Here is a 49065-nt window from a genome sequence, read left to right as displayed (position 1 = left end):
GGGGCGCTGTCGGGCGACGGTAACGAGAGCTTTTCCACGGAACCGGACGACAGCGGTGGCGAGAGTGGTGCCGCGGATTCCGGCGACGACAAAGGCGATGCAGCCGACGGATCCCACCGCACCCGCCGGGCGGTGCTCGCGGTGGGACTTCTGGGCGGCCTCGGTACCGGCGGGTGGTACCTCCGCGAGCAGTTAGCAGGCGACGACGGGTTCGAACCGCCCGACCACTCTGTCAACGACATCTCCGGGAACTCCGGGTCGGACACGGAGACGGACGAGCCGACGGCGTCGACGCCGGACGACGGCGGATCGGGGGATCCCGACGGCGGGTCCGCGGACGGGACGGACGTCGGCGGCGCGCCGATGTTTCAGTACGACCTCGCCAACACCGGGCACGCTCCCGATGAGGACCCGCTCAGAGGGACCGACGACCCCCACCCGGAGTCCGGAATCCGTATCGATTGGGGGCGGACACTGGGCGAGGAACTCCCCGCGGGACCGGCCGTCGTCGACGGGACCGTCTACGTCGGCGGGGGTCGCCTCCGGGCTATCGACGTCGCCACGGCGTCCTCGGACTGGGGGTTCGACACCGTCGGGCGCGTCGACACCACCCCGACCGTCGTGGACGGCACGGTGTACGCCTCCACACAGGGCGGGCGCGTCTACGCCGTCGACGCCGAGTCGGGCACCGAACGGTGGCAGTACGAGGTCGAGACCTACCCCGACCTGCGGTGTCCGCCGGTCGTCGCAGACGGCGTCACCTACGTCGGGACGCCGGACAACAAGCTGATCGCGCTGGACGCCGCCAGCGGCGAGAAGGTGTGGGAGGCCCCGGTCGACGGCGAACAGCACGAGAACGGGGTGCCGGCGGCCCCGGCGCTGGTCGACGGGACGCTGTACGTCCCGACGAAGGTGGGCACGCTCCACGCCCTGTCGACCGACGGCGGGGCCGAGCAGTGGACGTACGACACCGGCGACGACTGGGTCGCCGCGCCGTCTGTCCTCAACGGCACTGTCTACGTCGCGACCAGCGGCAACCAAGTGTACGCCGTCGACGCCGCAAGCGGCGAGGAGGAGTGGACCTACAGCACGGGTCAGGACCCGTTCATCAGCGAGGGTGTCTCCGACGACGTCTACTCCTCGACGGCGGTGGCGAACGGCACCGTCTACGTCGGGTCGTACAACAACGGGCTCCACGCCATCTCGGCCGCCGACGGGACCAGAGAGTGGCGCAGACACCTCAACGAGGACGGGATGCAAAACGACGTGACCGGCTCCCCCACCGTCGCCGGCGGGACGGTGTACGTCGGGAGCTACGACAACAACATCTACGCGCTGGACGCCGCGGACGGGACGGAGTACTTCCGGCTCGGGTCGGAGTTCGGCGACGACGTGGCCGCGTCACCAGTCGCCGTCGACGGCTACGTCTTCTACGGGTTTATGGACGGACGCTTCCGGGCGTTGACGGGCGGCTAGCGGCGGCTCTCGTCACTCGGAAACGAACAGATCCGGCGACGCTCCGGCAGGAGACGCCAGTGAGGCCGACCATATTGTATATTGATTACAATACAGCGAGAGACGGGGGGTCAGCTCTCGGCGGAGGGGGCGGCCTCGGTCTCCTCGTACTTGCGCTCGAACTCCTGGATGAGTTGCCCCATCTTGGCGTACCAGTCGTTGAGAAGCCGCTGCATATCGTCGGCTATCTTCGAAGGGTCGGTCGGTTTGTAGACGTGGTAGTAGCCGCCCTGATCGTAGTTGACCTGTTCTTTCTGGATGAACCCGGCCTGCAGGAGGCGCTGGACCGCCCGGTAGGCCGTCGAGCGTTCGCGGTCGACGGCCGCCGCTATCTCGTCGACGGTGAGCGGGTCCTCGGCGTCTACGAGTGTCTTGAATATCTCCTTGTCGAGCTGTTTGAGGCCGTGGAAACACTCCAGCAACCCCTCACAGACCATATCCTGCTGGAGTTGTTCGGTCATCGAGTCCGGCATTGGTATCGGGGACACGTACGCGCCCGACGGACAAAAAGATTCGTGTATGGATGACACAATCCCGCGCTATCTGTGCTCGACAGAGGGGGTCGACGCGGACGCCTCCGCTCGGAGAGCGGTGACACTGCTGTAGACGACGGCCCCGCTGACCAGCAGCGCCGACCCGAGGATCAACAGGAGGCTGACTGTGTCGAAGACCGGGATATCGTAGACGGAACCGATCTCACGGATGGCGACCGCCAGCGACCCGCCCAGCAACATCAGCCCGAAGTACACCTTGATCTCGTCCTCGTCGACGATGCTCGTCGCGGCAGAGCCCAAGCGTGCACCGAAGGCGCTCCCGGCGAGCAACGGGAGGACGATTCCGAGGTTGACGCCGCCGTCCATCGCGTAGAGGAAGCTCCCGATACCGCCGGAGAAGACGATCTCGAAGAGGTCCGTCCCGACCGCGACGGGGACGGGGACGCCGATGAGATAGAACAGTGCGGGCATCCTGATGAAGCCGCCGCCCACGCCGAGCAGCCCCGAGAGGAGGCCGGTCGCGAACGCGACGGAGAGGATCATCCACAGCGAAACCGTGATACCGCCCCGCAGGGACATCATCGGCGGGACGCGGTAAGACTGGATGGTCTTGGCGATGTCGGGGATGTCCTCGTCTCCGTCGGCGGCCGCGGCGTCGTGGTCGACGCCACCGCCGGAGCTACCGGTGACGGCATTGTAGGTGACGAACAGCCCGATACCGCCCAGCAGGAAGACGTAGGTGACGCTGATGACGCTCCCGGCGAGGCCGAGTTCCTCCAAATAGATGACCATCTCCTTGCCGACTTCGATGCCGAGTGTCGTCCCGACGATCATCAACAGCCCGAGTTTGTAGTCGACCTGTCCCAGGTCGCGGTGTTTCAGCGTGGCGATGACGGACGTGCCGAAGACGAACGCCAGACCGCTCCCGACGGCGACGCGGGTCGGGTAGCCCATCACGATGAGCGCGGGCGTGACGAGGAAGGACCCGCCCATCCCGAAGAAGCCGAACAGGACACCGATGAGCAACCCGAACCCGACGAACAGCACGAGCAGTCCGAGGCTGAGACCAAAGACGTCCATATCAGGCGTTCGTGATGCGGTCGACGATACGGTCGCCGAACAGGCGTTCTGCCAGCCCGTACCCGACGTAGAGGACGATTGCTTCGAGCAGTACGACGCCGATCAGAAGCGCCGCCTCGACCGTCGGCGGAACAGCCTCACCGCCGATCATCGCGATACACCTCGAGTCTTGGGCAGCAATGTCTCGATCATACTTTTTCGATCTCGGCTCACTGTAGTCGACAGAGGGTAATAACGGTTTTGAACGTAGCGAGCAATATTACAGAGCCGTATACACGAGCTATCCCACCCGGATACACTCGTAACGTATGCAAATATAGCGCCCTTATCGGCGATATTCTCCCGTTCAGAAGGGCGGTCGACGAGGGCGAGGACGCACTCAGTGTCGGGGGCCGTGGCGGCTCGAAGCCAATTATATTGTCCAATCAAAACAATATTATATACTGGGTGCGAACAGACTGGTATGCGAGCAGTGTACGCGACCGACCTCTCGGCGGCGAGCGAGGCGGCCATCGAGAACGAGACCTGTCTGGAGTGTCTCGACCGCATCGGTGTCGAGGAGATCCATCTGGTGACTGTCGTCCCGTCGAACGTCCACTCGGGGATGCCGGGGATGGACTTCGAGGGGCGTCGCAGACGGGCGTTGGACCGCTACCGCGGCGTGATGGAGTCGGCCGGGTTCGGCGTCGAGACACACGTCGTCCGGGGGACGCCCTACCGACGGATCAACGGCATCGCCGACGCGGTCACGGCCGATATGACTATCGTCGGGTCCCGCGGGCAGAGCCCGCTGGCAAACAGGGTCATCGGGTCGACGGCGCGGAACCTCGCCCGGACGACGGTCGTCCCGCTGTTGGTCAACCGCGTCGAGCGCGAGGCCGAACAGCCGGACGTACTGGCCGAGCACCTGTTTCAGCGTGTCCTGTTCGCCACGGACTTCTCGGAGAACGCCGAGCGTGCGTTCGACGCGTTCTCGTATCTCAGACACGCGACCCAGACGGCCAGGCTCGTCCACGTCCGCTCGCCCAAGGAGCCAGACGTCGACGGCGACCCCGAGTCGCGGCTCCGGGAGCTGGCCGACACGCTGGCACAGTGGGACGTCGACGCCTCGGTCGAGGTGCGCCGAGGCGACCCGGCCGCGAGTATCCTCGACGCCGAGGCGGAGTTCCAGCCGACGACGACGCTGGTCGGGTCCCGCGGACGGAGCCGTCTCAGGCGGCTGTTGCTCGGGAGCGTCTCCGAGGAAGTCGTCGCGGAGGCTCGCGGGAACGTCTTCCTCGTGCCGCCGCCCCGGAGCGCCTGAATCCCCGTCACATCGGGAGACAGCACGCGAGGACGTACCCGAGCGCGAGCGCGAGGACGAGCGACCCCGCCCACGCGCCGACGGTGAGGCCTATCTTCCGGGCGCTGACGGCGTCGCTCCCGCCGACGGCCACGCCGCTGCCGATGATGGCGCTGACGACGATCTCGTTGAACGAGACCGGCACGCCCCAAAAGACGGCGAGTTGCGCGATGAGAAACGAGGGGACTAGCGCCGCGATGGAGCGCCGTGGGCCAAGCGAGGAGTAGTCCTGTGACAGGGACTTGATCATCCGCGGGGCCCCGGTCCAAGAGCCGACGAGGATACCGACGCCACCGCCGGCGAGGACGGCGACGACAGGCAGGATTCCCTCGACCAACGGGAGCAGGGGGCCGACGGCGAGGCCGACCTGACTCCCGCCGGCGGAGAAGGCCACGAGCGATCCCATCGCCAGCAGGACACGCCGGAGCCACCGGCCTCGTCCCGCCGGATGTCCCACGAGACGAGCGCAGCGACGGCCGTGGCAACCAACAGCGTACTCGCGGCCGGGACGAGGAAGCCCGGAACGCCGACGAGACGGCCGGCAAACCCGGCGAGCGACCCCGGCGCACCGCCCGGGCCGAGGCCGACGAACGCCACGTTGGCGAGGACGGCCCCGACGAGAGCGGCGAGAACCGGGACGCTACGGTGTTCAGGGACCGTTGACCGCGGGAGGACGCTGGCGATACCGTAGGCGATACCACCGCCGACGAACGGCGTGAGGACCCAGACGGTGCCGACCTGCGCGTACTTCGACCAGACGGGCGTCCCGCCCAGCGCGAGGCCGACGCCGACGACGGCACCGGTGACGGTGAACGCCGTCGCGATGGGGTAGCCGGTCTTGATACCGACCGCCATCAGCCCCGCGCCGATGAGCAGGACGGTTATCACGCCGGTCGCGGGGAGGGAGACACCGCCGATCAGGCCGCTGCCGACGGCTTCGGAGACGTTCCCGCCCTGTGTCACCGCGCCCGCGAAGCCGAGGACGCCGACGACGAGCGCCGCCCGCATCGTCGAGACGGCGTTGGCACCGACGGCCGGCGCGAACGGCGTCGCACCGCTTGACCCGGCACCGATGACCCACGCCATAAATAGACTGGCGGCTCCGGCGACGACGAAGAGTCCGAGGAGTGTGAGTTCCATCTGTGGTCAGTCGGCACCGGCGGCGACGGGGTCGCGTCGGCACTCTGGCTCCGCCAGTAGCCCTGGAGGTACGCGCCGAGGAACATCCCGGCGATGGCCCAGAGGACGGCGACGTTGCCGACGCCGAAACTGGCGTAGGCGGCCCCGGGACAGATGCCCGAGAGACCCCAGCCGCCACCGAATATTGCCCCGCCGAGGAGGACGTTCCGGTCGAAGGACTTCAGGCGGCGCTGGAACCGGTCGCCGGTCAGCGGCGCGCGCCCGAACAGCCGCGGCGCGAGGAGGTACGTCAGTCCCGTGACGGCCGCGCCGCCGAACATCACGAACACCAGCCCGAAGTCCTCGAACTGGAGGAAATCGAGCACGACTTCCGGCCGGGCCATCCCGCTGTAAGCCAGTCCGAAACCGAACAGCAGACCGCCGAAGAGGACTAGCGGGACGAACAGCGGGTGGCGCTCCGTGGAGGCCATCAGGGGCTCACCCCCAGCGCCGCGACCAGTTGGGCCGTCCCGATGGCCACCGCGAGGAAGGTGGCGACACCGACCAGCGACGTCTTCGAGGCCGAGCCGACGCCACAGACCCCGTGGCCGGAGGTACAGCCCTTCCCGACGCGGGTCCCGACGCCGACGAGGACGCCGCCGACGAGGAGCCGCCACGGCTGTACGTCGGTCGTCCACGCGCCGCCCTGAAAGACCACGGCGTAGACGGCCGCCCCGAGGACGATACCGAGCGTGAACACGATACGCCAGTCCCGGGACGTGATGTACTGCTGGAAGTGGGACACCCCCGAGACGTACGTCAGCGTCGACTCTAAGAACGTGCTCGCGCCGGCGTTTATCGCCGTCCCGAGGAAGATGACCGCGGCCCCGAGGCCGACGAACAGGCCGCCGACGGCGTAGCGACTGATCCCGTTGGGGAAGAGATCGGCGGCCAGTGTCAGCGGGAGTGGATCAGCGACCATCGGTCCGATCAGTCACCCGCGAGCGAGTCCTGACTCGCGGCGCAGTTGTTCGGGCCGAGTTCGAGTGTGAAGGCTTCCTCGTCGTCGACGCTGTGTTGGCCGAGGTTCGTCTCGATTATCTCCTCGTAGTTGGCCGGCCGGGGCGGCATATCCGCGAGGATCTCCTCGACGAAGTCGTCCTCGTCCATTCCCAGCGCGTCCATCTCCTCGCGGAGGTCCCCCAGCGGCGCGGTGTAGGTGCCGTCGGCCGCCGGGACGGCCGCGTCGCTGTAGTGGGCTCCGCCGATCAGGACGTCGTCGTCGAAGGTGAGGATGCGCTCTTGGAGGGTCTCGTAGAGCATCCGGGCGGCGTCGGGCGCGCCCTCGTCGCCCTCCTCTAAATCCGGCCGCGCGACGCTCTCGACAAACAGTCCGTCGCCGGTCGCCAGCAGGCTCCCGTCCAGGAGGTACGACGTCATCCCGGTCGTGTGCCCGGGCGTGTGGACGGCTTCGATGGTGGCGTCGCCGACGTCGAACGTATCGCCGTCGGCGGCGGTCGTCAGTTCGTCGGCGTAGGTCAGCCCGCGGTCGACGGCGGCGGCGGGGACGACGCCCTCGACGCCGGCGTCGTGGAGCTCTCGGACCCCCGAGATGTGGTCGGCGTGGACGTGCGTGTCGATGGCGTACTGCAGGTCGACGCCGAGGTCGGCCGCGTCGTCGAGATAGCGGTCGGTGAACGCCCGGAGCGGGTCGATCACGGCGGCCTCGCCGTCGTCGTACAGGAGGTATCCGAGACACCCTGAAGAGGGGCGCTGGTACTGCAGCAGGGTGCCGGCACCGTCGTAGCCGGTGACCTCGACGGCCTCGTAGATGCTCGCCCAGCCGTTCATCCCGTCTTCGAGGTGGTCCACGTCGTAGCCCAACTCGGCGAGGGTGCCGCCAACGAAGTCGCTGGCGCCGCCTTTCGCACAGACGACGGTGATCTCGCGGTCCTCGGGAATCTGTTCCAGCACGTCCGACTCGACCTCCTCGTCGAGGAAGTGGAAGTACGGGACGTTGATCGATTCGACGCCGTCGCCGTCGATGTGCCACGTCTCGTACTCCGATTCCATCCGGACGTCGAGCAGCGTGACCGCCTCGCCCTCGTCGATGCTGTCTTTCAGCTGTGCCGGTTCGGTCGACTCCACTTCGACGTCGGGAGTCGGGAAGTCTTCGGGGTTCATCTGGTTCACTCACCCGTACCGGGTAGAGACACTAAAGGGTTTGCATAGAAATTCAATTTATCCACAATACAGACGGCAAGAGTAGAGAGGTAATAGCGGTGCAACGGCTCCAGAACTACTCTTAAACAGCCCGAGCTGTTGGGATGGAGTTGAGAGTAGTTTGTAGTGACCACACGAACCAACATTCTTTTACCGGTGGGCCCGGTATTGTGCATTAGCTCCAATACAGACGAGGGAGCGGACAACCCATGAGTGACGCATTCGACATCACGGAGACGCTTGACGTGAAAGGTGAATCGTGCCCGATGCCGGTCGTCAAGACCAAACAGGCGGTAGACGGCGTCGGCGTCGGCGACGTGCTGGAGGTCCTCGCGACCGACAGCGGCAGCATGAGCGACATCGAGGGCTGGGCCTCCGGCACGGACGGCGTGGAACTCCTCGAACAGGCCGAAGAAGGGGACGTGTACAGACACTACGTGCGCAGGACGGAGTGACGATGAGCACGGACACACCGGCGGAGTCGGCGGCCGGGGACGCCCCCTCGCGCGCCGAACTGGCCGCGCGAGTCGAGGAACTCGAGGAGTCCCTCGCGGCGGCCACCGAGGACGACGGCACGAAGAAGATGAGCATCATCGCGACGAAGGGGACGCTGGACATGGCCTACCCGCCGCTGATTCTCGCCAGCACGGCGGCCGCGTTCGGCTACGAGGTGACGGTGTTTCACACTTTCTGGGGACTGGATATCCTCCACGAGGAACACTCGAAAAATCTCAAACTCAGTGCGGTGGGCAACCCCAACATGCCCCTGCCGAACGTCGTCGGGGCCATCCCCGGAATGGACCGCGTGACGACGAAGATGATGGAACGGCGCATCGAGGACAACGACACCGCGACCATCGAGGAACTGATCGAGACGAGCCTCGATATGGGCGTGGAGTTTCAGGCCTGTCAGATGACCATCGACCTGATGGACTACGACGAAGAGAACTTCTACGACGGCGTCGAGACGGGCGTCGGGGCCGCGACGGCGCTGGAAGACATGGCCGAAGCCGACATCCAGTTGCTCGTCTGAGCCCGCCCGCCACCGGCCACGAGTACTACCCTCCGACGGCCGCGACTCACCCGGGGCCCCGAAACCGAGAGGCCAGAGAACGACCGAGTGTGGCGGTGGCCGTACGTATTGCACAGTAGTTACAATACAAAGAAATATATGGGAGTGGGCCGTACTGTCAAGTATGGAAACGAACGTCGGTACGACGGACAAGCAGGTCCGAACGGTCGTCGGTGCGCTCGCGGGAATCGTGTCGCTGGCCATCCTCGCCGAGGCGCTTCCGGCGCCGATGGTGCTCTCCCCGGTGGCTGGCGTCGTCGCGATAATTATGCTCGGGACGGCGGCGACGGGGACCTGTGGACTGTACTCGGTGCTGGGAGTCGACACCTGCTCGATGGACGAACGGCCGCGGTAGTCGACGGACAGCGATACGCACCGTACGGAGCGGTCACGCCGACCGTGTGACCGTCCCGCTCACCACTCTTTTGCGAGCAGTTCGGTCAGTTCGTCTATCTCCTCGGCCGTGTTGACCGCGTGGATAGACGCCCGGACGCCGTCGGGGTGGGGCAGTGACCTGACGATCACGTTCGAATCGGCCAGTCGCTCGACCGTCGCCTCGGGGTCGGGGACGTCGACGGTGACCAGTCCCGACTCGGGCGTCGCCGGGCCGTAGATGCGGTCGTCGGGGACGCCGTCGGCGAAGCGGCCGGCGAGCGTGTGGATGCGGTCCCGGATAGTGTCGACGCCGACCGACTCGATGACGTCGATGGCCTCGCGGAGGGCGACGTGTGGCGCGGGGGAGGCCGACCCGACTTCGAAGCGGCGCGCGCCGGGCGAGAAGGTGTAGGGGTCGGCGGTCGGCGTCTCGACGCTCCGGTAGCCGACCGTGCGAGGTTCCATCCGGGCGGCGGCGTCAGCGTCGACGTAGAGGAAGCCGCCGCCCCAGAGGCCGAGCAGCCACTTGTGGCCCGCGGCGGCGACGGCGTCGGCCCCCCAGTCGGTCACGTCGAGCGGGCGCTGACCGGGGACTTGGACGGCGTCGACGAGGGCGAACGCGCCGGCTTCGTGAGCGATATCGACGAGTTCGGCGACGGGAAGGACGGTTCCGTGGGTCCACGTGAGCGCGCTGAAACAGACGAGTCGGGCGTCCGCGACGGCCGATTTGAACGCCTCGCGGTCGACACGCCCGCCGTCGGTCTCGAGTACTCGGACCTCGACGCCTTCCTGGCGGAGGCGTTGCCACGGGAGGGTCCCCGCCGGGTGTTCGAGGTCCGTGCGGACGACCACGTCGCCGGATTCGAAGTCGAGAGCGCCGGCCACCGCGTTGATGCCCGCCGTCGTGCTCTCGGTGAGGGCTATCTCGTCGGTGTCGGCGCCGACGAACGACGCCACTCGCTCGCGCGTCGCCTCGAACGCGTCGAAGGCGGCGCCGTACGGGCCCCCGTCGACCGGCGTCTCGTACTCGTGCCGTCGGAGGAACTCGTAGGCGGCACCGACGACGGTACTCGGACTCGGGCCGTGCGCGCCGAAGTTCAGGTACGTGCCGTCGTGTAGCGCCGGGACGTCTGCCCGGAGGTCTCGGGAATCCATACCGTTGGCTACGGTGCGGAAGGACAATAATATTGGGTAGTTATTACAAGACTATCGGCGTTGTCTCGGCGCGGCCCCGGCGGGCCGGTCACTGGGCCGGCGGCGCGTTCGCCTCGCGTTCAGTCCGGCGGTACCGGTAGTAACCGCCGGTCAGGCTCTTGGCGTCGATGCCGTACTCCGCGAGGATCCGGGTGGCCATATACGAACTCTTGCCGATCTTACAGTAGGTCAGAACCTCCCCGTCGGGGTCGGTCTCGGCGGCCCACTCCCGGAGTTTCCCCAGAGGGACGTTCTCGTCGCCCGGAATCCAGCCCTGTGCGTCGCGCATCTCCGGCGGCCGCGTGTCGATGACGGTCGCCTCCGCGTACCGGTCGAGGAACTCCTCGAGGTGGACCACGTCGGCGACGCCCTCGACGACGTTCGCGCCGATCATCCCGAGGACGTTGACCGGATCCTTGGCTGCGGAGTACGGCGGCGCGTACGCCAGATCGAAGTCCCGGATGTCGAAGACGGTGTCGTCGTGGGCGATTGCCGTCGCGAGGACGTCGATACGCTTGTCGACCCCGTCGCTGCCGATGGCCTGAGCGCCGAGAACGGTGCCGTCTTCCGGGTCGAACAGGAGTTTGAAGTGGATGTCAGTCGCGCCGGGGTAGTAGCCGGCGTGGTCGGGTTCGCTCGTGAAGACCACTTCGTGGGGTCGGCCCTCCGTCCGCAGTTCGTGTTCGGTGTACCCGACGGTCCCGACGTCGAGGTCGAACACCTTCGCGATAGCGGTGTCCAACACCGGGTCGAGCGCGTCGTCGTGACCGGCCACGTCGTTAGCAGCGACACGTCCCATCCGATTGGCCGGACCGCCGAGGGGCACCCACGCCCGGCCGTCCGCGCAGGCGGCGGGCGGGGCAGCGACGTCCCCGACAGCGTGAATCGACGGCACGGACGTTCGCATCCGGCTGTCGACAGCGACGGCCCCGCTCTCGTGGCGCTCGATCCCGGCCGCTTCGGCCAGTTCGGTCCGGGGCGAGACGCCGGTCGCGACGACGACCGTATCGAACGGCTGCTCGCCGTCGTCCATCGCCGCGACGACGGTGCCGTCGCCGGGGTTCGGACAGGGAGTCGACTCCCGTGTCCAGCCGGAGCGTCACGCCCTGTTCCCGGAGGTGAGACTCGACGATAGCGGCCATCTCCGGCCCGAGCGTCTCGGGCATCACCTGGTCGCGGAGTTCGGCGACGACGACGTCCTGTCCGGCCTCGGAGAGGTTCTCCGCGGCCTCGAGACCGATGTATCCACCGCCGACCACGAGGGCCCGTCCGTCGTCGTCGACGCGGTCCCGTATCGTCGTCGCGTCGGAAACTGTCCGGAGAGTGTGACAGTGGTCGAGCCCGTCGACGTCGAACGCCGAGGGGACGAGCGGCGCAGCGCCGGTCGCGAGCACGAGGTCGTCGTAGGCGACTATGGCCGAGTCGCCGTCAGAAGAGACGGCCTCGACTGCCTGTGCCTCCGTGTCGATGTCCGTCACTGCCGTTCCGGTTCGGATGTCGAGATCGAACGCCGACGATAGCTGCTCGGCACCCATCACCGCGAGCTCCGACTCCGGGACCGTCCCGCTCAGGTGGTAGGGGAGCCCACAGCTCGCGTACGAGACGTGCTCGCCCTGTTCGAAGACGACGATAGTCGCCGTCTCGTCGAGTCGTCGGAGCCGCGTCGCCGCGCTCATCCCGGCGGCGTTGCCGCCCACGATCACGTACTGGCGTTGCATACGTGGTGGACCGGCTCGGCGACGAATATTAGTTGTGTAGTTTTCCCACAAGTATAGAAAACGAGGCAGTGAACCGCCTCGGGGTGGTCGCTGTCGCGACGACGCGAATCCCCGACCCGTGCGGCGCCACGCACGAGCGAGTCAGTTCTCGGCAGTGTGTTGTCCGATACCGGCCGCGACGGCCAGCAGGTAGCCGAGGCCGCGTTTGACCTCTGGGTCGCGGGACTGCCTGAGCAAGTCGAGGAGACCGGCGGATTCCACCTGTTCGCCCTCGGCGGCCCCGACGCCGGCCAGTACCGTCTCGATGCCGTCGCCGGTGTCCTCGTCGACAGCGCCGACGCCGGAAAGCAGCGTCTCCAGCCCGTTCCGGACATCGTCGTCGGCGGCGGTCTGTGCGAGTTCACCGAGTCCAGACCCGGTGCCGGCAAGCGACCGGACCATCTCGTCGTCGAGCGCAGCGGTGAGCAAGGACACAACCTCGGCTATCTCGACAAGGTCGGTCAGCGCTCCCGACCGCTGGAGCGCCAGCAGCGACTCAAGTGCGTTTTCCAGTTCCGCGCCGTTCTGGCCGACGGTTTCGGCGAGGGCCGCGGTCTCGTCGGTCGCGAGGCCGTCGGCCGACTCCGCCAGCGTGGCCGTGGTCCCCGCCACGTCCCGCGCCATCTCGTCGGTCATCGCGTCCTCTCCGAGTTCGAGGACGTCCAGCAACTCGTTGACCCCGTCGAGGCGGCGGACGAACGACGCGACGGCCTCGGGGTTCTCGCTATCGCCGCGGACAGTTCGCTCTCTGCGTCGGCGGCCATCGTCAGAGCAACCCCCGTGCGGTGAGCCAGTAGGACTCGTTGTACCCCAGTTTCGACCAGTGGAGCTTCTGGGAGGGGGCGGCCGGCGACGGCGGCCGTTCGTAGTCGAACTCGACGTAGGAGGCGGCGTCCATCCCAGTCTCGATGAAACACAGCGTCTTCCCGTCGTAGGTCGCCGTCGCGGGTCTGTCCCTGAGGTCGCTTGCTATCCGCTGGCCGACGACGCCGGCCTGATAGTGGGCGACGCTGCCGGCGTTGGGGACGCCCGTCGCGGCCGTGTCGCCGATGGCGTAGACGTCGTCGGCGGCCGTGGCTTCGAGCGTGTGTTTGTCCACGTCGACCCAGCCGTCACCGAGGCCGGCCTCCGCTATCAGGTCGACGCCGCTGTGGGGCGGGACGCCGACGAGGAGGTCGTACGCCTGTTCGTCCCCCGACGCCGAGGTGACCGTCTGTGCGTCCGGATCGACGGACGCCACCTCGAAGTCCGTCACTACCTCTATGTCGCGGTCGTCCATCCGCGGGCGCGCCCACTCGGCGATGTGGGGGTTCTTGTGGACCCGCGGGACCGGGTATGTGTAGGCGATGTCGACGTCAGAGCGCAACCCGCGCTCGCGGAACCAGTCGTCGACCATGAAGACGAACTCGAGCGGGGCCGCCGGGCACATATGCGGCATCCCGGCGACGCTCAGGACGATCCGTCCCTCGGTGAACGAGAGCAGTTCCTCCCGGAGCGCCGTCGCGCCCGACTCGCTGTAGTAGTCGTGGCCGCCCGCCGCCAGTCCGGGGATTCCCTCGGGGTCGAGCGTCGACCCCGTCGCCAGCACGAGGGTGTCGTAGCTCTCCGAGCGCACCTCGTCCCGATAAGTCAGTCGCTGGTCGTCCGTGTCGATACCGGTGACGCGGTCGATACGGAGGTCGACGCGGTCGTCGACGAGTTCCGACAGCGGCCGTCGGCCGTCCGCCGGTTCGCGCTGTCCGAAGGGAACGTACAGCCAGACGGGTTTGTAGACGTGGTCGGGGTCGTCGTTGATCAGCGTCACCCGTACGTCACCGGCGTCTATCTCCGTCGCCAATCTGTCCGCGAGGTCGTTCGCGAGGACGACGCCACCGGTGCCACCGCCGACGATAGCGACGTGCTCAGTCATAGTTTCTCGACATCCTGTATAGAAGCGTACGGCTCCGCGGTACTAATATTGTGTGTCAGTTCCAAGATTATGAAAAAACAGACTATTCGTCGGTCGTCGCCGCCCACGCGGCCGGGAGGGCGGCGTACACACTGGCGTTGTCGACCAGCGCGTCGACCGTGGTGAACTCGTCGACGGCGTGGACGGTGTCGGTCCCGAAGGCGAACTCGACGGTCGGGACGCCGGCGTTTCGGAGCGTCTTCGCGTCCCCGCCGCCGGTCGCGCTCCGGCGGTAGACACGTTCGCCGGAGACGCTCTCTGCGGTCGACGCGACGGCCTCGACCAGCGGACTGTCGGGCGCTTCGGCGGTGCCGGTGCTCCAGGAGACGTCCGTGATGGTGATGCCGGGGCAGTCAGCGACGCAGGACCGGATGTCCCTGAGGACCGTCGCCGTCTCGACGCCGGCGGTCAGTCTGATGTCGATTCCTGCCTGCGCGGACTGGGGGACGCTGTTGATGGCGTCGCCGCCCTCGATGGTACCGAGGTTGATCGAGGGGTACCGAAACAGTTCGCGGGCGGTGTCGGCACCCATCACCGGTTCGTAGAAGGCGACCGACTCCTCGATGACGGGGGCGACCGCGGGGTCGAGGTCGAGTTCGATCGAACCGAACCGCTCGCGGAGCGTCTGTATTGCACCGTAGAGTCGGTCTATCGCGTTCTCGCCGAGGGCCGGCCGCGACCCGTGGGCGGCGACGCCCTCGGCGGCGAGGGTCAGCCAGATGCTCCCCCGGTCGCGACGGTGACCGAGTGGCGGCCCTCCCGACAGGTCGGTTCGCCGATGACGCAGGCGTCGGCGTCGAGATAGCCGCGGTCCAGAAGCGTCGGGAGGCCGGCGTCGCCGCCGACTTCCTCGTCGCTGACGAACGCGACGACGAGGTCGACCGGCGGCCGTGTGTCCGTCTCGACGAACGCCCGGACGGCGTGGAGCATCGCGGCGAGACTCCCCTTCATGTCTGTCGCGCCCCGGCCGTAGATACGGTCGTCGACCCGTTCGCCCAAGGGCTCCCGGGACCACGCCGCCGCGTCGAAGGGCACCGTGTCGAAGTGGCCGTTGAACAACAGCGTGCGGTCGGCCTCGCCCGGGAGCGTCGCCACGAGGTTTGGCTTCTCCGGGTCGGCCGCGACGCGTTCGACGTCGACGCCGAGCGAGGAGAGCGACGCCGCGACGTGGTCGGCCATCTCGACGGTCGAACCGGGCGGGTTCGACGTGTCGATGGCCAACAGGTCGAGTGTCCGGTCGACCAGTTCCGCGCGGCGGGTGGCGACGTACGCCGCGGGGCCCTCAGGCACTGCTGGTCCCTCCACAGGACTCCTCGAAGGACTGCACTAGCCCCTGCACACGGGCGTACCAGTCGTTGAGGTGGCGCTGCATATCGTCCGCTATCTCCTCGGCCGGACGTGTCGCGTAGACGTAGTGGTACCCCCCGTCGTCGTCGACTTTCGTCTGGACGAGTAGGTCCGCCTCGACCAGTCGGCGTATCGACCGGTACGCCGTCGAGCGGTCACAGTCGAGGCTGGCGGCCACCTCGTCCACCGTCACTGCCTCCGGTGACGCCGCGACGAGAGAGAAGACCGCCCTGCCGCGGTCCCCGACGCCGTAGACGTACTCCAGCAGGTCGATGCTCCGGACGTCGCGTCGCAGGGACTCGCTCACTGGAGCGACCATACGTCCCGTCTACGACGCCCAGCGCCATAAGAGTGTTCTTGAAACGCACAATATTATACAAGACTACCGAGACGGCGCTACCGGACGGTGTGAGCCGTCGGGATGGCCTCAGACGAACTCGACGCCGCGGACGCGAATCGAGCACCGCCGCCCGCGGGGTCGGTGACGCTGACTTCCCAGCCGTGGGCTTTGGCTATCTGGTCGACGATGGTCAGGCCGAACCCGGTGCCGGCGTCGTCGGTGGTGTACCCCGTCTCGAACACCCGGGTGCGAGCGGAATCGGGGATGCCGGGGCCGGTGTCGGCGACGAAGAAGCCGTCGTCGACTGTCCCGACCGTGACAGTCAGTGGCCGGTCCTCGCCGCGGCCGTGGACGACGGCGTTGCGGTAGAGGTTCTCGAACAGTTGGTAGAGGCGGTTCGCGTCGGCCATAATCGCCCGGTCGGTGTCGACGACGAGGCGCCCGTCTTCGGTGTCGAGAGCGGTCCAGCAGGAGCGAGCGAGCGTGTCGAGCGCGACCGGACGGACGTTCTCGACCCACTCGCCCTTGCGGGCCAACGCCAGCAGGTCGTCGATAAGCGCCTCCATCCGTTCGGCGGCGTGGCGGGCGCGCTCGAAGGCGGCCGGGTCGCCGGTCTCCTCGGCCAGCGCCAGCGCGCCGTCGAGGACGCCCAGCGGGCTTCGGAGGTCGTGGGAGACGACGCCGACGAACTCGTCGAGGCGCTCGTTCTGCCGTTCGAGGCGCTGCTCGGCGGCGCGCGCCTCGGTGACGTCACGACCGATTCCCGCGAACCCGAGGATAGCCCCGTCGTCGTCGGTCAACCGACGGCCGGTCAACTGGAGGCGCCGCCGGCCCTCGGTCGTCTCCGCGCGGACCTCGACGACCGTCTCGCCCTCGTCGAACAACTCCGCGACAGCGGCCGCGACTACCGGCCGGTCGGCCTCGACGAAGAACTCGTCGGCGGCCATTCCGTACAGGTCCGCGTCGTCGAGGGCGAACAGGTCGTTCAGGCGCTGGTTCCAGTAGACGAGACGCGCGCGGTCGTCGTACACGTAGAAGATGTCGTCGAGGGCGTCGAGTGACCGATCTAGTAGCGTTCGGTCCGAGTCCATACCGTTCGTGTGATTATACGTAGTGAATTAGCTTTTAGTTGCCGTATACAGACGTTCCGTTGTCATATGCCGCCGAAATCACAGTTGGTGGCCGCAGGCGCAGTTGCCGATGCAGTAGGTCGTCCCCTCGCCCGATAGCTCCCGGTAGAGGCGCCGGTCCGCCGACCGGTCTCCCACGGAGCCTTCGGCCGGCCGGACCGTCGCCGCCGTCGCGCCGTAGGGCGCGCTCCCGACCGGGATACGGTCGACGACGGCGCCTTCGTCGTGGTCGATGACGGCCACCTCGTCGGCGGTCTGAACCGGGACGTAGAGCCGTTCGTGGTCGGGGTCCCACGTCCCGACGAAGGCTTCCCCGCCGAGGTCGATTCGGCCGCTGACCTCGCCGGCCGCGAGGTCGAGTACCGTCACGTCCTCGCTCCCGGGCGTGAAGACGTACCCCGTCGCCGAGTCCGGGCCGACCTCGCTGGTCAGCGGTCGCCGGCCCATCCCGTCCTCGGCCGTCAGACGGACGACCTCTTCGGGAGCGCCCGGATCGCTCGTGTCCCAGACGCTCTCGGTCCCGTCAGCGCCCTCGTCGTGTTCGACCAGCAGCGTGTCGCCGTCCGGCGCGACGGTGCCCATCCACGGCGCGGCGGCGTCGGCGACGACCGGCGGCACGTCGACCTGTTCGTGGGCGCCGAACTCCTCGAGGTCGAGGACGGTCAGGGTGTCGCCGTAGAGGTCCGGAACGTACGCGAACCGGCCGTCGGGGTGGACCGTCACGTCACAGGGACCGGGGCCGTCGATATCGCCGCGGCCGCCCTCGTCCGTCCGGTCTAGCTCGGCCGTGACGCTGCCGAAGGAGTCCGAGTCGCGGTCGGCGTCGATCAGGTACTGGGTGTGTGCCGGTTCCCGGGCGGAGACGACCAGCGACTCGCCGTCGGGCGTGAGTTCCTGCCAGTTCGCGCCGGACCCAGTGTCGACGGCGGCGACCTCCGAGAGAGTCCCGACCGCAAGCGCCCGGACGCCCCGGCCGACGTTCAGCCACAGCGGGTCCCGCGCGGAGTCGGTCAGCCCCGGGAGATACTGGTTCGAGGGGAACGACGAGGAGGCCCCGAGGTCGACAGTGTCGACGACCGCCCCGTCGCCGGTGTCGACGATGCTCACCGTCCCCTCGCCGGTGTTGAACACGAAGACGGTGTCGCGGTCGGTGACTTCGGCCGGCGGACCGTCGGTCGTGACTCCGCTTCCGTCGCCGGAACACCCCGCCGTCGCGGTCACGCCCGCGGCGGCCGACCCCGCGAGGAGGAGGCGACGGGAGACCCGGTCGTCGGCGTCCTCGCCGCGGTTGGGATAGCGGAACGCCTCGTCGGTCATCGCACACCTCGGTTCAGGGGCGGTGCGGTCGGGAGAGCGATGGGCCGAGGGACAGGGCGAGAGCGGCGGGGCATAGACGACCGAACGTCCGGCCGCCGGACACTTGGTCGTTCGCGGAGCGTGCGGTCACCCGGTTACGGACGAACACCGCTCGGCGGGGCCGTGCTGCCTACCACGTCAGCCCTTCGTAGACGATACCCTCCCGACGCTCGACGATGTGACGGCCGTCGAGGACGATTGGGTCGGCCATTCGGTCGAACGCCGAATCGAGGGCCGCGAACTCGTCCCAGTCGGTGACGACCAACGCCGCGGCTGCGTCTTCGAGGCGCCCGCCGCCGAGTCGGCGTACTCGATATCGGGGAAGCGCTCGCGCATCTCGTCGGCCGCGACGGGGTCGTAGCCCACCACGTCCGCACCGCGGTCCTGCAGGCCCTCGACGACGGGGATGGCCCGGGAGTTGCGGACGTCGTCGGTCCCGGGTTTGAACGCGAGGCCGAGGACCGCCACGCGTTCACCGGTGACATCGGTGTGATCGTCCAGCAGTTCGAGCAACCGCCGGGGCTGTTTGTCGTTGACTTCGAGCACCGCGTCGAGGAGCGACGGGTCGTAGTCGGCGGCCCGGCCCGCCGCGGCGAGGGCGGCGACATCTTTCGGGAAACACGAACCACCGAAGCCGACCCCGCTGTCGAGAAACGCCCGCTGAATCCGGTGGTCGAGGCCGACGGCGTCGGCTACCTCGTAGGCGTCGACACCGTACTCCTTGCAGACGTTCCCGATGTCGTTCATCGCGCTGATCTTCGTCGCCAACAGGGCGTTGTTGGCGTACTTGATCGCTTCGGCCTCCCGGATTCCCGTCTCGACGACGTCGGTGTCGACGCGCTCGAACAGCGGCGCGTACACCTCCCGGAGGTCGCGTGGACGCGCTCGCCCTCGGCTCCGAGAACCACCTTGTCGGGGTCGGTGAAGTCCTCGACGGCCGTCCCCTCCCGGAGGAACTCGGGGTTCATCCCCATCTCGACGATTGCCTCGACCGGACGGTCGGCGGCCGCCGCTATCTCCGGGGCGATGACGTCCTCCGTCGTCCCCGGAATCACCGTGCTCTTGACGACGACCGGGTGTGGCTGTGCCCCGTCGGCGTCGCCGAGGGCCGCGCCGAGGTCCGCTGCCGCCGACTCGACGATGGAGGTGTCGATGGAGCCGTCCGACTTCGAGGGAGTCGCAAGCGCCAGAAATGTCACGTCCGTCTCGGGGACGGCGGCGTACTCCGTCGTCGCGATCAGGGCGTCCCCGGCGTGGGCTTCGATCAACTCGTCCAGTCCGGGTTCGTGTATCGGCGACTCGCCGGCGTTGATGGCGTCTACGACGTCGGGGTCGACATCGACCGCCGTTACGTCGTGGCCCAGATCCGCGAGACAGGCCGACAGCGTCGTCCCGACGTAGCCGCTCCCGAGTACGCTGATCTCCATATGCGGGGGTAGCCGGGTTCGGGCTTGAATATTGGGGTCGGCAGTGCCCTTTTGTCCACGAGCGCCGAGAGGGGACGTATGGAGACAGTCGATCTCGACGGGATGACCGCGGACGCCGCCGAACAGGAGCGACAGAGCGTCTCAGGGCCGCTTGAGGCCTCGGAGTTCGCAATGAACTACTACGTCCTCGACCCCGGCGAGGCGTTCACCGACGGATTGCACGCCCACCTCGACCAGGAGGAAGCGTTCCTGATACTCGAGGGCGAGGCGACCTTCGAGACAAAGCCGGCGTTGGACGCCGAGAGCGAGACGGTCACCGTCAGCGAAGGAGAGTTGGTCCGCTTCGGAGCGGGCGAGTACCAACAGGGCCGAAACGAGTCCGACGAGCGACTCCGGGCGCTGGCGCTGGGTGCGCCACAGGGGTCGACCGACGTCCGGGTCGCGGCCCCGTGTCGGAACTGTGGCGACAGCGACTATCTGGAGTTCACGCTGATCGACGGCGAACCGGGGATGGTCTGCCCCGAGTGCGGCACGGAAGTCGAGGCCTGAGGGGCCGCAGTCGGGCGTCGAACGTGTCGGCAGCGGGGGGAAGGATTTCGTGTAGAAACGTACTACAATACACAGAGTATTTGCATAAATATATGCCATCGGCGGCACTCCGATAGCGTGCAGCCAGTCGCCTGGTTGCACCAGCACACCCCCCACCCGACATTCACACACAACCGGTGGTATGCTCCTGCACCCACACCACCCACTTTCGACAGTTTTTGCGGTCGGCTCGCACCGACAGTGTCGACGGGATGGCGGCGTCCGGAGCCACCACGATATTTATACTGGTGTCGTCTGCGTGGAGATATGGACGTGCTCGTCACTGGCGGCGCGGGGTTCATCGGCGGTCACCTCGCCGAACGGTTCGTCCGGGACGGCCACGACGTGGTCGTGTTGGACAACTTCGACCCCTACTACGACGTACGCCTGAAAGAACACAACGTCGAGGCGGGCCGTGCGGCCGCGGCCGACGGCGACGGTTCGTACCGGTTGGTCGAGGGTGACGTCCGGGACGCTGAGTTGGTGGCCGAGTTGGTCACGAGTACCGACGTCGTCTCCCACCACGCCGCCCAGGCGGGCGTCCGGGCCGACATCGACCCGCGGAAGTACCACGAGGTGAACGTCGACGGGACGTTGAACGTCCTCGACGCCGCCCGCGGGACCGACCTCCGGCGGGTCGTGCTGGCCAGTTCCTCGTCGGTCTACGGCACGGCCCAGTACCTGCCCTACGACGAGGCCCATCCGACCAAACCCGTCAGCCCCTACGGCGCGTCGAAACTGGCCGCCGAGCGCTACGGGATGGTCTACGCCGACCGCTACAACCTGCCCATCGTCGCCCTGCGGTACTTCACCGTCTACGGCCCGCGGATGCGCCCCGGGATGGCCATCTCGAACTTCGTCTCCCGGTGTGCCAACGGCGAGCCACCGGAAATCTACGGCGACGGCTCGAAGACGCGCGATTTCACCTTCGTCGAGGACATCGTCTCGGTCAACCGAACGCTGCTAGAGAGCGACGCCGCCGACGGCGAGACGATGAACGTCGGGAGCGGCGGCACCATCTCCATCGAGGAACTGGCCGAGACGGTCCGGGACGCGATGGCACCGGAACTGGATCTGATCTACACGACGGGGTACGACATCGACGCCGAGCACACCCACGCCAGCGTCGAGAAGGCGGGCGAACTGCTCGGTTACGAACCCACCCGGACTATCGAGGAAGGCGTCGCGGAGTTCGTCGAGTGGTACCGCGAAAATCAAGAGTGGTACGAACCGCTGGTTCGTGGGGAGTGAATCGAACTCGGGAGACGGTTTCAGTCGAACTCGGGGACAAAATCCTCAGCGAGTTCGTCGGCGAGTTCCCCGCCCGTCAGCCACCTGATTTGGTCGTCGTCGACCCCGTGTTGTGCAAGCAGTGATACCGCCGCTTCGCCGAGCGGAACGTCGTTCGTGACGACGACGACCCGGTCGGCTGTACCGTCGACCAGCGTTTCGAGTGCGAGACCGACCGTCTCAGTGTCGGCCTTTTCGACGATATCCACCGAGCGGTCGGTAGCACTCGCGATGAAGTTCCGCGCTTGATCCATCACATTCGAGATGGATGGGTCAGAATAGGACGGGCTCTCTGTAACTTTCAGCCACCCCTCCTGAATCGCCTCCTCGACAGGGGCATTACCCGTCGAATATGCATCAGTATCCGAGTCCCCAGTCACTTCGGCGTACACCTGTGGCGAGATGCGAAAGACACTGTCCCGCTGTCGAGCCTCACGGGCGAGTGCCCGGAAACGCGTACTCTCCCGCCGCCCACAGCTAATCAGGACCGACGAATCGAGAAAGACGACGACGCTGTCACGGTCCATCGCCGATCAGTCCTCGACGACGGGCCGAAGTGCGTCCAAGACGATTCCCGCTTCGAGCGGCGAAACGTCTTGCTCGCGGGCCATAATGCGGTGAGTGACAGACCCGTCGACATACTCCCGGGCGTAGTCGAGGGCGACCGCTAACCCGTCCAGTCCGTGCCGGTCGACGTAGGTGTCGATGTCCCCATCGTGCGTACGGCGGGCGATAGCTTCGACCAACTCCGGCGTTATTCGGCGTTCGGTGTTCCCGTCTATCAACTGTAGGTCGATGTGGTGAGCCCGATACGCCGCGGGCCGGCCATCGTTGGACTGTTCGATGAACCCAGCGGCCTCAAGATCGTCCACGTATTCGTAGACCGTCCGCTGTGGCACCTCCAACGTCTCGACGACCTCTTTTATCGTCGACGACGGGTGGTGGCGGATATACGTGTAGATCCACGCTTTGCGGGCATTCCTGAGGAGTTCGAACGCCTCACCACCGGTATCGAGTGGTGTAGCGCTGTTTGCGTCGCTGGTAGCCATCGTACTTGCTGATTACGTGCAAATTGCAATAAGCCTTCGCACGAGGAACTGATCACGCGATAGTGAAGGAAAACTGCGATACGAGACCAAACTGCGCCAAACGCAAACGAGTCAACTACCCCACCCTACTGCGCTCGGAGTCTGACGACTCACTCGCTTGTTGAGGGTGGGGCTTGTCGGTGGACACCCACTCATGCTCGGCAAAATCGCCGATTGGTGAGAGTGTCCCCGACACCAAGGCCAGTTGACTCGTGGCCTGCCCGGACGAACGCGTGCGGCCCGCCGGGTTGGAAAGGTTGTCACTGAGATACCGGAATCCGATGTTTTTGGCTGCATTGTAGTCTGCATTGACCGTGTAGCCACACGCCAGACACTCGAAGTGCTTGCCGTCACGGTTGTCTTCGTCCACACAGTCACAATCTGTGCGGCTACATGCCCGACTCGTGTCGGCTGGGTTGATCGTCTCGACAGTCACACCGTACCGCTCCAGCTTGTACGCGGTGTACATCTGGACTTTGTTGAACAGCCAGTGCTGGAACTTGGGTAGATTCGAGATGCGCTTGCGAATCCGCGTCAACTCTTCGAAGGCGACGTGAGTGGCGCGAACACGGAGTGCTTCTTGTTTGATGGAGTTGGCGACGTGGTGGGCGTACTGGTCGTAGTATCGCCACTCGACGCCACGACGCTGTTGGAACCGGAGGTGGGCACTTCGCGTCCCTGTTTGCTGAAGTTCGCCGCGCAGCTGTTCTTGCTCAGTGCGGTAGGCGTTGAGTGCATCGGCGTTGCCGTAGAACTGGCCAGTCGAAGTCACCGCAGTTGCCCCATCGACATTCAAGTCCACGCCAAGAACACGATGAGTGTCCTCGTGCGTGTCTGAGCCTGAATCGTCCGACGTAGGTGCGTACACAGGGTCGTCTCCGAACCGGCGTTGCATCACCGCATGGAGCCAGAACTGCTCTCCATCGAAGACCAGTTTGCTCGTGGAGAACGACCACCGCCTGTCGAGCACGTACTCGCCATACGGCGTTCCTTCGATCTCTGCTGGCAGTTCGTACCGGCAGGTTACAGTGCCGGTGAGTGTCGAGAACGTCGCCTCGTACCGGCTATATGTGGCAGCCCTTTTGTCGTAGGTCATCGTGTAGCCGGGTAGCTCTCGGTCGTAGAAGTCGGGTTTACTGATACGGTCGCCGTTTTCCCAACTGGTCTTGCACGAACCGATAGCAGCGGTGGCGTCTTTGATGGCTTTCTGGACGAGGTTCGCATTCAGCAGTTCGTCGGTGTCCTCTCGAAGACGGTCATAGAGTGCGCTTTCGGCATCCCGCTTGCTGGTTTGCAGATCGTCGGGCCGTGTCGGTGTGTCTGGCCAGCAGTGGTCGACAGCTTCCTGCTGGCAGTAGGCATACGGCAGGATAGTTTGGTGGAAGTCGGAGCGTGATCCTTCTGGAATCTTGAGGGGAATCACTACAGTTCGATTCGCTTCCACCATACACAGTATGTCGGTTAGATAGATTGTAAAGGCTGTGGTGGGGGTGTCAGGACTAGATATGAACTGTGGTTTTTTCGGCGAGGTGTCGGCTTCCTCCCCACCCTACTCGCTTGTGCTTGCGATTGAGCATCGGAAGCCCTGCGCTCCTTGAGGGTGGGGCCTCCGCCTCGAATTGGTGAAACAGACCCAGTTTCAGGCAACGAGGCCCCTAATTTGATCCATCACCGATCAGTCCTCGCTGAGGAGTCAATGAGTGTGATAGTCAGGACCAGCATCTTTTTTTGGGTCGTGACTGTGGCCCAATATATGACAGAATGGGGGGTACAGCGGCGTGACATCCTCAGGGCGATGCCCGTCGCTGCTGTGGCCGGGATGGGGTCACACAGTGGAACAGCGACGACACAGCGTGACCGGTCGGGGTCGGCACGGAGTACCGACAGACGGCGTCTCGGGACCGTGCCCGATCCGGTCGGTGACGACGACGGACCGGGCGGGTACCAGTATCCAACGGCTGAGGAGTTCAAAGACGGCGTCTACGATATGACCGAGGCCACCATCTACGACGAGGGCGACGCCTGGACGTTCGAGGTTGGCATCGCCGGTCCCGTCGAGAACACCTACCTTTTCGAGACCGGATTCGGCGTCCAAGTCATCGAGCTGTATATCCGGGACCCGGACGCCGGCGACGAGGTCCCCGCATCGACCCAGGGCCGTCCCGGGTCGGGCCTCACCTTCGCGCAACCGTGGCACTACGTCGCCCACGTCACGGGCACCGGCCAGGTCGTTGAGGACGCCTCTTCGGATGCCGGTGCGTTCGACGACGAACTGGGCGACCCCGAAGTCCTCGCCAGCGACGAGGACGGCGGCATCTCCGCGAGTGCTAGTTCGGAGGGTAGTACGATCTCGTTCACTGTCTCCAAAGACGCCCTCGGTGGCGGCGACATTCGAGAGAAGGAGGCCGGGCTGTTCGTGTTCTCTTTGGACGGTTTCACCCCCAGCGAAATCCGAACCAACGTCGGTGAAGAGGCCGATCTGTACCGGACCGGACTGGGGGACAACCCCGCCCGGAACAGCCCCAAGGCGTTCGATATGCTCGACCCCGAGGGCACCGTCAGCCAGTCCGAGGCACTCGACTACACCGAGGACGAACCCGCGACCGTGCCACTGTTTACCATCGGTGAGAGCTTGGTGACCTCCGTCGGGATGATACCCGATTCGGTCGGTGACGACGACGGGCCGGGCGGGTACCAGTATCCGACGGCTGAGGAATTTACAGACGGCGCCTACGACATCACGAGGGTCCGTGTCTACGAGGAGGACGACGTCTGGACGTTCGAGGTCGGCATCGCCGGCCCCGTCGAGAACATCTACCAGTTCGACGATGGGTTCGCCGTCCAGACCCTGCAACTGTACGTGCACGACCCGAGCGCCGGCGACGAGGTCCCCACCTCGACGCAGGGGCGTCCGGGGTCGGGCCTCACATTCGCGGAACCGTGGCACTACCTCGTCCACGTCACAGGCTACGACCAAGTCGTCGAGGACGCCTCTTCGGATGCCGGCGCGTTCGACGACGAACTGGGCGACCCCGAAGTCCTCGCCAGCAGGGAAGAGGGCGGAATCTCAGCGAGTGCCAGTGCGGAGGATAGCACGATTTCTTTCACCGTCTCCAAGCACGCCCTCGGTGGTGGCGATATCGAAGCGAAGAAGATCGGACTGTTCGTGTTCTCCCAGGACGCTTCGGTACCGGCGATATCCGGAACTACGCCGGTCCCGAGGCCGATGCCTACCAGATCGGACTGGGGGACAACCCCGTCCCGAACAGTCCCAAAGCCTTCGATATGCTCGACCCCGAAGGCGTCCTCGACCAGTACGACGCGCTCGACTACACCGAGGACGAACCCGCGACCGTGCCACTGTTCACCGTCGGTGACGCACTGTTCGATGCAGCGGAGGGTCCCGCCGTCGGGGGCGGTCAGCCCGCGCGCGACCCCGACCGAGACGGGCTCTACGAGGACATCGACGGCGACGGGGAACAGGGCCTCTTCGACGTACTGGAGTACTACAACGCCCGGGATAGCCCGGCGGTACAGGACAATCCAGCCCTGTTCAATTTCGACGGCGAGGGAGAGACGGGAACACTCTTCGACGCACTGAAGTTGTACAACGAGATCTTCTGACTCCGGCAGGCTAGATTCGGGAGCGCGAACGCGGGCCTCACGTCACGAAGGCCTCGATGCGGTCCATCGCTTCCTTGAGGTCCTCCAGTCCCGTCGCGTAGGACACCCGGAGGTGGCCCTCGCCGCCCTCGCCGAAGGCGGTGCCCGGGACGACGGCGACCCGTTGCTCCTGCAGGAGGGACTCAGCGAACTCGGCGGCGTCCTCGCCCGGGCACTCGGGGAAGGCATAAAAGGCGCCGCTGGCCCGGAAGCACTCGATGCCCATCTCCTCGAACCGCGAGAGGACCAAGCGCCGGCGGCGGTTGTACTGGTTTCGCATCTCGACGACCGCGTCCCCACAGGACTCTAAGGCCTCCATCGCGGCGTACTGGGCAGTCGTCGGGGCCGAGAGCATCGTATACTGGTGGATGCGGTTCATCGCGCGGATGGCCTCGGGCGGCCCGAGCGCGTATCCCAGTCGGAGGCCCGTCATCGCGTAGGCCTCGAGAAGCCGTTGAAGACGATAGTCCGCTCGCGCATCCCCGGGAACGTCGCGATGGAGGTGTGGTCGTGTTCGTAGGAGAGTTCGGAGTATATCTCGTCGGAGAGGACCACCAGGTCGTGTTCGCGGGAGAACTCGGCGATGGGTTCGAGTTCGTCGGCGGTCATCGTCGCCCCCGTTGGGTTGTTCGGGTAGCACATAACGAGCACGTCTGCCTCGTCGGCCCCCGCGTCGTACAGCGCCTCGGTGGTCAGTTTGAACTCCGTCGCCTGCGTCGTCTCGACGGGCAGGGGGTCGCCGCCGGCGAAGATGACGCCCGGGACGTAGGAGACGTAGGATGGCTGGACGACGGCCACGGTGTCGCCTGGGTCGACGACGGCCCGCAGTGCGAGGTCCAGTCCCTCGCTGGCGCCGGTGGTGACGAGCACCTCGTCGTCTGGATCGTAGTCGAGGCCGTAGCGGCTGTCGGCGTCGCTGGCGATCAACTCCCGGAGGTCGCTGCGGCCGCGGTTTGCGGTGTAGGAGGTCTTGCCCAACTCGAGGGAGGTGATGGCGGCCTCCCGGGCGGCCCACGGCGCGGAGAAGTCCGGTTCGCCGACGCCCAGCGAGATGATGTCGTCCATCTCCTCGGCGAGTTCGAAAAAGCGGCGGATCCCCGACGGCGGGACGGCTTGGACGCGCTGGGAGGGTTCGATCGTCATGGCGAGACCGAGAGTCGGTCGTCGTCGTCGCCGTCGCCCATCACGATACCCCGTGTTTTGTAAGTGTCCATCAGGTAGTGGGTCACTGTCTGAGTTATCTCGGGGATGGGCGCGACCTTGTCGCTGATGAAGTGGCTGACCTCCCGCATCGAGTCACCCTCGACCTCCATATCGAAGTCGTAGTCGCCGCTGACGAGTCTGAGTTCCGTGACCTGCGGGAACTGGACGATGCGGTCGCGATGTCGCCGTAACTCGTCTCGCGGTCGAGGGTGACGTTGAGTTCGACGATGGCCCGGACGCGTTCGCTGTCGGTCTCCTCGAAGTCGACGACGGCCTGATAGCCGCGGATGACGCCGCGGTCTTCGAGGTCCTCGATGGTCGCCTCGACCGTCTCGGGGTCGGCGTCCGTGAGACGGGCCAGGTCCTCGGTGCTGTACCGGGCGTCTCCCGGAGCAACTCCAGAATCTCGGCGTCGATGTCCATACCCCGTCTGTGTACAGGGCAAGCAAAACTGTTTCCCCTTCGCGTGGTGTGCTCACACGCCGGAACTGAATCGACGCCGAAGGGGAAGCACGGTTTAGTCGTCGGTAGTCGTGGGGTCGGTCGAAGCGGTGTCGACGGCCGACTCGTCGGTCGCGACGGCCTCGCCCGTGAGGTCGCCGTCGCGCCACGTCCCGCGGGCGTACCACGCGTAGGCGACGACGGCACCGACGACGTTGGAGACGGCGAAGGCGACCCAGATGCCGGGCGACCCGATTTCGGCGGCGGCGAACCACGCGATGGGGAACCGGACGACGCCGAGCATGAACACCGAGATGGCGGCCGCGGTCAGCGTCTTGCCGGCCCCGCGGAAACTCCCGGTGTAGGCCCGCATCACGCCGATGAACCCGAACGTGAGCGCGACGTATCGGAGGAACGTCGTCGTGATCTCCACGACTTCCGGGTCGGTCGTGAACACGTCCGCGATGGGCGCGGCGACGAACCACGTGAGGACGCCGGCAGCGGTGAGGATGACGAACAGCGTCTTCGCCGCCAGCCCCGCCGCTTGCTCGGCGCGGGCCGGTTTGTCCGCGCCGATGTTCTGGCCGGTCATCGTCTCGACGCCGCGGGCGACGGCGATAGCCGGCAGGAAGACGACCGAGAACACCCGCGTCCCGATGCCGTAGGCGGCGACGACGGTGTCGGGGAACAGCGCCACGATGAACAACAGGAGGTTCATCGACAGCGCTCGGCCGGTCCCCTCGATCGAAGCAGGGAGACCGATACGGGCGAGACGGCGGAGATACGCGAGGTCGGGCGCATATCTCGGAGGTGTATCTCGACGCCGCGAGTGCCGCGGAACATGATGACGAGGCCGACAGCCAGTGCGAGGCCGCGGGAGAACACCGTCGCGAGGGCTGCGCCCTGGATGCCGAGTTCGGGGAACGGGCCCCACCCGAAGATGATGAACGGGTCGATAGCGATGTTGAGGACGACGGACCCGAACATCACCAACATCGGCGTGATGGTGTCGCCGTACCCCCGCATCAGCGCGATGAACACGAAGAAGCCGAACATAAAGGGCAGGCCGAGCGAGATGACCTCCATATATCGGGTCGCAAGGGGCAACACGTCCGGGGAGGCACCCATCAGCGCGAGGAAGTCATCGACCATCACGTAGCCGACAGCGCCCAGCACGGCCGAGACGAGTACCGCGAACGTGACCGTCTGGGAGGCCGCGTACTCGGCTTCTCGTTCCTTGTCCGCGCCCGTGTACTGGGCGACGAGGACGCTCCCGGCCACGGAGATGCCCATCCCCAACGAGATGAGCAGGAACACCATCGGGAAGGCGAAACTGATCGCCGCCAGCGCGTCAGTGCTGTACTGACCGAGCCAGAACGTATCGGCGAGGTTGTACGCCGTCTGGAAGAGGTTCGTGACGACGATGGGCATCGAGAGGAAAAACAGCGGCTTCCCGATGCCACCCGAGGTCAGATCGAACTCTTCAGGCCCTTTGAAGAGGTCGCCCACGCGCTCGCGGAGTCCCGTCACTGTGCCCCCTCCGGGAGACTGTATCGGGCGAAACGGGTGGTGAGACGGGAAGATAGCTGGCGCTCAAGAGGGGTGATCGAACGGGAACCGTGAGGACGTACTGCGGTGGCGGCATCCATATCGGCGAGTATCGTACTTACTGACTAATTAGTCAAAAACGTTTGGAAAGCGGTTACAGCGGGTGTGAGTGGCACGCAGGCGCTTTGGGTCGGGGTACGACGGTGGAGAGGAGGGTCAGGACTGACTAGTGGGTCAAAACGGTTATATCCCGACGGGCGTTTGTGCCGGTAATGGCCGACTTGCCGGACGGGACCGTCTCGGACCCCGACGAGAAGATTATGCGCGCCACCTACCGGGCGCTCGGGGACGACGGGTACGCCGACCTGACGATCAAACGTATCGCCGAGGAGTACGGCAAGTCGACGGCGGCCATCCACTACCACTACGACACCAAAGACGACCTGCTGGCGGCGTTTCTGGACTATCTGCTCGACCGCTTCGTCGAGACGATACACGAGGTGGAGACCACCGACCCCGAACAGCGACTCGACCTCCTGTTGGACAAGTTGCTCGTCGACCCGCAGGACCACCAGGACCTGCTGGTCGCAGTGCTGGAGATGCGGAGTCAGGCCCCCCACACCCCGGCGTTCGCCGAGCGGTTCGAAGCCAACGACGAGTACATCCGATTCATGCTCAAAACCGTCGTCGACCACGGCATCGATCAGGGTGTGTTTCGGGAGGCCGACGCCGACCACGTGGCAAAAGCGTTGATGACCATCGTCGACGGCGCGCGGACGAGAGCGGTCGTCCTCGACGACGACGAGGCGCTCGCGACCGCCCGCCGGACCGCAGAGGAGTACGTCACCGCAACGCTGTTGAAAGAGAACTGACCCGCTTTCTCCTGTGTCGGACCCGGTTCAACTACCGTCCACGAGTCGTTTGAGGTGTTCCGGCGGGACCGCCCCGCGGGCCGCGTGCCCGCCGTACACGAACGTCGGGACGCCGGTGATCCCCGCTTGCTGGGCGTTTTCGAACGCGTCGTCGAGTTGCCCCCGGAGAATCTCGTCGTCTAGGGACAGTCGGATCTCCTCGCCGTCGAGACCGACACTCGTCGCCACGTCGGCGATGACGTCCGCGTCGCCGATGTCCCGACCGTCGACCCACAGCGCCTCGAACAGCGCCTCGTCGAAGGCGAGCCACGAGTCGGGGGACTCCGTCCGGACGTACAGCGACGCGACCTGCGCGTCGAAGGAGTCGATATCCTCGGGGATGTCGTCGAGGTTGTGCATCTCCTCGACGCCGTACTTCGACTGGAGTTTGCGGACGTTCTCCCGCGCTTGCTCGAAGTAGGACTCGTCTTTCCCGTCCTCGACGGCGTGGTCGATCTCGCCGTCGGGACCCCGCTTGTGCCGCCGAAGGTCGAATGGGTGCCACTCGATGTCGAGCGGTTGGTCGCGTGTCTCTTGATACTGCGCGAGTGACTTCCGACCGAGATAACAGAACGGACAGACGTAATCGGAGTATATCGTGATCGTCTCGTCGTCGTGACTCATCAGCGGTCGGTAGGAGGTCGAGACGGATAATCCCCAGTTCGGTCGGGTGGAGTGTGGACACTGACGAGAGAGGGAGTGAGAGGGAGACCGGCACGTCGGCCGGTTCGCTCTTATGTTAACCAACACCATCGAGGTATCGGGAGAGTTGTTGGTTAATACTGGGTAGAGACACGGAAGGGAGCTGGAGAGAATACTTCGCCCACACACCCCTCGTCCAGAGTGAAAATCAATCAAGAGCGTGGGGAGAGGTCCACAGGAAACGGGGGTTCTTGTGGGAGAAGCTCAGCAAGAACCACGGAAGGACAGCCTGAGACGGGAGAACACGGAGAGAATGGAACAGCGAACACGAGCAGCGGTTCGAAACCACCCGGACGAATGCCGCCTTCGTCCTCTTCCTCGTGCTAAATGCACTTGAGGAACGGTAGGAGGTAGGTAGTAATAAAACTTCTAGATAATACTATGAAGATTGGTATTTTTAGAGAGGCTTCGACTGTGTGCCGACTGCTGTTCGGGGCATACTCGTCTCACGTCTTGTGATTTTGGTATTTCCTAGCCGACTCGTCGTGTGGTTTCCACCGGGTCAACCGAGGTACTCTCGTAGCGTTTCACTCTGGACGAGGGGTGTGGGGTTCGATTCTATCGTCCACGTATTATGACATATTGAATTAACAATCGCTATTCTAACTATTCGCTAACCAGCGAACCGGCATCAAAGCCGAAATCGGGATTGGTATCTCCCGATCTCCTTCGTCAATCGAAATCAAGATACCCGATCCCGACAGTTCCGATTGTACCCTGCTTTGCTTCGGCTGGAGATCTGCCCTGCGTCTTCACTCTTGATTGGGGGTGCCGACGAACGCTCGTCAGCATCACTCGAGGATCCCAATCCACTCCAGCTCGTCACACCGACGCTTTCACTCTGGACGAGGGGTGTGTCAAACCCGCTCCGGTCCGGCGCTTTCACTCTGGATTGGGGGTACCGGTTTGCGTCGGTAACTCTCGCTCCGAATCCGATTTCACTCGGGACCGACTCGACCTTTCGTGAGGATGATACGCCAGCGACAAAACATCAGAAGACGACCATAGCCCGATTTACACTCTTGTCGAGGTAGCCAAATCATTAAGTAGGTCCCATCCGCGATGTCTGATATTGATGGCTGAGGAACCGTCCCAACTCTCTGACTTTGACGGCCGCTACGGGGATCCCGCCGACGATCCCCTCTTTGACTTCACTTTGTCACCTTCCTGCCACTGCCAGTAGTAGTAGCGGTTGTCGTTGATCTCCTTGATCGTGATCGTGGCCTTCGACGGGACGTCGTCCGGAAGGTCGTCCGGCCGCTCGTCGATCTCGTCGTCCTCCGACTCCTCCTCGAGGCGGGCTTCACGAGATTTGTGCTCGGCCAGATCCTCGGCGTAGCGCGCGACGTGCTGGAGCTGGTCCGGCGAGTAGCCGTTGAGTGTGTTGATGAGATCTGTCGGGAGTTCCGCCGGCGTGCGGGGGCTAGTAGGACATCGGCGTCGTGTTAACCAACAACGGCCGGAGCGGGAGTGTTTGTTGGTTAAGATTCGGGAGTGGTTCGATATTCCGGCCGACTCCCGGGAGATCGAGGAACTGATGGGACTGTTCGGACACCCCCTCCCCCCACTTTTTCATACCAGATGGCGTGAGAGAGGGGAGGGGGAGGGGCCCCCGGGGATGAGAATTGGGACATATAAAGAGAGGTGTTTAGATCGGTGGGAGAATGGGAATAGGACCTATACCAAGAGTAGAAGTGCTGAAAGCGTGTTCTAGGACGGGTGTCTGTTTCATAAGGAACAAGTATAAGTAGTGTGGTGGTAGTTATAATTTCTCTTCATTCTATTCTCTTTAGTAATGTATATGTATATATTGCATATACCATAAAATATAAATATAGGGTCAAAATCAATCTATTCCAGACTAGACACGAACTAGTATGCTAGCACATAGCTAGAGTAGAATATACAGCTTGTTGTGATAGTCTAGGTGAAGTAGAGTGAACCGCGCTCAATCTAGAGCCACTAGAACGGAGGCGTGCTTCCTAGATAACACCAATCGGATAGGGTACGGGTGGTTCCTGGGTCGCACCAACCTCCGGCTGTACCGCCGTACCGCCGTACCGACGTACCGGTCGTCCGAAAATAGCCCTCTGACCCCAACCTCTCTTATATATCTTTCCCCACCCCCTCCCCCCACCCCCTCTTTTTCCCCATCTGGGATGAAAAAGTGGGGGGACAGGGGGGACTTAAAGAATCTCTGGTATGAAACTCCGGTGGGTGGTATGAAAGGAATGAAAGGGTGGATATTAAGTACGCTCGACCGGAACGTGGGTCGTATGACCTTCACCCGGACCGAGAACTCGCCGTTCGAGGACACACAGGTCTTGGCCGAAGACTACGTCCCCGAGGAGGTTCTCGGCCGGGACCACGAACTCGACGAGATCAGCGAGGTGTTCCAGCAGATAGTCGACAACGAGCAACCGGTCAACGCCTTCATCTACGGCATCAGCGGCACGGGCAAGACCGTCTCGATCCGGTTCAAACGCAGGGAACTGGAGAACGCACTCGAACGATACGACGACGTCCACGCCACGTTCGTCTACCAGAACTGCGAATCGCTGAGCAGTTCCTATCAGGCCGCTATCGCCATCGCGAACCGGTTTCTGGAGGACCCGGACTACTCCTTTTTGCGCGAGGAGATCAGCATCGAACGGGACGTCCTCCCGAGTTCCGGACTCCCGAAAGAGCGCGTCTACGACATCCTCTTCGAGATTCTCGACGCACTCACGTACGAAAACACGGCCTATCGCCAGGAGATGGAGGGGGCCCTGGCGGAGAGCGACTACGACGCCGATCTGACGGCGGCTCACCTCCTCGGGGACGAACCGCTCCCGGAGGGCGTGGACGTCGATCCCGATTCCGTCCGCGAACACTTCGAGTCAGCTCACGACATCCTGCCACCCGAGGAGGTGACGGACTACGTCACCGTGATCCTCGACGAGGTGGACCGCATCGGCACCCGGGACGAACTCCTCTACGAGATTCCCCGGAGCAGGACGAACAACCGCGTCGAGGACGTCCTCCCGTCGATCATCGGGATCAGCAACGACATCGGCTACAAGGAGAGTATCCAGTCCAAGACCGACTCCTCGCTGCGTCTCAAGGAGATCACGTTCAAAAAATACGACGTGGATCAGTTGCGCGAGATTCTCTATCAGCGCGCGGAACTGGCGTTCAAACCCGAGGCTTACTCCGAGGACATCGTTCCGCTCGCGTCTGCCTACGCCAGAAAACAGGGCGGTGACGCGCGCTACGCCATCGATCTTCTCCAGAAGGCCGGGATGAAAGCGAAGAAAAACGAGGACGACGTGGTCGGTGAGCAACACGTCCGGCAGGCCCACGAGGAGAAAGAGCGCGACAGGGTCTACGAGGTGACCAACGACCTCAGCTCACAGGAACAACTCGTCCTCGCGGCGGTGATGTTCCACGACCTGCGCGAGGAGACGCCCATCTCCCGGAGCGACCTCTACCCGACTTACAAGCGGTTCTCCGGGGCGTTGCTCGACAACTCCAACGTCCCCCGGCGGGTCGCCGACTACCTCAAGGAGATGTCCCAACTCGGTCTACTCGAACGCCACGACGCCTACAAGGGACCGGGGGAGTCCGGCTTCGAGTACGACCTCGACAAGGCCGACTACCAGATGGTGATCCAGACGCTCCGGGACTCCGACCCGACGGGCCCCGGGGAGAATCTCCTCCCCGAGGAACTGATCGACACGTTCAGTACACTCACCGACGACGACGGCGACACCCAGACGAGCGTCGACTCCTTCTGATTGGGACGAAACAGTGGGGGTGGGATGCCCCGGGACACGTCATCTGGGATGAAAAAGTGGGGGTGGGGAAGGATACCCTGTGAGTGACTGTCTGATATGAAAAAGTGGGGGTGGTGGACGCTCGAAAGAGCGTAGCTGCGACGACAGAGCGAGGGACGGGGGTCCCCTGAGAAGAAGGACTGATATGAAAAAGTGGGGGTGGGTGTCCATTGAGAGGAAGTGTCTGGGATGAAACGGTGGGGTGTGTGAGGACCTTCCGGGTGACACTGCTTGATATGAAAAAGTGGGGGTGTGTGCGTCGCTACCTCGGGACGGTTGCATCCGATGGGACCCACGGCACTACCGGTCGTCGAGGCCACGGTATCGCTCGTGGGATGAAACAGTGGGGTGTGACTCAGTCGCTCCCCGGATTGGGATGAAACAGTGGGGGGTGGGTCACGCTGTCCCGCCCGGTAGGCGGTCCCTACTCCCCGTCGTTCACGGGTTCCTTGTACTGTGAGGTGACTGTGTCGCCCTCCCGCCACTGCCAGTAGTAGTAGCGGTTGCCGTTTATCTCCTTGACCGTGAGTGTCGCCTTCCCGGGCACGCCCTCCGGCCGACTCTCGGGCCTGTCGCGTTCGGCTTCGTCGGGCCTCTCGCCCTCTTTTTCTGTCGCCCCCTCTCGGTACGCGGCCAGTTCGTCGGCGTAGGTGGCGATATCGCGTAACGTCTCCGGGGAGTAGTCGGCGAGTCGTTCGGCCAGGCCGTCGGCCACCGAATCGGGTGGTTCCGGGCGTTCGTCGGTCATCGCGTTGTTAACCAACAAGTGCGCCAGTACCGTCAGTTTGTTGGTTAAGACGGGTACGCTGGAGATAGCACTCTCTCTCGCGCGCGCACGCGAGAAAACAAACAGCTATGACTCGGGAGTCAGCGTGGTGTCGACGATACGTCGCGGCGAAAGAAGGCGTGGTCGCGGTTCAGTCGTCGGCGGGCGCTTCGGACTCCGTCGGGCCGAGCGGTTCCTTCGGTTTGATCGGCTCGCCGGACATCTTCCCCTCCTCAGCCAGTGCCATACTGCCCATCACTTCGAGGACGAGGCGGTTGGCGAATCCGGAGGTGATGCCGCCGTTGTAGGAGTTGGTGTCGCTGACGTCGTACTGGGGGGCGACCTCGACGACGTCGAACCCGAAGTTCTCGGGGTCGAGTCGCTTGACGGCCTCTCGGACCATGTAGATGGCCTCGCGCGGGATCAGTCCGCCCGGCTCGGGCTCGCCCGTCCCGGGGGCGTAGGCCGGTTCCATCACGTCGACGTCGAAGGAGATCCAGACCGCGTCGGTGCCGTCGGTCGCGCGCTGGACGGCGTCGACGACGATGTCCGTCAGGTCCATCTCCGAGACTTCGAAGGCCGTGTACCACTTCATCCCGGCGTCGCGCATATCCTCGTAGATGTCGGGACCGGGCCAGAAGCCGCGCGGGCCGATCAGGGTGTAGTTCTCGCCCTCGAAGAGGTCGTCGTCGTAGCAGCGCTTGACCCACGCGCCGTGGTCGTACTCGAAGCCGGTGAGGCCGTCCTCGCCGGTGTCGGCGTGGCAGTCGAAGTGGATGAGGCCGACGCTGTCGTAGTCGTTGGCCTCGGCCCAGCCCTTGATGTCCGGGTAGGAGATGGAGTGGTCGCCACCGAGGACGATGGGCGTCGCCTGCTCCGAGACCTCCGCGACGGCCTCCTCGATGTTGAGCTGGCTCTTGCGGGTGTCACCGGGCGAGACCGTCGCGTCGCCGGTGTCGGCCACGCTGTAGTGGTCGAAGGGGTCGACGCCCGTCTCGATGTTGAAGTGACGGTACGGCGGGGAGGGGACCGTCGAGGCCGCGCGGATGGCCCGCGGACCGTAGCGGGTCCCGGGTCGGATGGTCGTCGCCGTGTCCAGCGGCGCGCCGATGATGCCGATGTCGACGTCCTCCTCATCGAGTTCGTCGCGGTCTACCTCGGGGAGCTTCAGGAACGAAGGGATACCCGAGAAGATGGGTTCGTTGGCCTCGTCGTACTCTTCGCCGTAGATGTCACGTCCGGATCGTTCGTCTGTCATATTTGTGTTCCTTTTTTGTCTCACGGAACCCGTTCGTCCCGTTATTGACGACATTTCTGTTGATGGTGCCACTATTCAAAAGCGTTCCCTGAAATATGTAATACGGACTCGTATGTATGGGGGCGAGACTGGAGTACCACTGGACAATAAAACACCTAATATACTCCCGTGGTGTGGGGGTTCGAACCCCGGCTTCGGCGTGGTCACTCTTCGGTGGTGGTCGGACGGTCGAGAGAATGAGGTCCCGACTCACTCGCTGATGACGAGGTCGGGATGCTCGCGGAACGCGAGGTGCGTGGCGACTTCGAGGGTGTCGTGGATGTGTCGGGTGCTGCGACCGAGGGTGTCGACGGCGCGCTGGAGGATCAACAGCGGTTCGGGCCGCTCCTCCAGCAGGTAGTCGTTAACCTTCTCGACGTGGGCCTCGACGGCGTCGAGCGCCTGCCGGGCGTCGCGGGTGCGCTCGTAGTCCGGGGTGAGGATGGCGTCCCGCGTGGCACTGGACGCTGTGTCGAGTGCGTCGGCGAGGGCGCCGATATGGGCGCTCGTCGCCTCATCGAGGGCGCCGACGTCGTTGTCGGTAACGAGCAACGCGATGTCGGCGGCCACGTCGGCCATCAGGACGATGTCCTGTGCGACCGAGCGGTAGCCGATGAGCGGAAAGCCGGTGTCCAGCCCAACCGCGCGGTTCAGCCGCGGGTTCCGGTAGGTAGCGAAGACGATGCGCAAGAACAGATAGAACAGCTTCTGGACCTGTGACTCCCGATCCAGCACCCGCTCTGCGGCCGCGGCGTCGCCGTTTCGCAGCGCCGTGATCGCGTCCCGCCGCATCGCGCCCTCGGTCCGGCAGAGCCGTCCAAGCAGCGTCCCCAACTCGAAGTCCGTCGGGGCGATGGAACACCGGACGGTGATTTCGGTGTCCTGTTCCTCGACGATGCCCAGCCCCATCAGCCGCCGCTCGGCGCTGAACACGGCGTCGCGCTCCTCGCGGGTCAGCGACTCGGAGGCGCTGATGTGGATGAGCTGTCGGCCCAGCACGTACTGGGAGACGACCGCTCGCTCGATGGCGTCGGCGTCGAACGAATCCACGTCGACGGTGGCCTCCTCGTCGGTGGTCGTCGGGTCCTCGGGCACCAACAGCAACGACCCGCCGCTCTCGTCTCGCTGCATGATGAGGTCGTCACCCTTCTCGATGCCGTGGTGACGGGCCCAACTCGCCGGGACCGTGACGCCGAGCGTCGAAGACCCCAGTTGCTGGACCTTCCGTTTCATCCTGATCGGATCGGGGTTCACGCTCGATCACCCCTCCCCTTCGGGAGTTGTACGTCGCCGTCCATCTCGTATCGTCACGGTGTTTCCGTTCACGTCTTAAGCGACTTTGGTTCCGAAAATCAATTTATTCTCGTTATCGTTGTGTGGTTCGCCTAGTCGTCGCCGTCGTCGCCGCCCGCGACGACAGTCCGGTGGCCCTCCTCGTCGAGGGCGCGCGGCCCGTAGCTACTCCGGGTGGCGAAGCCGACGACGACGAAGACGACGAGGCTCACCGCGGCGGCGATGAACGTCGGCAGGCCGTCGAACGACGCCGTGAAGATACCGTTCTCGATGTACAGCAGCGTGTTCTCGTAGGCGTAGGTCGTCGGCACGAGGACGAAAAACACGAGTCGGGTCAGCGACCCGGCGACCATCGAGGTGATGGCCGCGGGCGTGTTTGCGAGGCTCGGCCAGTAGAGGCCAAAGACCAGCGGCACCAGCGCGCCGGCGAGCATGATGTCGAACGCCAACACGAGCAACATCCCGGTCGCCGAGACCCGCAGCGCGAAGAACACGCCCAGCAGCGTGAACGGAATCGCCATCAGGCGCGTGGTCTTGAGGAGTTTGTCGCTGCCGCTGCCGAACCAGCCTTTGCTCTCGGTGCCGCCGTCGGCGGCGACCTGCGAGTCGGCGGCTTTCTCCTCGTCGACGCGGACGCCGAGGACGTTCCGCGCCATAACCGCCGAGGTGCCGAGGATCGCACCGTCGCTGGTCGAGAACGACGCGGCGACGATGCCGGCGATGACCAACGCCGCGAGCCACGGCGGGACGGCGTTTTGCAGGAGGACGTACAGGACCGCCTGATCGCCCGCGGCGACGCCCAGCGAACTCAGGATCGATCCGGACGAGAGCGCGACGATGGAGAACGGAATCCCGATGACGAGCGTCCCGATACCGCCGATGAAGCAGGCCCGCTGGGCCGTCTCGGGGCTGTCTGCCGCGAACACCCGCTCCATGAAGTCGATGGCGACGATGTCACCGAGCCCCAGCGCCACGATGGTCGCGAGGTTGATGTACGCCCCTTGGCTCGGGTCGGTCAACTGCCCGAGGTTGGCCGGCCCCATCCCGCTGGGGATGGTGATGCCGTAGTTCGTCGCCACGAAGATGATCAGCGCGATGGACCCGACGAAGGCGACGGCCGCTTGGATGACGTCGGTGTACGCCACCGCGAACAACCCGCCCGCGATGGTATAGGCGAACACGATGACCGTGATGAAGAGGACGCCCACGGTGTAACTCGTCCCGACGAACGTCTGGAAGAGGTATCCGCCGGCGACGAGGTTCCCGGCCAGCAGGAAGGCGTAGGCGGTGGCCATGATGACGCTCGCCAGAATCTCGGTCGTGTGGCCGTACTTGCGCCGGTAGAAGTCCGGCAGGGTCGTGAGGTTCATCCGGTTCATCGGCTTGGCGAAGAAGGCGCCCGTGATGAACAGACACGTCGCCAACCCGATCGGCAGCGCCGCGCCGGCCCAGAAACCGAACGACGCCGTGAGGTCGGTGTTCCCCAGCGTCGCGTTCGCGTCCAGTGACTGGGCCATCAACGTCGCGGCGGCGAGGGGCAGGATCAACCCCCGTCCGGCCACGATGTAGTTGATGCTGTCCCCGTTGATCTTCTTTGAGACGTAGAACCCCACCGCGAGCATCACGATGATAGAGGCCGCCACACCGTAGAGGATGATACTCATTTCGACGCTCCCCCATCGGTGACCATCTGTCTACTTACCCCCGATACTGATTTCGAATCTGCAGTCCGGTCCGCTGAACAGCACACGTTCAGGCTCATTTTGGCTACAGAAGTTAGGGAACAGTTCTCCCTAAAAGGCATTCTCATATGATTGTATACCGTGTGCCGGATAGATACAACGAATACGCCTACCTATCAGTAATAGGTGGACACTCGTATAACTCCTGTCCGTCCTGTCGTAGGTACAACTATACTAGGAATTTTAGGAGAGACGCGGGAGCGGGATCCAGCGGTCGCTCTCGGTCGAGCGCCTCCCGACGGGGAGTTCCCGCCAGCGGAGGAGCGTGCGCTGGAACACCCGATAGCTGTAGGGCTCCCCGTGGGGGGCAAACACGACGAGAGCGTACCGCTCGGGAATCTTCTGTCGGTCTATCTTGGTCATCCCGGACACTGTCGCGGGCGAGGTATGGGAGTGATAACAGATCCGCGGTTCGGGCGGGACCCGTTCGTCGACGGTCGTGACGAACCGCCGTCGCGGCCGGTCGGCGTCGTTCGATAGCGGGACGTGGTCGGTCGCGTGGAGGTGCCCGCCGCGGCGCTCACACGCGAGGAAGCCGCCGGCCTCGTGAGGGTGTTCGGACTCGACGTGGGTCGCGACGCGTCGGTGATCCGCCGCGGGATCACCACCCGCCGGACCGGGAGGAACGAAACCACGTGATATCCGTATTCGTCGCCGGGACTTACCACGGTTTCGCTCTCCGCAACCGAGCCGGGCAAATATTGATCTAACACCGTTCTTTTACACCGGACACCCGGAAACGGTCCAACAGGATGTACGAACACGACGGTATTCCACCGATACCCTATTGTACGTCGAAAAAGGGTGGGTGGCGATGAGCGACGGGATAGTCCCCGGAGAGATCACACCCGAAGACGGCGTCATCACGATCAACGAGGGCCGGGAGACGGCCGAGGTGACCGTCGCCAACACCGGCGACGCCCGGTGCAGGTCGGGTCGCACTTTCACTTCTTCGAGGCAAACGCCGCCCTGGAGTTCGACCGCGCGGCGGCGTTCGGGATGCGACTGAACATCCCGGCCGGCACGGCCGTCCGGTTCGAACCGGGCGACGAACGGGCCGTCGACCTCGTCGCTATCGGCGGCAAGCGGGTCGCCCACGGGATGAACGGCCTCGTCGACGGGAGCGTCGACGGCGACGCCGAGGCGGCGGTCGAACGCGCCCACTCGCAAGGCTTCGGCGGCATTCCCGCACAGGCCGGCGTCCCCGACCCCGAGACGGACGAGGAGGGGGAAGAGGAGTGACCCGGGACATAGACCGCGAGACCTACGCCGAACTGTACGGCCCGACCGTGGGCGACACGGTCCGACTGGGCGACACCGAACTGGTCGTCGAGGTCGAGGAAGACCGCCGCACGCCCGGCGACGAGGCGGTCTTCGGCGGCGGGAAGACCCTCCGGGACGGCCTCGGGATGTCCCCGGGGACCACACAGGAGTCCGGGGCGCTTGACTGGGTGCTCACGAACGCGACCGTCCTCGACCCCGTCCTCGGCGTCGTCGCGGCGGACATCGGTATCCGCGACGGCGTTATCGCCGGCATCGGCAAGGCCGGCAACCCCGACACGATGGACGGCGTCGATATGGTCGTCGGCCCCTCGACGGACGTCTACCCCGCCGAGGGGAAGATAGCGACCGCCGGCGGTCTGGACATCCACATCCACTTCAACTCCGCACAGTTGCACGAACACGCGCTGGCGTCGGGTATCACGACGATGCTCGGCGGCGGCTACGGCGGCGGCGCGACGACGACCACCACCGGCCCCGAGAACATCAAGCGCTTCCTGCAGGCCGCCGAGGAGTGGCCGGTCAACGTCGGCTTCTACGGCAAGGGCAACGCCTCGAAACCCGAACCCCTCTACGAACAGGTCGAAGCCGGAGCCTGCGGGCTGAAACTCCACGAGGACTGGGGGTCGATGCCCGCCGCCATCGACAACTGCCTCGACGTGGCCGAGGAGGAGGACGTCCAGGTGTGTATGCACACGGACACCCTCAACGAAGCCGGATTCGTCGAGAACACCTTCGCGGCCGTCGACGGTCGGACGATGCACCTGTTCCACATCGAGGGCGCCGGCGGGGGCCACGCCCCGGACATCATGGAGATGGTCGGCGTCCCGAACATGCTCCCCTCCTCGACGAACCCCTCGATGCCTTACACCGTCAACACCTTCGACGAACACCTCGATATGGTGATGGTCTGTCACCACCTCAACCCCGACGTGCCCGAGGACGTGGCTTCGCCGAGTCCCGCGTCCGGGCTGAGACCATCGGCGCCGAGGACGTCCTCCACGACGAGGGGGCCATCTCGATGATGACCTCGGACTCGATGGCGATGGGCCGGATGGCGGAAGTCGTCAGTCGCACGTGGCAGACCGCCTCGAAGATGAAGTCCCAGCGCGGTCCCCTCCCCGAGGACGAGGGCACCGGCGCCGACAACTTCCGGGTCAAACGCTACCTCTCGAAGTACACCATCAACCCGGCCATCTCGGCCGGCATCGACGAGTGGGTCGGGACGCTCGAACCCGGCAAACTCGCCGACGTGGTGCTGTGGGACCCCGCGTTCTTCGGCATCAAGCCCGCGATGACGTTCAAGGGCGGGTTCCCGGTCCACTCGGAGATGGGCGAGGCCAACGGCTCGCTGATGACCTGCGAACCCATCCTCCAGCGACCGCGGGCGGGCGCCGCCGGCAAGGCCAAACACGGCCTCTCGCTATCGTTCGTCAGTCAGGCGGCCGTCGACGCCGGCATCGACGAGGAGTACGGCCTCGATACGCCCGTCGTCCCCGTTTCCGGGACCCGGTCCCCCGGCAAGGACGATATGCACTACAACGACTACTGCCCCGACGACATCGACATCGACCCCGAGACGTTCGAGGTCGAAGTCGACGGCGAGGTAATCGCTTGCGAACCGAGCGAGGAGGTCCCCCTCGCCCAGCGGTACATGCTCTAACGATGAAACTCACACCCAAAGAGCAGGAGCGGCTGACGGTCTTCATGGCTGCGGAGCTCGCCCGACGGCGCAAGGATCGCGGCGTCAGGCTGAACCACCCCGAGGCGGTCGCGTACATCTCCGACTGGTGCGTCGAACGCGCCCGGGACGGCTGGGACGTCGCCGAGATACGCGCCGAGGCCTCCCAGCTTGCTCGACCCGACGGAGCGTGATGCCCGGCGTCCCCCTCGATGGTCGATATGATACAGGTCGAACCGGTCTTTCCCGACGGGACGAAACTCGTCACCGTCCACGATCCGATCCGGTCGGCCGGGACGACCGCCGACACGGCGGGCGAGGAGGCCGACTGATGCGCCTGACCCACCGTGACGTGGCGACCGTCGGCATCGGCGGGCCGGTGGGGTCCGGGAAGACGGCGCTGGTGACCCGCCTCGTCCCCCGACTCCGCGAGGCGGGCCTCGACGTCGGCGTCATCGCAAACGACATCCTGACACAGGAGGACGCCGACGCACTCCGGGACGCTTTTCCGGCGTCGTCCCCGAACACCTCGTCGCCGGTGTCGAGACGGGGGCCTGTCCCCACACCGGTATCCGGGAGGACCCGTCGATGAACCTCACACAGATCGATTCGTTCCTCGAGGCGGAGCCGGATCTGGACCTCGTCGTCGTCGAGAGCGGCGGGGACAATCTCGCGGCGACGTTCAACCCCGAACTCGCGGACTACTCGCTGTACGTCATCAGCGTCGCCGAGGGCGAGGACATCCCACGAAAGCGCGGCCCCGGGGTCGTCGACTGTGACCTCCTCGTGATCAACAAGACGGACCTCGCGCCCCACGTCGATGTCGACCTCGATGTCCTCGAAGCGGACGCCGACGCGGTCCGGGACGGCCCGTGGGAGTTCACCAACTGCAAGGACGGCGAGGGTGTCGCGGCCGTCCTCGACCACGTCCGCGAGGGAGTGCTGTTCGCGTAGATGGCGACGGACTCGCCCGACCCCTCCGAGGAGGAACGCTCCGCGGCTCCATCTACCGACGCCGACGCCGGCGTGACGAACACCGACGCCCTCCCGCACCCGGCGTTCGAACCGTACGCCGCCGAATCCCTCCCCGCGGCGGCCGTCGGATCGCCCGGGAAAGACGGCCGTCTGGACCTGACCTTCGCCGTCGACGCCGAGGGCGACACGCACCTGACCCGTGACCTCGCCCGGACTCCCTTCCACGTCAGCGGGACGCTGGGCCACGACCCCGCCCCGCGGGCCGAGTCGGTGTACGTCCAGTCGCCGAGCGGCGGCGTCGTCCAGGGCGACCGTCACGACATCGCCGTCTCGGTCGGGCCGGACGCGCTGGCCTCGGTCACCACTGCCAGCGCCACGAAGGTCCTCTCGATGGAGCGCAACTACGCCGCCGCGGACGTCTCGCTGTCGGTCGGCGCGGGCGGCCACCTCGACTACGTCCCGGCGCCGACGATACTCCACGCCGACGCCCGCTTCGGCGAGGACGTCACCGTCGGCCTCGCGCCTGACGCCACCGCCGTCGTCGGGTCGGTGGTCGTTCCGGGCCGCCTCGCCCGCGGTGAGCGCTTCGACTTTGACCGCTACGCGGCCGCCTTCGAGGCCCGCGCCGACGGCGACCTCCTCGTGGCCGACGCGACCCATCTGGCTCCCGGCGAGTCCGACCCGACGGCCCCGGGCGTGATGGGCGAGTTCGCCGTCCTCGGGACGCTGTACGTCCTCGCGCCGGGCGACGAGACGACCACGCTGGTCGAGGCAGTCCGTGACTCCGTCGTCGCCGCCGACCGTGGCCCCGACGCCGCGGCGGAGACTGCCGTGCGAGCGGGCGTGACGGCGCTCCCGAACGACGCGGGTGCGGTCGTCCGCGCCCTCGGTCACCGGGGCCGACCCGGTGACGGGGACGCTGCACGACGCGTGGGACAGTGCCAGAACCGAACTGCTGGGCGTCGGCGCGCCCGCCGACAGGAGGCAGTGATGTTGGTCGCACACGAGTTCCTCGGGACGCTGGCTGACGACGAACTGGCCGCACGGGTCGACACGGCGGACGCGCTGACGGTCACCGTCGACGACACCGACCGCCGGCGCTCGCGGGTCCGGACGACTGCCGACGACGGCACCGACGTCGGCATCGTGGTGGGCCGAAAGCTCCGGGACGGCGACGTCCTGGACGCCGACGGCCGCCCGGTCGTCGTCAGCCTCGAACCCGTCGACGTCCTCGCTGTCGACCTGAGTGGCGTCTCGGGGTCGCCCTCGACAGTCGCCGCGACCGCTCTCGAACTCGGGCACGCCGTCGGTAACCGCCACTGGGACCTCGCACTCAAGGGGACGACGGCGTACTTCCCGGTCACCGACGACCCCGAACGGGTGGAACGGGAAGTCACTCCCCACTGTCCGGAGGGCGCGACCGTGGGGTACGACGCGGTGTCGCCGGCGCTGTTCGACGACGGACAGGTCGGCGGGCACGGTGACGCGGACGGTCACGGCAACGCCAGCAGTCACGACGACGCTCACGGTGCGGACGGTCACAGCCACGCCCACGACGACCACGGACACGACCACTCTCACGGCGTGCGGTCGCTCGACTCGGGCGGTGAGAAGCAGTGACGGACGCCGCGGATCTGGAAGCGCTCAGGCTGTCGGACTCGGCGCTGCCGGTCGGGACCGACAGCGTCTCCTACGGGCTCGAACAGTTCGTCGCGACCGACCGCGTCACCGACGCCGCGGACCTCAGAGCGCTGATCGAGACGTACCTCCGCCGGCAACTGGGGCCGTGTGACTTGGTCGCGCTCCGGGCCGCACATCGGGGTGCCCGGGACGGGGATATCGACGCTGTCGTGGCCGCCGACGCCCGGTTCGAGGCGGCGACGCTCCCGGCGGAGTTCCGCGAGAGCGCGACCCGGACCGGCGGTCGACTGCTCGATCTCCACCGGGAGCTTCGTGAGGACTCGTTCCTCGAATCGTACGCCGACGCGGTCGAGGCCGGCGACGCCGTCGCTTCCCATCCGGTCGTCCTCGGCGTCGTGGCGGCCCGCGCCGGCGTCGCCGAGCGCCGGGCGTGTCTGATCGCCTGTCAGGAGTTCGCTACGACGCTTGTCGGGGCGGCCCAACGGTTGCTCTCGCTCGGTCACACCGACGCCCAGCGGATCCTCCGGGACTCACAGGCAGCGATGACCGCGGCCGTCGACGAGAGCGCCGACCGGTCGCTCGCGGCGATGACGCCGTTCGCGCCCCTGGTCGACGTGCTCGCGGCCGACCACGAAACCGCCGACCGACGGCTCTTCGTGAGCTAGCCGGTGGGCACATTTTTGTCGCCGCTGGCGGAACTTCCCTCTCGACGATGAACGACGAACCCCGGACGCCGCCGGAGGACGACCCCGCGACGGTCGAGGAGCTCTTCGCCGACCTGGTCGAGGTGACCGGCGACGACGAGACCGCTCGGCGAGAGGCGCGGGACGTGAAACACCTCCTCGTTGAGGCCGCCGACCGCGGCCTGATCGACTCCGGTGTCCGTCGCCTCGACGTCCGGGACGTCGCAGAGGCGTTCGTCGGCAGCGTCATCTTCGCGTCGCCGCTGCTCGTCGAGGACGGCATCTTCGACATCGGGCAGTACCTCTTGGAGTTCACGCCCGCGGGCGTCCCGGTGTTCCTCCTCGCGAACACCTGCTTCGTCTTCCTGATGACTTATGCGCTGGTCGAGTGGACCGGCCGCGACAGGGACGAACTGACGAACCTCCTCGGCGTCGTTCCCGCGCGTGTGATGATGACGCTCGTCGTCTCCTTCGTCGTCGCGGCGGTGTTGATGACCGTCTGGGGCCGCGTCGACGGGTGGACTTCGCCGGTCGAAGCGCTGGCGCGCATCAACGTCATCTGGACTGTCGGCTCGCTGGGGGCGGCCCTCGGTGATATCCTCTCGGAGAACAACCCCCCGCCGACGCTCCTAGTACCGGAACAGCTCTCGGGGACCGACCTGTCCGAGTCCGACGCCCCCACGTCCGACGCTCGGCCCGATGCCGTCCGGGAACTGACTGACGCCGAGTTGCTCGACGCCCTCCACCGGGAGTTCGACGACCTCGAATCGGCCGTCTCGGGGTCCGCGGACCGGCGGGAAGTCGACCGGATCAGGACCGAAGCCACGGCGGCGCCGTTCGACGACCTGCTGGGCGGCCGTATCCAGAAGTACACCACCCGCGACGTGGCGGAGTCGTTCGTCGGCAGCATCTTCTTCGCCATCCCCTTCCTCGTCGAGGACGGCGTCTTCGAGATAGCGACCTTCTTCCTCTCGTTTCGCCTCGGCGTCTTCCCGGTGTACTTCATCGTCAACGCCGCGTTCGTCCTCCTGATGATTCTCGCGCTGGTCTACTGGGCGGGCCCACAGGAGGTACAGGTCTATCGGCCGATACTGGGCATCGTCCCCCGGCGGATGGTCGGTATCGCGCTCGTTTCTTTCCTGACGGCCGCTGCGCTGATGACGATGTGGGGGCGCGTCGACGGCTGGCAGGACCCCGTCGTCGCGCTGGCGCGCATTAGCGTCGTCTGGACTGTCGCGTCCTTCGGGGCCGCGCTCGGCGACATCCTCCCGGGCGAGAGCTCGGGCGCGGACCTCTCGGAGGACCTGCGTACGCTCGGTGACAGCCCGCGCCGTGACGACGACAGCGACTGAACCGGTTGGATGGTCGACAACAGCGGGCCGAAATCCCGATTCGACCGCCCGATTCGGCGGTATCGTTCACTATCGACCCAGCGGATAGCCCGATTTTCGGCGGTTTCCGTGTCGTGGTTTCGCGTCGCATACCGCCTTCGCTTCGACGGGTTTTTACATATCACCCCCTTCCGATGGAATGCACACGACAGGTGGCGGATGGCGGCCTTCGGCCGCTACGTCACATCCACTCTCGGCGGGCCTCGCCCGTCGATGACGAAACGTGGCCGGGACAGCGAGTTCCGGTTCGCCGCGGTAGGACGCGGCGATTGCGAGATATGAGGATTCCACCCCTGCGGTCCGCCGTACAGATGGGATCTGATGGTAGCCTCGACAGTTCAGTGACGTTCTCTGAGCGATTCAGAGCGCTGTCACTGGATGACGGACACATAGAAATGTCTCCGCCAGCCCCCTGATTGATATCAGGAGATCATTCCGGTTGATCCTGCCGGAGGCCATTGCTATCGGAGTCCGATTTAGCCATGCTAGTCGCACGAGCTCATACTCGTGGCGGAAAGCTCAGTAACACGTGGCCAAACTACCCTACAGACCAGCATAACCTCGGGAAACTGAGGCCAATACTGGATGGCGCTTCGACGGTGGAACGCCCCGAAGCGCGAAACGTTCAGGCGCTGTAGGATGTGGCTGCGGCCGATTAGGTAGACGGTGGGGTAACGGCCCACCGTGCCGATAATCGGTACGGGTCGTGAGAGCGAGAGCCCGGAGACGGTATCTGAGACAAGATACCGGGCCCTACGGGGCGCAGCAGGCGCGAAACCTTTACACTGCACGACAGTGCGATAGGGGGACTCCGAGTGCGAGGGCATATAGTCCTCGCTTTTCTGTACCGTAAGGTGGTACAGGAATAAGAACTGGGCAAGACCGGTGCCAGCCGCCGCGGTAATACCGGCAGTTCGAGTGATGGCCGATATTATTGGGCCTAAAGCGTTCGTAGCTGGCCACACAAGTTCGTCGGGAAACCTACCCGCTCAACGGGTAGTCGTCCGGCGAAAACTGTGTGGCTTGGGACCGGGAGACTTGAGGGGTACGTCCGGGGTAGGAGTGAAATCCTGTAATCCTGGACGGACCACCGATGGCGAAAGCACCTCAAGAGCACGGATCCGACAGTGAGGAACGAAAGCTGGGGTCTCGAACCGGATTAGATACCCGGGTAGTCCCAGCTGTAAACGATGCCCGCTAGGTATGCCACAGGCTTCGAGCCTGTGGTATGCCGTAGTGAAGACGTAAGCGGGCCGCCTGGGAAGTACGTCCTGCAAAGGATGAAAACTTAAAAGGAATTGGCGGGGGGAGCACTACAACCGGAGGAGCCTGCGGTTCAATTGGACT

36 protein-coding genes, 1 rRNA gene and 14 pseudogenes are annotated in these 49065 nt (G+C 65.3%); 20 read left to right on the top strand and 31 right to left on the bottom strand.

Annotated elements, in window-relative coordinates; all coding sequences use genetic code 11:
- Positions 1–1476, top strand: a 1476-nt coding sequence (locus GJ629_RS01170; protein ID WP_157511366.1) for a PQQ-binding-like beta-propeller repeat protein, incomplete at its 5' end; no start/stop codon positions are given.
- A 110-nt stretch (positions 1477–1586) separates the two neighbouring features.
- Here GJ629_RS01170 and GJ629_RS01165 read toward each other — a convergent pair.
- From GJ629_RS01165 to GJ629_RS15930, 3 genes are all read right to left on the bottom strand, one after another.
- Positions 1587–1988, bottom strand: a complete 402-nt coding sequence (locus tag GJ629_RS01165; RefSeq protein WP_157511370.1) for a helix-turn-helix domain-containing protein — start codon at positions 1986–1988, stop codon at positions 1587–1589.
- 66 nt (positions 1989–2054) lie between these two features.
- The gene (locus GJ629_RS01160; RefSeq protein WP_157511365.1) at positions 2055–3089 is read right to left on the bottom strand and encodes a sulfite exporter TauE/SafE family protein; all 1035 of its coding nucleotides are present in this window, start codon (positions 3087–3089) and stop codon (positions 2055–2057) included.
- A gap of 1 nt (position 3090) precedes the next feature.
- Positions 3091–3240 carry a hypothetical protein gene (locus GJ629_RS15930; protein WP_197428366.1) on the bottom strand — a complete coding sequence of 50 codons (150 nt, stop codon included), beginning with the start codon at positions 3238–3240 and terminating at the stop codon, positions 3091–3093.
- 312 nt (positions 3241–3552) lie between these two features.
- On the opposite strand from GJ629_RS15930, the gene GJ629_RS01155 reads away from it, so the two are divergent.
- A complete protein-coding gene (locus GJ629_RS01155; RefSeq protein WP_157511364.1) occupies positions 3553–4392 on the top strand; it encodes a universal stress protein in 840 nt (279 codons plus the stop codon).
- Between the two features lie 7 nt (positions 4393–4399).
- On the opposite strand, the pseudogene GJ629_RS01150 reads toward GJ629_RS01155, so the two are convergent.
- The 4 genes and pseudogenes from GJ629_RS01150 to GJ629_RS01135 form a co-directional block, all read right to left on the bottom strand.
- Positions 4400–5571, bottom strand: a pseudogene (locus GJ629_RS01150) (inorganic phosphate transporter).
- A gap of 20 nt (positions 5572–5591) precedes the next feature.
- Positions 5592–6041 (bottom strand): annotated as a pseudogene (locus GJ629_RS01145) (DUF6691 family protein); the annotation flags it as partial.
- Positions 6041–6532 carry a YeeE/YedE family protein gene (locus GJ629_RS01140; protein WP_157511363.1) on the bottom strand — a complete coding sequence of 164 codons (492 nt, stop codon included), beginning with the start codon at positions 6530–6532 and terminating at the stop codon, positions 6041–6043. The pseudogene GJ629_RS01145 and the gene GJ629_RS01140, both read right to left, overlap by 1 nt.
- Before the next feature lie 8 nt (positions 6533–6540).
- Entirely contained in the window at positions 6541–7734 is a 1194-nt protein-coding gene (locus GJ629_RS01135) for an MBL fold metallo-hydrolase (RefSeq protein ID WP_157511362.1), read from the bottom strand.
- Positions 7735–7982: 248 nt separating this feature from the next.
- On the opposite strand from GJ629_RS01135, the gene GJ629_RS01130 reads away from it, so the two are divergent.
- The 3 genes from GJ629_RS01130 (at position 7983) to GJ629_RS01120 (ending at position 9200) form a co-directional block, all read left to right on the top strand.
- On the top strand, positions 7983–8228 hold the full coding sequence (locus GJ629_RS01130) for a sulfurtransferase TusA family protein (RefSeq protein ID WP_157511361.1): 246 nt from the start codon (positions 7983–7985) through the stop codon (positions 8226–8228).
- 2 nt (positions 8229–8230) lie between these two features.
- Complete coding sequence (locus tag GJ629_RS01125; RefSeq protein WP_157511360.1) at positions 8231–8806, top strand: DsrE/DsrF/DrsH-like family protein; 576 nt, start codon at positions 8231–8233, stop codon at positions 8804–8806.
- A 163-nt stretch (positions 8807–8969) separates the two neighbouring features.
- Positions 8970–9200: a DUF2892 domain-containing protein gene (locus GJ629_RS01120; RefSeq protein ID WP_157511359.1), complete on the top strand. Its 231-nt coding sequence runs from the start codon at positions 8970–8972 to the stop codon at positions 9198–9200.
- 59 nt (positions 9201–9259) lie between these two features.
- Here the strand turns inward: GJ629_RS01120 and GJ629_RS01115 are convergent, their stop codons facing one another.
- The 11 genes and pseudogenes from GJ629_RS01115 to aglM form a co-directional block, all read right to left on the bottom strand.
- Positions 9260–10375 (bottom strand): aminotransferase class V-fold PLP-dependent enzyme, encoded by a 1116-nt coding sequence (locus GJ629_RS01115; RefSeq protein ID WP_157511358.1) that lies wholly within the window; start codon positions 10373–10375, stop codon positions 9260–9262.
- A gap of 88 nt (positions 10376–10463) precedes the next feature.
- Positions 10464–11213: a rhodanese-like domain-containing protein gene (locus tag GJ629_RS01110; RefSeq protein ID WP_231754418.1), complete on the bottom strand. Its 750-nt coding sequence runs from the start codon at positions 11211–11213 to the stop codon at positions 10464–10466.
- Positions 11214–11336: 123 nt separating this feature from the next.
- Positions 11337–11447 (bottom strand): annotated as a pseudogene (locus tag GJ629_RS17780) (hypothetical protein); the annotation flags it as partial.
- Positions 11448–11478: 31 nt separating this feature from the next.
- Positions 11479–12132, bottom strand: a pseudogene (locus GJ629_RS16675) (FAD-dependent oxidoreductase); the annotation flags it as partial.
- 141 nt (positions 12133–12273) lie between these two features.
- A complete protein-coding gene (locus GJ629_RS01100) occupies positions 12274–12840 on the bottom strand; it encodes a DUF1641 domain-containing protein (protein ID WP_231754417.1) in 567 nt (188 codons plus the stop codon).
- Between the two features lie 97 nt (positions 12841–12937).
- The gene (locus tag GJ629_RS01095; protein WP_157511355.1) at positions 12938–14080 is read right to left on the bottom strand and encodes an NAD(P)/FAD-dependent oxidoreductase; all 1143 of its coding nucleotides are present in this window, start codon (positions 14078–14080) and stop codon (positions 12938–12940) included.
- Between the two features lie 82 nt (positions 14081–14162).
- Positions 14163–15409: pseudogene (locus GJ629_RS17775) on the bottom strand (M20 family metallopeptidase).
- On the bottom strand, positions 15402–15785 hold the full coding sequence (locus tag GJ629_RS01085; protein ID WP_157511354.1) for a helix-turn-helix domain-containing protein: 384 nt from the start codon (positions 15783–15785) through the stop codon (positions 15402–15404). The pseudogene GJ629_RS17775 and the gene GJ629_RS01085 overlap by 8 nt, the downstream one beginning before the upstream one ends.
- Before the next feature lie 77 nt (positions 15786–15862).
- Positions 15863–16897: a HAMP domain-containing sensor histidine kinase gene (locus GJ629_RS01080; RefSeq protein WP_157511353.1), complete on the bottom strand. Its 1035-nt coding sequence runs from the start codon at positions 16895–16897 to the stop codon at positions 15863–15865.
- Between the two features lie 78 nt (positions 16898–16975).
- The gene (locus tag GJ629_RS01075; RefSeq protein WP_157511352.1) at positions 16976–18253 is read right to left on the bottom strand and encodes a hypothetical protein; all 1278 of its coding nucleotides are present in this window, start codon (positions 18251–18253) and stop codon (positions 16976–16978) included.
- Between the two features lie 169 nt (positions 18254–18422).
- Positions 18423–19719 (bottom strand): annotated as a pseudogene (gene aglM / locus GJ629_RS01070) (UDP-glucose 6-dehydrogenase AglM).
- Between the two features lie 78 nt (positions 19720–19797).
- On the opposite strand from aglM, the gene GJ629_RS01065 reads away from it, so the two are divergent.
- Together GJ629_RS01065 and GJ629_RS01060 are read left to right on the top strand one after the other, a co-directional pair.
- Positions 19798–20268: a cupin domain-containing protein gene (locus GJ629_RS01065; protein ID WP_157511351.1), complete on the top strand. Its 471-nt coding sequence runs from the start codon at positions 19798–19800 to the stop codon at positions 20266–20268.
- Between the two features lie 306 nt (positions 20269–20574).
- Positions 20575–21558 (top strand): GDP-mannose 4,6-dehydratase, encoded by a 984-nt coding sequence (locus GJ629_RS01060; RefSeq protein ID WP_157511350.1) that lies wholly within the window; start codon positions 20575–20577, stop codon positions 21556–21558.
- A 20-nt stretch (positions 21559–21578) separates the two neighbouring features.
- Here GJ629_RS01060 and GJ629_RS15925 read toward each other — a convergent pair whose 3' ends face one another.
- The 3 genes from GJ629_RS15925 to GJ629_RS01045 all read right to left on the bottom strand — a co-directional run bounded on the left by GJ629_RS15925 (position 21579) and on the right by GJ629_RS01045 (position 24132).
- A complete protein-coding gene (locus GJ629_RS15925) occupies positions 21579–21989 on the bottom strand; it encodes a hypothetical protein (protein ID WP_231754416.1) in 411 nt (136 codons plus the stop codon).
- A 141-nt stretch (positions 21990–22130) separates the two neighbouring features.
- A complete protein-coding gene (locus GJ629_RS01050) occupies positions 22131–22646 on the bottom strand; it encodes a helix-turn-helix domain-containing protein (RefSeq protein ID WP_157511348.1) in 516 nt (171 codons plus the stop codon).
- A gap of 115 nt (positions 22647–22761) precedes the next feature.
- Complete coding sequence (locus GJ629_RS01045) at positions 22762–24132, bottom strand: RNA-guided endonuclease TnpB family protein (protein ID WP_157511347.1); 1371 nt, start codon at positions 24130–24132, stop codon at positions 22762–22764.
- 306 nt (positions 24133–24438) lie between these two features.
- Here GJ629_RS01045 and GJ629_RS01040 point away from each other — a divergent pair, with 306 nt between their 5' ends.
- Positions 24439–26286, top strand: coding sequence for a glucodextranase DOMON-like domain-containing protein (locus GJ629_RS01040; RefSeq protein ID WP_197428364.1), 1848 nt, complete (start codon positions 24439–24441; stop codon positions 26284–26286).
- Positions 26287–26346: 60 nt separating this feature from the next.
- Here GJ629_RS01040 and GJ629_RS01035 read toward each other — a convergent pair.
- The 3 pseudogenes from GJ629_RS01035 to GJ629_RS01025 form a co-directional block, all read right to left on the bottom strand.
- Positions 26347–27491: pseudogene (locus GJ629_RS01035) on the bottom strand (pyridoxal phosphate-dependent aminotransferase).
- Positions 27488–27974, bottom strand: a pseudogene (locus tag GJ629_RS01030) (Lrp/AsnC family transcriptional regulator). The pseudogenes GJ629_RS01035 and GJ629_RS01030 overlap by 4 nt, the downstream one beginning before the upstream one ends.
- A 94-nt stretch (positions 27975–28068) precedes the next feature.
- Positions 28069–29522, bottom strand: a pseudogene (locus GJ629_RS01025) (MATE family efflux transporter).
- Between the two features lie 290 nt (positions 29523–29812).
- Between GJ629_RS01025 and GJ629_RS01020 the strand changes: the two are divergent.
- The gene (locus tag GJ629_RS01020; RefSeq protein WP_157511345.1) at positions 29813–30412 is read left to right on the top strand and encodes a TetR/AcrR family transcriptional regulator; all 600 of its coding nucleotides are present in this window, start codon (positions 29813–29815) and stop codon (positions 30410–30412) included.
- A 27-nt stretch (positions 30413–30439) separates the two neighbouring features.
- Here GJ629_RS01020 and GJ629_RS01015 read toward each other — a convergent pair whose 3' ends face one another.
- Positions 30440–31075: a DsbA family protein gene (locus GJ629_RS01015; protein ID WP_157511344.1), complete on the bottom strand. Its 636-nt coding sequence runs from the start codon at positions 31073–31075 to the stop codon at positions 30440–30442.
- Between the two features lie 1194 nt (positions 31076–32269).
- A complete protein-coding gene (locus GJ629_RS16660) occupies positions 32270–32542 on the bottom strand; it encodes a hypothetical protein (protein ID WP_370515741.1) in 273 nt (90 codons plus the stop codon).
- Positions 32543–33429: 887 nt separating this feature from the next.
- Here GJ629_RS16660 and GJ629_RS01005 point away from each other — a divergent pair.
- Complete coding sequence (locus GJ629_RS01005) at positions 33430–34929, top strand: Cdc6/Cdc18 family protein (RefSeq protein WP_197428362.1); 1500 nt, start codon at positions 33430–33432, stop codon at positions 34927–34929.
- Between the two features lie 463 nt (positions 34930–35392).
- Here GJ629_RS01005 and GJ629_RS01000 read toward each other — a convergent pair whose 3' ends face one another.
- The 5 genes from GJ629_RS01000 to GJ629_RS15920 form a co-directional block, all read right to left on the bottom strand.
- Positions 35393–35716: a hypothetical protein gene (locus GJ629_RS01000; protein WP_157511342.1), complete on the bottom strand. Its 324-nt coding sequence runs from the start codon at positions 35714–35716 to the stop codon at positions 35393–35395.
- A 169-nt stretch (positions 35717–35885) separates the two neighbouring features.
- The gene (locus GJ629_RS00995; protein WP_157511341.1) at positions 35886–36992 is read right to left on the bottom strand and encodes an agmatinase family protein; all 1107 of its coding nucleotides are present in this window, start codon (positions 36990–36992) and stop codon (positions 35886–35888) included.
- Between the two features lie 249 nt (positions 36993–37241).
- The gene (locus tag GJ629_RS00990) at positions 37242–38285 is read right to left on the bottom strand and encodes a PhoU domain-containing protein (RefSeq protein ID WP_370515740.1); all 1044 of its coding nucleotides are present in this window, start codon (positions 38283–38285) and stop codon (positions 37242–37244) included.
- 131 nt (positions 38286–38416) lie between these two features.
- Positions 38417–39988, bottom strand: coding sequence for a sodium:solute symporter family protein (locus GJ629_RS00985; protein WP_157511340.1), 1572 nt, complete (start codon positions 39986–39988; stop codon positions 38417–38419).
- Positions 39989–40249: 261 nt separating this feature from the next.
- Positions 40250–40438 (bottom strand): hypothetical protein, encoded by a 189-nt coding sequence (locus GJ629_RS15920; RefSeq protein ID WP_231754415.1) that lies wholly within the window; start codon positions 40436–40438, stop codon positions 40250–40252.
- A 114-nt stretch (positions 40439–40552) separates the two neighbouring features.
- Between GJ629_RS15920 and GJ629_RS15915 the strand changes: the two genes are divergently transcribed.
- The 10 genes and pseudogenes from GJ629_RS15915 to GJ629_RS00935 form a co-directional block, all read left to right on the top strand.
- Positions 40553–40705 (top strand): hypothetical protein, encoded by a 153-nt coding sequence (locus tag GJ629_RS15915; RefSeq protein ID WP_197428359.1) that lies wholly within the window; start codon positions 40553–40555, stop codon positions 40703–40705.
- Between the two features lie 175 nt (positions 40706–40880).
- Positions 40881–41308: pseudogene (locus tag GJ629_RS00975) on the top strand (urease subunit beta).
- A pseudogene (gene ureC, locus GJ629_RS00970) lies at positions 41305–43010 on the top strand (urease subunit alpha). The pseudogenes GJ629_RS00975 and ureC overlap by 4 nt, the downstream one beginning before the upstream one ends.
- A 2-nt stretch (positions 43011–43012) precedes the next feature.
- Positions 43013–43360 (top strand): annotated as a pseudogene (locus GJ629_RS00965) (urease subunit gamma).
- A pseudogene (ureG, locus tag GJ629_RS00960) lies at positions 43360–43982 on the top strand (urease accessory protein UreG). Before GJ629_RS00965 ends, ureG begins: the two co-directional pseudogenes overlap by 1 nt.
- Positions 43983–44994, top strand: a pseudogene (locus GJ629_RS17770) (urease accessory protein UreD).
- Positions 44994–45623: an urease accessory protein UreE gene (locus GJ629_RS17765; protein WP_157511339.1), complete on the top strand. Its 630-nt coding sequence runs from the start codon at positions 44994–44996 to the stop codon at positions 45621–45623. The pseudogene GJ629_RS17770 and the gene GJ629_RS17765 overlap by 1 nt, the downstream one beginning before the upstream one ends.
- Positions 45620–46309, top strand: a complete 690-nt coding sequence (locus GJ629_RS00945) for an urease accessory protein UreF (protein ID WP_370515739.1) — start codon at positions 45620–45622, stop codon at positions 46307–46309. Before GJ629_RS17765 ends, GJ629_RS00945 begins: the two co-directional genes overlap by 4 nt.
- Before the next feature lie 47 nt (positions 46310–46356).
- Positions 46357–47679, top strand: a complete 1323-nt coding sequence (locus tag GJ629_RS00940; RefSeq protein WP_157511338.1) for a DUF2391 family protein — start codon at positions 46357–46359, stop codon at positions 47677–47679.
- Positions 47680–48150: 471 nt separating this feature from the next.
- Positions 48151–49065: ribosomal RNA gene (locus tag GJ629_RS00935) — 16S ribosomal RNA — on the top strand; the annotation flags it as partial.

Origin of the sequence: Halapricum sp. CBA1109, assembly GCF_009741825.1 — an archaeon.
GTDB lineage: Archaea > Halobacteriota > Halobacteria > Halobacteriales > Haloarculaceae > Halapricum.
This window is presented reverse-complemented; position numbering and strand designations above follow the sequence as displayed.

Coding starts and splice junctions, on each gene's coding strand:
- GJ629_RS01165 (WP_157511370.1), bottom strand. CDS start 1,988: ATGCCGGACTCGATGACCGAACAACTCCAGCAGGATATGGTCTGTGAG.
- GJ629_RS01160 (WP_157511365.1), bottom strand. CDS start 3,089: ATGGACGTCTTTGGTCTCAGCCTCGGACTGCTCGTGCTGTTCGTCGGG.
- GJ629_RS15930 (WP_197428366.1), bottom strand. CDS start 3,240: ATGATCGGCGGTGAGGCTGTTCCGCCGACGGTCGAGGCGGCGCTTCTG.
- GJ629_RS01155 (WP_157511364.1), top strand. CDS start 3,553: ATGCGAGCAGTGTACGCGACCGACCTCTCGGCGGCGAGCGAGGCGGCC.
- GJ629_RS01140 (WP_157511363.1), bottom strand. CDS start 6,532: ATGGTCGCTGATCCACTCCCGCTGACACTGGCCGCCGATCTCTTCCCC.
- GJ629_RS01135 (WP_157511362.1), bottom strand. CDS start 7,734: ATGAACCCCGAAGACTTCCCGACTCCCGACGTCGAAGTGGAGTCGACC.
- GJ629_RS01130 (WP_157511361.1), top strand. CDS start 7,983: ATGAGTGACGCATTCGACATCACGGAGACGCTTGACGTGAAAGGTGAA.
- GJ629_RS01125 (WP_157511360.1), top strand. CDS start 8,231: ATGAGCACGGACACACCGGCGGAGTCGGCGGCCGGGGACGCCCCCTCG.
- GJ629_RS01120 (WP_157511359.1), top strand. CDS start 8,970: ATGGAAACGAACGTCGGTACGACGGACAAGCAGGTCCGAACGGTCGTC.
- GJ629_RS01115 (WP_157511358.1), bottom strand. CDS start 10,375: ATGGATTCCCGAGACCTCCGGGCAGACGTCCCGGCGCTACACGACGGC.
- GJ629_RS01110 (WP_231754418.1), bottom strand. CDS start 11,213: ATGGGACGTGTCGCTGCTAACGACGTGGCCGGTCACGACGACGCGCTC.
- GJ629_RS01095 (WP_157511355.1), bottom strand. CDS start 14,080: ATGACTGAGCACGTCGCTATCGTCGGCGGTGGCACCGGTGGCGTCGTC.
- GJ629_RS01085 (WP_157511354.1), bottom strand. CDS start 15,785: ATGGTCGCTCCAGTGAGCGAGTCCCTGCGACGCGACGTCCGGAGCATC.
- GJ629_RS01080 (WP_157511353.1), bottom strand. CDS start 16,897: ATGGACTCGGACCGAACGCTACTAGATCGGTCACTCGACGCCCTCGAC.
- GJ629_RS01075 (WP_157511352.1), bottom strand. CDS start 18,253: ATGACCGACGAGGCGTTCCGCTATCCCAACCGCGGCGAGGACGCCGAC.
- GJ629_RS01065 (WP_157511351.1), top strand. CDS start 19,798: ATGGAGACAGTCGATCTCGACGGGATGACCGCGGACGCCGCCGAACAG.
- GJ629_RS01060 (WP_157511350.1), top strand. CDS start 20,575: ATGGACGTGCTCGTCACTGGCGGCGCGGGGTTCATCGGCGGTCACCTC.
- GJ629_RS01050 (WP_157511348.1), bottom strand. CDS start 22,646: ATGGCTACCAGCGACGCAAACAGCGCTACACCACTCGATACCGGTGGT.
- GJ629_RS01045 (WP_157511347.1), bottom strand. CDS start 24,132: ATGGTGGAAGCGAATCGAACTGTAGTGATTCCCCTCAAGATTCCAGAA.
- GJ629_RS01040 (WP_197428364.1), top strand. CDS start 24,439: ATGACAGAATGGGGGGTACAGCGGCGTGACATCCTCAGGGCGATGCCC.
- GJ629_RS01020 (WP_157511345.1), top strand. CDS start 29,813: ATGGCCGACTTGCCGGACGGGACCGTCTCGGACCCCGACGAGAAGATT.
- GJ629_RS01015 (WP_157511344.1), bottom strand. CDS start 31,075: ATGAGTCACGACGACGAGACGATCACGATATACTCCGATTACGTCTGT.
- GJ629_RS01005 (WP_197428362.1), top strand. CDS start 33,430: ATGACCTTCACCCGGACCGAGAACTCGCCGTTCGAGGACACACAGGTC.
- GJ629_RS01000 (WP_157511342.1), bottom strand. CDS start 35,716: ATGACCGACGAACGCCCGGAACCACCCGATTCGGTGGCCGACGGCCTG.
- GJ629_RS00995 (WP_157511341.1), bottom strand. CDS start 36,992: ATGACAGACGAACGATCCGGACGTGACATCTACGGCGAAGAGTACGAC.
- GJ629_RS00985 (WP_157511340.1), bottom strand. CDS start 39,988: ATGAGTATCATCCTCTACGGTGTGGCGGCCTCTATCATCGTGATGCTC.
- GJ629_RS17765 (WP_157511339.1), top strand. CDS start 44,994: ATGTTGGTCGCACACGAGTTCCTCGGGACGCTGGCTGACGACGAACTG.
- GJ629_RS00940 (WP_157511338.1), top strand. CDS start 46,357: ATGAACGACGAACCCCGGACGCCGCCGGAGGACGACCCCGCGACGGTC.